Annotated in this window: 42 protein-coding genes; 19 read left to right on the plus strand and 23 right to left on the minus strand. The window is 58.6% G+C overall.

Features of this window, described 5'->3' with window-relative positions; genetic code table 11:
• The 5 genes from VIL80_RS16085 to VIL80_RS16105 all read left to right on the plus strand — a co-directional run.
• A partial coding sequence (locus VIL80_RS16085) for a transporter substrate-binding domain-containing protein (RefSeq protein ID WP_332037107.1) occupies positions 1-2128 on the plus strand: 2128 nt, incomplete at its 5' end.
• A 239-nt stretch (positions 2129-2367) separates the two neighbouring features.
• Positions 2368-3213 (plus strand): MipA/OmpV family protein, encoded by an 846-nt coding sequence (locus VIL80_RS16090; protein WP_332037108.1) that lies wholly within the window; start codon positions 2368-2370, stop codon positions 3211-3213.
• Positions 3210-3599, plus strand: coding sequence for a DUF3019 domain-containing protein (locus tag VIL80_RS16095; RefSeq protein WP_332037109.1), 390 nt, complete (start codon positions 3210-3212; stop codon positions 3597-3599). The genes VIL80_RS16090 and VIL80_RS16095 overlap by 4 nt, the downstream gene beginning before the upstream one ends.
• Positions 3596-4339, plus strand: coding sequence for a response regulator transcription factor (locus VIL80_RS16100; protein ID WP_332037110.1), 744 nt, complete (start codon positions 3596-3598; stop codon positions 4337-4339). The genes VIL80_RS16095 and VIL80_RS16100 overlap by 4 nt, the downstream gene beginning before the upstream one ends.
• Before the next feature lie 236 nt (positions 4340-4575).
• Positions 4576-5157, plus strand: coding sequence for an ATP-binding protein (locus tag VIL80_RS16105; protein WP_332037111.1), 582 nt, complete (start codon positions 4576-4578; stop codon positions 5155-5157).
• Between the two features lie 118 nt (positions 5158-5275).
• Here the strand turns inward: VIL80_RS16105 and VIL80_RS16110 are convergent, their stop codons facing one another.
• Positions 5276-5785, minus strand: a complete 510-nt coding sequence (locus VIL80_RS16110) for an energy transducer TonB (RefSeq protein WP_332037112.1) — start codon at positions 5783-5785, stop codon at positions 5276-5278.
• Between the two features lie 683 nt (positions 5786-6468).
• Here VIL80_RS16110 and VIL80_RS16115 point away from each other — a divergent pair.
• The 4 genes from VIL80_RS16115 to VIL80_RS16130 are packed head-to-tail and all read left to right on the plus strand — an operon-like array spanning position 6469 to position 9561.
• Positions 6469-7269 carry a MipA/OmpV family protein gene (locus VIL80_RS16115; RefSeq protein ID WP_332037113.1) on the plus strand — a complete coding sequence of 267 codons (801 nt, stop codon included), beginning with the start codon at positions 6469-6471 and terminating at the stop codon, positions 7267-7269.
• On the plus strand, positions 7266-7634 hold the full coding sequence (locus VIL80_RS16120) for a DUF3019 domain-containing protein (protein WP_332037114.1): 369 nt from the start codon (positions 7266-7268) through the stop codon (positions 7632-7634). Before VIL80_RS16115 ends, VIL80_RS16120 begins: the two co-directional genes overlap by 4 nt.
• Positions 7631-8380: a response regulator transcription factor gene (locus VIL80_RS16125; protein WP_332037115.1), complete on the plus strand. Its 750-nt coding sequence runs from the start codon at positions 7631-7633 to the stop codon at positions 8378-8380. Before VIL80_RS16120 ends, VIL80_RS16125 begins: the two co-directional genes overlap by 4 nt.
• The gene (locus VIL80_RS16130; protein ID WP_332037116.1) at positions 8380-9561 is read left to right on the plus strand and encodes a sensor histidine kinase; all 1182 of its coding nucleotides are present in this window, start codon (positions 8380-8382) and stop codon (positions 9559-9561) included. Before VIL80_RS16125 ends, VIL80_RS16130 begins: the two co-directional genes overlap by 1 nt.
• On the opposite strand, the gene VIL80_RS16135 is transcribed toward VIL80_RS16130, so the two are convergent.
• Positions 9558-9716 (minus strand): hypothetical protein, encoded by a 159-nt coding sequence (locus VIL80_RS16135; RefSeq protein ID WP_332037117.1) that lies wholly within the window; start codon positions 9714-9716, stop codon positions 9558-9560. The two genes, VIL80_RS16130 and VIL80_RS16135, sit on opposite strands and share 4 nt — an antisense overlap.
• A 212-nt stretch (positions 9717-9928) precedes the next feature.
• Between VIL80_RS16135 and VIL80_RS16140 the strand changes: the two genes are divergently transcribed.
• Both VIL80_RS16140 and typA read left to right on the plus strand, forming a co-directional pair.
• The gene (locus VIL80_RS16140; protein WP_332037118.1) at positions 9929-11194 is read left to right on the plus strand and encodes a TIGR03862 family flavoprotein; all 1266 of its coding nucleotides are present in this window, start codon (positions 9929-9931) and stop codon (positions 11192-11194) included.
• 205 nt (positions 11195-11399) lie between these two features.
• Entirely contained in the window at positions 11400-13208 is a 1809-nt protein-coding gene (gene typA, locus VIL80_RS16145; RefSeq protein WP_332037119.1) for a translational GTPase TypA, read from the plus strand.
• A 110-nt stretch (positions 13209-13318) separates the two neighbouring features.
• On the opposite strand, the gene VIL80_RS16150 is transcribed toward typA, so the two are convergent.
• The 3 genes from VIL80_RS16150 to VIL80_RS16160 all read right to left on the minus strand — a co-directional run bounded on the left by VIL80_RS16150 (position 13319) and on the right by VIL80_RS16160 (position 17733).
• The gene (locus tag VIL80_RS16150) at positions 13319-13960 is read right to left on the minus strand and encodes an outer membrane beta-barrel protein (RefSeq protein WP_332037120.1); all 642 of its coding nucleotides are present in this window, start codon (positions 13958-13960) and stop codon (positions 13319-13321) included.
• Between the two features lie 348 nt (positions 13961-14308).
• Complete coding sequence (locus VIL80_RS16155) at positions 14309-16840, minus strand: TonB-dependent receptor plug domain-containing protein (RefSeq protein ID WP_332037121.1); 2532 nt, start codon at positions 16838-16840, stop codon at positions 14309-14311.
• A gap of 329 nt (positions 16841-17169) precedes the next feature.
• A complete protein-coding gene (locus VIL80_RS16160) occupies positions 17170-17733 on the minus strand; it encodes a glutathione S-transferase family protein (RefSeq protein WP_332037122.1) in 564 nt (187 codons plus the stop codon).
• 130 nt (positions 17734-17863) lie between these two features.
• Here VIL80_RS16160 and VIL80_RS16165 point away from each other — a divergent pair, with 130 nt between their 5' ends.
• Genes VIL80_RS16165 through VIL80_RS16175 form a run of 3 tightly spaced genes read left to right on the plus strand, consistent with a single transcriptional unit; the run spans position 17864 to position 19918 of the window.
• Positions 17864-18253, plus strand: coding sequence for a c-type cytochrome (locus tag VIL80_RS16165; protein WP_332037123.1), 390 nt, complete (start codon positions 17864-17866; stop codon positions 18251-18253).
• Between the two features lie 17 nt (positions 18254-18270).
• Positions 18271-19128, plus strand: coding sequence for a CheR family methyltransferase (locus VIL80_RS16170; protein WP_332037124.1), 858 nt, complete (start codon positions 18271-18273; stop codon positions 19126-19128).
• A gap of 58 nt (positions 19129-19186) precedes the next feature.
• On the plus strand, positions 19187-19918 hold the full coding sequence (locus VIL80_RS16175; RefSeq protein WP_332037125.1) for a TSUP family transporter: 732 nt from the start codon (positions 19187-19189) through the stop codon (positions 19916-19918).
• Positions 19919-19970: 52 nt separating this feature from the next.
• Here the strand turns inward: VIL80_RS16175 and VIL80_RS16180 are convergent, their stop codons facing one another.
• Both VIL80_RS16180 and VIL80_RS16185 read right to left on the minus strand, forming a co-directional pair.
• Positions 19971-20726, minus strand: a complete 756-nt coding sequence (locus VIL80_RS16180) for a VIT1/CCC1 transporter family protein (protein WP_332037126.1) — start codon at positions 20724-20726, stop codon at positions 19971-19973.
• A 15-nt stretch (positions 20727-20741) separates the two neighbouring features.
• On the minus strand, positions 20742-21293 hold the full coding sequence (locus VIL80_RS16185; protein WP_332037127.1) for a macro domain-containing protein: 552 nt from the start codon (positions 21291-21293) through the stop codon (positions 20742-20744).
• A gap of 96 nt (positions 21294-21389) precedes the next feature.
• Between VIL80_RS16185 and VIL80_RS16190 the strand changes: the two genes are divergently transcribed.
• Both VIL80_RS16190 and VIL80_RS16195 read left to right on the plus strand, forming a co-directional pair.
• Positions 21390-22490, plus strand: a complete 1101-nt coding sequence (locus tag VIL80_RS16190) for a GGDEF domain-containing protein (RefSeq protein WP_332037128.1) — start codon at positions 21390-21392, stop codon at positions 22488-22490.
• A 130-nt stretch (positions 22491-22620) separates the two neighbouring features.
• Entirely contained in the window at positions 22621-23055 is a 435-nt protein-coding gene (locus VIL80_RS16195; RefSeq protein WP_332037129.1) for an Hsp20/alpha crystallin family protein, read from the plus strand.
• A gap of 40 nt (positions 23056-23095) precedes the next feature.
• On the opposite strand, the gene VIL80_RS16200 is transcribed toward VIL80_RS16195, so the two are convergent.
• Complete coding sequence (locus VIL80_RS16200; protein WP_332037130.1) at positions 23096-23485, minus strand: acyl-CoA thioesterase; 390 nt, start codon at positions 23483-23485, stop codon at positions 23096-23098.
• A gap of 236 nt (positions 23486-23721) precedes the next feature.
• Between VIL80_RS16200 and VIL80_RS16205 the strand changes: the two genes are divergently transcribed.
• Positions 23722-25401, plus strand: coding sequence for an NAD-dependent malic enzyme (locus VIL80_RS16205; protein ID WP_332037131.1), 1680 nt, complete (start codon positions 23722-23724; stop codon positions 25399-25401).
• A gap of 43 nt (positions 25402-25444) precedes the next feature.
• Here the strand turns inward: VIL80_RS16205 and VIL80_RS16210 are convergent, their stop codons facing one another.
• The 6 genes from VIL80_RS16210 to VIL80_RS16235 form a co-directional block, all read right to left on the minus strand.
• A complete protein-coding gene (locus tag VIL80_RS16210; RefSeq protein ID WP_332037132.1) occupies positions 25445-26350 on the minus strand; it encodes a polyphosphate kinase 2 family protein in 906 nt (301 codons plus the stop codon).
• Between the two features lie 31 nt (positions 26351-26381).
• Positions 26382-28070 (minus strand): SulP family inorganic anion transporter, encoded by a 1689-nt coding sequence (locus VIL80_RS16215; protein ID WP_332037133.1) that lies wholly within the window; start codon positions 28068-28070, stop codon positions 26382-26384.
• Positions 28071-28145: 75 nt separating this feature from the next.
• A complete protein-coding gene (locus VIL80_RS16220; RefSeq protein ID WP_332037134.1) occupies positions 28146-30041 on the minus strand; it encodes a DUF885 domain-containing protein in 1896 nt (631 codons plus the stop codon).
• Positions 30042-30140: 99 nt separating this feature from the next.
• Complete coding sequence (locus VIL80_RS16225) at positions 30141-31001, minus strand: mechanosensitive ion channel family protein (protein WP_332037135.1); 861 nt, start codon at positions 30999-31001, stop codon at positions 30141-30143.
• Positions 31002-31208: 207 nt separating this feature from the next.
• On the minus strand, positions 31209-32273 hold the full coding sequence (locus VIL80_RS16230) for an NAD-dependent epimerase/dehydratase family protein (protein WP_332037136.1): 1065 nt from the start codon (positions 32271-32273) through the stop codon (positions 31209-31211).
• Positions 32274-32326: 53 nt separating this feature from the next.
• A complete protein-coding gene (locus VIL80_RS16235; protein ID WP_332037137.1) occupies positions 32327-34462 on the minus strand; it encodes a prolyl oligopeptidase family serine peptidase in 2136 nt (711 codons plus the stop codon).
• 168 nt (positions 34463-34630) lie between these two features.
• On the opposite strand from VIL80_RS16235, the gene dtd reads away from it, so the two are divergent.
• On the plus strand, positions 34631-35077 hold the full coding sequence (dtd, locus tag VIL80_RS16240; protein ID WP_332037138.1) for a D-aminoacyl-tRNA deacylase: 447 nt from the start codon (positions 34631-34633) through the stop codon (positions 35075-35077).
• Here the strand turns inward: dtd and VIL80_RS16245 are convergent.
• Entirely contained in the window at positions 35008-36114 is a 1107-nt protein-coding gene (locus tag VIL80_RS16245) for an aminopeptidase (protein ID WP_332037139.1), read from the minus strand. The genes dtd and VIL80_RS16245 overlap by 70 nt on opposite strands.
• Before the next feature lie 73 nt (positions 36115-36187).
• Here VIL80_RS16245 and VIL80_RS16250 point away from each other — a divergent pair, with 73 nt between their 5' ends.
• On the plus strand, positions 36188-36424 hold the full coding sequence (locus tag VIL80_RS16250; protein WP_332037140.1) for a hypothetical protein: 237 nt from the start codon (positions 36188-36190) through the stop codon (positions 36422-36424).
• A gap of 40 nt (positions 36425-36464) precedes the next feature.
• On the opposite strand, the gene tatC is transcribed toward VIL80_RS16250, so the two are convergent.
• From tatC to ubiE, 8 genes are all read right to left on the minus strand, one after another.
• Positions 36465-37211, minus strand: coding sequence for a twin-arginine translocase subunit TatC (tatC, locus tag VIL80_RS16255; RefSeq protein WP_332037141.1), 747 nt, complete (start codon positions 37209-37211; stop codon positions 36465-36467).
• A gap of 45 nt (positions 37212-37256) precedes the next feature.
• On the minus strand, positions 37257-37919 hold the full coding sequence (tatB, locus tag VIL80_RS16260) for a Sec-independent protein translocase protein TatB (protein ID WP_332037142.1): 663 nt from the start codon (positions 37917-37919) through the stop codon (positions 37257-37259).
• A gap of 29 nt (positions 37920-37948) precedes the next feature.
• The gene (gene tatA, locus VIL80_RS16265) at positions 37949-38194 is read right to left on the minus strand and encodes a twin-arginine translocase TatA/TatE family subunit (RefSeq protein WP_332037143.1); all 246 of its coding nucleotides are present in this window, start codon (positions 38192-38194) and stop codon (positions 37949-37951) included.
• Between the two features lie 60 nt (positions 38195-38254).
• On the minus strand, positions 38255-38602 hold the full coding sequence (locus VIL80_RS16270; protein WP_332037144.1) for a phosphoribosyl-ATP diphosphatase: 348 nt from the start codon (positions 38600-38602) through the stop codon (positions 38255-38257).
• 8 nt (positions 38603-38610) lie between these two features.
• A complete protein-coding gene (hisI, locus tag VIL80_RS16275; protein WP_332037145.1) occupies positions 38611-39021 on the minus strand; it encodes a phosphoribosyl-AMP cyclohydrolase in 411 nt (136 codons plus the stop codon).
• Between the two features lie 117 nt (positions 39022-39138).
• A complete protein-coding gene (gene ubiB, locus VIL80_RS16280; RefSeq protein ID WP_332037146.1) occupies positions 39139-40776 on the minus strand; it encodes a ubiquinone biosynthesis regulatory protein kinase UbiB in 1638 nt (545 codons plus the stop codon).
• Positions 40777-40780: 4 nt separating this feature from the next.
• The gene (locus VIL80_RS16285; protein ID WP_332037147.1) at positions 40781-41437 is read right to left on the minus strand and encodes a ubiquinone biosynthesis accessory factor UbiJ; all 657 of its coding nucleotides are present in this window, start codon (positions 41435-41437) and stop codon (positions 40781-40783) included.
• A gap of 200 nt (positions 41438-41637) precedes the next feature.
• Positions 41638-42325, minus strand: a 688-nt coding sequence (gene ubiE, locus VIL80_RS16290) for a bifunctional demethylmenaquinone methyltransferase/2-methoxy-6-polyprenyl-1,4-benzoquinol methylase UbiE (protein WP_332037148.1), incomplete at its 5' end; no start/stop codon positions are given.

The following is a 42325-nucleotide window of genomic DNA, read 5'->3' on the forward strand; positions in this document are numbered from 1 at the left end:
CTATAACAACTACATCGAGAAGGGTGACCTGGACGCGATCAGAAGGCGCGGCAAACTGCGCATTCTGGTCGATATCGCCAATACAGACTCACTGCACCGCGCCGCCACGCAGCAGGACATTGAAATCGAGCTGGCAAAGCAAAAGGCGGAAATCGTCGGTCTCGAACCCGTAGTACTCTTTACGGAGAACTTCGATCAGCTGATCCCTCTTCTTCTGGAAGGCAAGGGGGATATCATCGCCAACAGCCTGGTACCCACCCAGGAGCGCGCCATGCTTATCGATTTTTCCGTTCCCATCGGCAAAACCCACGATACGCTGGTTTCTCGAAAAGACACGCCGGAAGTAAAAGCGGGTGAAACGCTCAAGGGGCGGACCATGACCGTCACCAAGGGCACGGTGTTCGAAACCCGAGGCCGAGAATTTGCCAAACAGCACCCGGGCCTGAACCTCAGGGTCGTTGAGAAAAATTATGTCGAGCTGGCCCTGGACGTATCACTGGGGCATATCGATTTCACCATTATCGATGAGCAAATTTTCGCTCTCGTCAGCCAATTTCGCGACAACCTAAAGAAAAATGTCGTCTTCGAGCGAGAGGACCCTCTGGCGATTGGGTTCCGCAAAAATTCCCCGCAACTAGAAAAGGCCGTGAACGACGCGATCCGCAAAATCAAGCTCACCAATCCATACACGCGTCACCTCGATGACCTGGACAAGATCAAGGAGCGAGGTGTCCTGCGCGCGGTAACCCGCAACCATCCCGGCACCTACTTCATGTGGAAAGGGCGCGTAATGGGTTTTGAATTCGAGCTTCTGAATAAATTTGCCAAGTCGCTCGACGTGCGCCTGGAGATTATTGTGGCGCCTACGCACAGAGAGATCTTCAGCATGGTGCGCGACGGCGATGCCGATGTAGCAGCCAGCCTCGTATCCGCCACAAAAGCCAGGGATCAAGCAGGGATGGACTTTGGCCCCGCCTATATGAAAGAAACCGTAGGTCTGGTCGGCCGCCCCGGCGACAAGATTGAAAAACTGGAAGACCTGCATGGAAGAACCATCCACCTGCTGCGCTCCAGCAGTCAGTATGAATTTGTCATGGAGCTACTCAAGGAGCATCCTGAGCTGAAGGAACTGGAGATAAAAATCGAACTGGTTCCCGAGGAGCTGACCATCCCGCAAATTCTCGATCGCGTTGCCGACGGGAAGTATGACCTGACCATCGCCGATGATGTCACGGTAAGGCTGGAACACCATTGGCGTGACGACATCATCAATCTATTTGATCTACATGTGGACGATAACCCCTATGCGTGGATGGTGCGGGAGAACAACCCGCAGCTGCTTCAGGCCGTAAACCAATTCTTCAACGATCCAAAGATCGTCGAGCTGCGCAACACCCTGTTTCACAAATATTTCGACGAGCCCAAACGAACCCGCCAAGAAATAAAGGCCCTGAGTCAGAAAGGTGAAATTTCGCCCTACGACAATCTCGTGAAGAAATATGCCAAGCAGTATGACTTTGATTGGCGACTGATCGTTGCGCAGATGTTTCAGGAGAGTACGTTTAACGCCAAAGCAAAGTCCTGGGTCGGCGCTCGCGGCCTGATGCAGGTTATGCCGGACACCGGCAAACAAATAGGGGAAAAAAACCTGTTCGACCCGGAAACCAGTGTACGCGCGGGGCTGAAATACCTGGAGTGGCTACACCGCAAATTTGAGGACAAGGACATCAGCCCGGAGAACATGATGTGGTTTACCCTCGCCTCCTACAACGCCGGATTGGGGCATGTCTACGATGCCAAGGACCTGGCGGAAGAGATGGGGTGGGACCGCAAGGTCTGGTTCGGCAATGTGGAAAACGCGATGCTGCTGCTTTCGGAAAAAAAATACTACTCGAAGGCACGGTATGGATACGCGCGCGGCCGCGAGCCTTTCGACTACGTGCGCAAGATTGTGCAGCGCTACCGCACCTATGCCGGGTTGCTGGACGCCTACCAACGGCAGCAAAACGTCAGCGCGCTTGACTGCGTGATGGAGTCAGTGTGGCCCGAGTGGTTAGGCCCCCAATTCGCGGGCTGTATGCCCCCTTCATTAACAAAATTTAGCTACCTTCCCGGCAGTAACTTCTGAAACTGCCCGACGCGACTGGAGCCTACGAGATTGACCCGACATCCACAAATGGCGGGAAACTGGATGTATGCCTGCAGCAAAAAACAAATTTCGACAAATTGGCTGCCCAGCGTCGCTTTGTAACAGTTTGTTACGCTTTTCAAATATGTCCGGAGGTCACTGGAGTGCCCGACAGGACTATGTTACAAATTGGTACAATTCGCTCAAAATACAAACAGCAATAATTATACGCGCGCCCGATGTTTCGAATTACGTTAATAATCCTGCTGGGACTGCCCGTATCCAGCTGGGCCCAATCCGCGCCGGCAACCGAAATCGGCAAGGTGAATGTTTCTGAATGGGAAGTCAGCCTCGCAAGCGGTTACGGTTTCCTGGAAAACCCCATTGTCGGCAAACCGGACGGCGAGACCTATTTCCTGCCCTCGTTCAGTTATTACGGCGAACGCTTCTTTGTCAGCAACCTGACACTGGGTTACAGCCTGCTGGAAGAGAAGAATTTCTACCTCGACCTGATCGCCCGCCCCAATGAAGATGGGCTCTACCACAACCTGGACAACGACACCGCGGCCACGGCCGCCGTGTCCAATTTCGCCGTCAAACTGGAAGAGCCGGGTGTCGCGGAAACCGAGCGCAAAATTTCTGTCCTCGGCGGCCCCAGTTTCACCCTGGTTACCAGGTTTGTTGATGTCTCGTTTTCCTGGCTGGAAGACATCTCCGATGTACACCACGGCAGCGAAACCCATCTGAGTTTCGACAAACAGTTTTCACTGGCCGGCGGCGCATTCGGTTTCGGAATCGGCGCGATCAAGAAAGATATGGAACTGGTGCGCTATTACTACCAGTTCACACCATCGGAGGCGGGCATCTATCAGCGGCGATATACCGCGCTGTTTCCCGCCGACGACGCCATTGACCAATACGCACGGATCCATTTTAGCTACCCGCTAAGCAAGCATTTGGATTTGCGCCTGACCGCGCGATACAACCAGTTTGATCTCGCTGGCCGCAATCCCCTGTTTATAGAAAATCGCGAAACACTGGATTGGTTCGCCGGTTTGCAATACCGCATTGGTAGCAATCGATGAAACCGAAAATCCTGTTATTTGTCCTGGGAGTGCTTCCCGGGGTTGCGGCGGCCGCGGATTTACACCTGACACCGACGGTGTGTGCGGTGGACGAAAGCGAGAGTCGCTGCAGCATTTCCGTCAATGTTGATTTCGAAGCGGACGACGAACGGCATTATTGCCTCTCCGTCGATAGCAAGGGGCTGGTTCGCTGCTTCCACGGTGGAATCCGCGATCTCGAGGTGTATATCAATAGCGACAGGGATATTCGTTTTCAGGTTTCCGCGAGTTCCAGTGCCAGCACCGGTGGCAGCGCCAAGGGCCAGGACGTTGCCGCGGCAACTCTAAAGATCGCCCACTATCAGCCGAAACGTCACCGGCGTCGTTACGGCTGGGGACTGTTATGAGTTCGTCGCTGCAACATCAGGCCAGCAGCCCCGAGATTAAGTATCGAATTCTGCTGCTGGAAGACGATGAGCAACTCGCGTCGCTGATTGTACAATTCCTGCTGGAGCGGCAATGCAGCGTTTTCCATGCGGCGAATGGCAATGATTTCATGAAAGCCATTCACCACCGCCACTACGATCTGATCATCTCCGATGTCGTGCTGCCCGATGCCAGCGGCTTCAAATTGCTGGATCAGTTCCGTCGGCAGATAAACTGTTCGCTGATTTTCCTGAGTGCACTCAGTTCCGTGGAGGATCAGGTGACCGGCCTGAAACTGGGAGCCAACGATTACCTGGTAAAGCCGGTAGACCCTCATCTGCTGTGGGCGAAAATCGAAGCGAGCCTGCGCGCCCACAGAACACTTCCGCCAGCGCATGCCAGTATTTGCTTTGGTCCGCTGACCATTGACCTGGTCACGCGCCAGGTGAAAGTCGGGCACAACGAACTTGCACTTACCACCACGGAATTCGATCTGCTGCATATATTTGCCGAGCAACCGACGCGCCTGCTGAGCCGCGAATACCTGTTTCGCAGAATGGTCGGGCGCGAGTTCGATGGCCAGGACCGGGTGATCGACGTGCGCATCAGCCGCCTGCGTAAAAAGCTCGATGCCGTTGGTGATGGTGTCGGTGATGGCGTTGTGATTCACTCCATTCGCGGCCGCGGTTACTCGCTGAACGCCACTAGCGGAAACTACTGATGCGCCTGCAGATGTTGCGCCTGGTCAGTGTGCTGGCGCTGGCACTAGTGGTGGTCTACTCCTCGGTAGCGGCACTTTACAACCTCTAATCGCCCGCACCGCACGAGTACACCATCAGTGCGGCACAGCTTGCCGCTGCCCTGGAGCGCGGCGATGCGCCCATCGCGCAAAGTTACGCCACCGATGCCATTCATTTTTCCGAGCCACTGCAGCAGCGACTTGCCGCCGGTGAAGTAGTGGGCCTCGACAGTGGCGACGGGCAGATCCTTTTTTATCACCGCAATGGCAGCAACTTGCTGGAAATCGGTCCCTTCCCCCACCAGCCGGAACAGAGCGTCACCCAGTGGCGCATGCTGTTTATTGGCGCAATGCTGGTGGTATTGCTGCTGTTGATCTGGCCGATGTTTCGCGACCTGAACCGCCTGCAGAAGCAGGCGATCCGCTTCAGTAAAAAGCCGTTCCAGATCCCCGAACGATTCAATCCCCGCTCCACCATTTACCCATTGGCGGAAACCTTTCGCCGCATGGCCAATATCGTCACCGGCCATTTCGAGATGCATCAGGATCTGGCGCGCACCATCGCCCACGAAATCCGTACGCCGCTGGCACGCATTAAGTTCCAGCAGGCACTGTCCGGGGGCGATGCGCTCGAGCTCACCGATGCGTTTACCCGCTCGGCCACAGACCAGCAGGGCTACGGTCTCGGATTGTACATCGTCAAAAAAGTAATGATGTGGCATGAGGGCGAGCTGCGGCTGGATCAGTCACCCAATCTCGGTGGCACCCGCGCCACGCTGCGCTGGCCAAACCGAAATTAGTGCCGCCCAGGTATTTCCCGCTCACCGGTACAAACAAAAAGGCCCGGACACAAGTCCGGGCCTTACGGGGGTTCGCGGCTATTCACCGCGGGCTTACTCGATCAAGAGAGTAACTGCTTCACTCCGCTGACGCGGCTTTTCCTGCTTCTGTACAAGCTTCGGCTTCACTGGTTTCCGCGTCACAGTCTTCCTGCTTGAAGAAGAACTGGTAACGCCACTCCTGGTTCGGCCAGTCATTTTCGGACGGCACGAACTGCCAGTTTTTCATCGCCGCCAGAATCGGCGCGGCGAACACCGCCACTTCATTACTGGTTTTACTTTTCAGCGCAACATCGGCGACGCTACCGTCGCGCTTTACGGTGAAAGAGAAGAACAACGCCCCTTCCACTTTGTCTTCCAGTGCCTGCTTGATTTTTTTGTTGTCGGAATAGTCCGGTCGTTCGTAGTACCAGAACGACAGGCCTTTTTCGCGAAACTCCTGTTGTTTTTGCATGCGGTAGTTGTTGCTCTCCGCATTGCGACATTCATTGAAATTGGCGTATTCAGTGCAATCCGGGCGCTGCCAGTCGAGGCACAACGCCGGGCTGGAGACCAGCAAGGCAACAGTGGTAAATACAGACCTAACCACGCTTCCCGCCTTCGTAGTATCTGTACGTGAGGCCATCGGCACCTTCCGAAATGCGATCATGCGCGGGCGAATCGGTCACGTCGTAATTGATGGTTGCAACGAAAGAACTTCTGCACAGCACGCTATCGCCAGCTGTCGCTGCAGCGTAGCCAGGAGCGCCTACGGTCATTGCCGTTACCGCTGCGGAAGTGAACAGAGCCTTGCGAACCGCCGATGTCAGCTGGCTCGGGGTCCCGGGAAAGCCATTTATTGTTACGGCCATGGATACTTCTTCCCAGAGATTGAATTATTCGTACTCGAGCAAATTTTGGTGAGAGTGTCCGAGGACTCGATAAAAACATGACCGTAGTCCAGAGGACCAACGTTTTCATGTAACAGTTTGTAGGCATTGCATAGGCATATGTGACCGCTGGGTGGCGAAAAAATATTCTTCTAAGCAAGAATTGCAGGAAAACAATTCTCTAAAGAAATTTACAAGACGAACGATCATTAAAAACAGCAGAATGTGCGGAACATAGTGGAAAATTCCGACGCTGATTCTTAAGAAGACGGCTTTGTAACAGTTTGTTCGGATTTGTATCAGTGCGATAGATACGCCCGATACCCTGTGTTACAAAGCGTCTAAATTTCGAACAGACGTCTAATATCAAAAAAACAAGATGTTCAGGTGTACGCTTTTCTGCTTGCTAGTAGCTGTCAGCCCGCTCCGCGCGCTGGCCACTGAGGTGCGGGCGCCCGAATGGAAGCTCAGCTTCGCGGCTGGCCGCGGCGTCTTAAAAAACCCTATCGCGGGTAAAGGCGATGGCGAAACATCGTTCCTCCCCTCTTTTTCCTACTACGGCGACCGCTTTTTTATCAGCAACCTGACGGTCGGCTATAGCCTGCTCGAACAGCGCAATGTTTATGTGGACCTGGTGGCGCAGCCAAACGAGGACGGGCTCTTTTACCACATCGACAGCTCCACCATGACCATGGGTTCCCTGAACGCGTTTCTCACCCATATCGGTGGTGCGGGGCAGGCAATCGAACGGGATATTTCCGTTGTCGCCGGTCCCAGCATCACGCTGGTGGGCAAATACACAGACCTCTCCCTGGCCTCGTTTCACGACATTACCGCGGTGCACTACGGCAGTGAGACGCACCTGAGCCTGGACAAGCAGTTCCCGCTGTTCGGCGGCACCTTGGGTTACAGCCTCGGCGCGGTGCAAAAAGATGAAGACCTGGTGCGCTACTACTATCACGTGACCGAGGAAGAGGCCGGACTGATGGCGCGCTCCTACGCCCGCTATTACCCGCCTGGGGACGTTGTCGATCGCTACGCGCGCCTGCATTTTTCCTACCCGCTCTCGGCCCATTTGGATGTAAGGCTCGGCGCGAAATACACCCAGTTCGATATGGAGGGTCGTCTCCCGCTAATCATGGATACATCGGAAACCCTGAGTTGGTTCGCCGGCATCCAGTACTCCATTGGTAGTGGGCAATGACGCAGCGCTTCCTGTTATTTCTTTGCGCCTTGCTGGCGATCCCGGCCAAGGCGGCGGACCTGCAGCTGACACCGAGCCTGTGCGCGGTCAGTGAAGACGAATCCAGCTGCAGCGTATCGGTAAAAGTGAGATTCACTGCGGACGACAGCGAACGCTATTGCCTGTCGATTATCGGCAAGGGCTTGATCCGCTGCTTCTCCGGCAAAACCGAAAAAAATCTGGAGGTCTATATCCACGCGGATCACGACACCCAATTCACAGTAACCGAGGGCGAAAGTGGCGAGCGCGTCGCCTCCGCCGTTCTCAAGGTTGCTCAATATCAGCCCAAACGACACCGACGCCGCTATGGCTGGGGATTGCTATGACTGCTGTAAGCAATGCCAAATGGCAAGAAGGTATACACAACGCGAATTTTTCCGCTGGTTATCGGATTCTGTTGTTGGAAGACGATGAACAGTTGGCGCCTTTGATCATACGCTTTCTGGAAGAACGCGGATGCAGCGTGGCGTATGCGGCCAATGGCAGCGAGTTTATGAAGGCCATTCGCCACCGGGATTACGATCTGATCATTGCCGATGTGGTGCTGCCGGACGCCAGCGGTTTTCAACTGCTCGAGCAATTCCGCAACCAGCTCAACTGCCCGCTGATTTTCCTGAGTGCGCTCAGTTCGGTGGAGGACCAGGTGACCGGACTGAAACTCGGGGCCAACGATTACCTGGTAAAACCGGTAGACCCCCATCTGCTGTGGGCAAAAATCGAAGCACAGCTGCGCGGCGTCGGCAATTCCACAACGCCTACTGCCAGTATTTCGTTTGGGCCGCTGACCATCGACCTGGTAAGCCGCCAGGCATATGTACACGATACCTCGCTGGCACTCACCACCAACGAATTCGATCTGCTGCAAATTTTCACCGAACAGCCGGCGCGCCTGCTTAGCCGCGAATACCTGTTCCGGCGCGTGATCGGGCGCGAGTTTGACGGACTCGACCGGGTGATCGACATGCGCGTGAGCCGGCTGCGCAAAAAGCTCGACGCCATTGCCGACGGCGTTGCCATTCAGTCCATCCGCGGACGTGGTTATTCGCTGAATGCGGCCCACGGTAGCCATTGATGCGCCTGCAGATGTTGCGTCTCGTCGGCCTGCTGGCGCTGGCGCTGGTGGTGGTCTATTCCTCGGTAGCCGCACTCTACAATTTCTATTCCGCAGCACCCAATGAATACACCATCAGCGCGGCCCAGCTGGCCGAGGCACTGGAACGCGGCGACGCACCCATCGCACAAAGCTACTCCTTGGATGCGATCCACTTTTCCGAGGACTTGATCGCGCGCCTCGATGCGGGTGAGGTGGTGGGGCTGGATACAGGCAACAACCAGATTCTGTTTTACCACCGCAACGGCAATTCGATTCTTCAAATCGGACCTTTCCCCCACCAGCCCGCGGAAAGTGTCACCCAGTGGCGGCTGCTGTTTATCGGCGCCATGCTGGTGATGCTGGCGCTGCTGACCTGGCCCATGTTCCGCGATCTCAATCAGCTGCAGAATCAGGCGATCCGTTTCAGCAAGAAGCCGTTCAATATTCCCGAGCCTTTCAGCCGCCGCTCCACCATTTTTCCGCTGGCGGAAACTTTTCGCCGCATGGCCAATATCGTCACCGGCCACTTCCAGATGAACCAGGATCTGGCCCGTACCATCGCGCACGAAATCCGCATGCCACTGGCACGGATCAAATTCCAGCAGGCGCTGGTGGCCAGTGATTGTGAAAGTGCGAGAGTCATCGATCGCGCGACCCGCGATATCGAACAGCTGGTGGAGAAGTACCTCAGTTTCGCCCGCGTGGAAGTACACGAGCAGTTCCTAACCCGCAAGCCATGTGCACTGGAAACCCTGTTCGCGGAGCTCGGTTCGCAACTGGAAACCCAGTGCCCGCAGCTGGAAATCGCCTATTACTTCCCGGACAGTGAAGCCTGGCTGGAGCCGGATTCCCTGACCATCGCATTGCAGAACCTGGTGGTGAATGCCAGTAAATATGCCCGCGATCGCGTGGATGTGCGCTTTGAGTTTGACGCTGACTACTGTGTGCTGTCGGTGGAAGACAACGGCCCCGGGCTCGGCGGCGATGCACTGGAACTGACCGATGCCTTCACCCGTTCCGCTACCGACGACCAGGGCTACGGCCTCGGCCTGTATATCGTGAAAAAGGTGATGATGTGGCACGAGGGCGAGCTGCGTCTGGACCAGTCGCCGAACCTCGGCGGCACCCGCGCCATACTGCGCTGGCCGAATCGCCGCTAGTTCAATTTCCTGTTCAGGTGCGGTAAAAAAAGCCCGGGAAAACCCGGGCCAAAGAAGTGTGGCGCGGACGCGCCAGCAACAGTTTCTCTCTCGACAAACGGAATCAATAATTCGTGTTTGGCGTGGTTCGACGTGCCGTCATCGAAGGTCAGCATGGTGAGGCTTCCTTGGTCTGCGGCTTCCTTTTCCACTGCTCGCGGCCCCAGACCTATTCTCGTCTGCCGACATAAATCGTTAATGTGGGACTGTAACGCGCCTGGAAGTGTGACCGGCGGGACCGAATGTAACAGTTTGTAGCTTCCGCGCCCGTGAATACCAAACCGAGCGGTCTCGATTAGAATGCGCCATTTCCGCCAGTGGTTTGCCAATGTCTGATTCCGCGCCCCAACCCACACCAGATTCCAGCTCATCTGCCGCGCCGCGCGTGGCCGTATTCGGCGGCGGTCCCGCTGGATTGATGGCAGCGGAGGTGCTGGCCGCCGGCGGCGCGCGGGTCGACCTGTACGACGCCATGCCGTCGGTGGGGCGGAAGTTCCTGCTGGCCGGGGTGGGCGGCATGAACATCACCCACTCCGAACCCAAAGATGCGTTCCTGTCGCGCTATGGCGAACGCCGCGCGGAGATTGCCCGCCTGCTGCAAGAGTTCGATGCGGATGCACTGCGCGACTGGATCCACAGTCTCGGTATCGAAACCTTCGTTGGCACCTCTGGAAGAGTGTTTCCCACAGATATGAAGGCTGCGCCGCTGCTGCGCGCCTGGCTGAGGCGCCTGCGTGAGCAGGGGGTAGTTATCCACACCCGCCACCGCTGGCTGGGCTGGAGTGAAGACGGCGCTCTGCGCGTGGCGAGTGCGGAAGGGGAACAGTTGGTCGAGGCGGGTGCGGTACTGCTGGCCCTCGGCGGCGGTAGCTGGCCGCGGCTGGGCTCGGACGGCCGCTGGAGCGCACTGCTGGAGGCCCGTGGCGTGGAGCTGGCGCCGCTCCGGCCGAGCAACTGCGGATTCGAGGTGGCGGCCTGGAGCGAGCATTTGAAGCAAAAATTCGCCGGTGCCCCGCTGAAAAACGTGGCTCTAAGTGTGGACGGGCAGCCGCCGCGCACCGGCGAGTTCGTGCTCACCGAGGGCGGCGTTGAGGGCAGCCTGGTCTACGCCCTGTCCGCCCCCATCCGCCAGTGCATCGAACAGCGGGGTGAGGCCAGGGTACTGCTGGACCTGCTGCCACAGATTCCCCTGGAGAAGCTCGCAACCGCGCTGGCCAAGGCGCGCGGCAAGCAGTCCCTCGCCAAACACCTGCACCGCCAGGCCGGGCTGACCGGCGTCAAGGCGGCGCTGCTGCGGGAACTGGCACCCCGCGAGGCCTTTGACCAGCCCGCGCAACTGGCGCCCTGGATCAAGGCCCTGCCGATTCCCCTGGTGCGCACACGCCCGCTGGAGGAAGCCATCAGCAGCGCCGGCGGCGTGCCGTTCGAGGCGCTGGACCAGGACCTGATGCTGAAAGCATTGCCCGGGGTGTTCTGTGCCGGCGAGATGCTCGACTGGGAAGCCCCCACTGGCGGCTACCTGCTCACTGCCTGTTTCGCCAGCGGTCGCAGCGCCGCGCACGGTGCACTGGCGTGGCTCGCGCGGCGGCAGTAAACCGAGCGCCGGGCACCGGCGGCGCAGCGCACGGCAAGACAAAACCAAAGAGGCAAAAACAGTCACAATTGGACCCGGCTAATTTTTACCCAACAAGCACTGCCAATTGACACATATCCCCTCTATAATGCGCCCCCAATTTCATCCGCCGGCGCCCAGATAGCCTGCCGCGCAAGGCATCCGACTACTTTCGAGAGTTCCCCCAGTGATAGATAACCTTCGCAATATCGCGATCATCGCCCACGTTGACCACGGCAAGACCACCCTGGTGGACAAACTGCTGTCCCAGTCCGGTACCCTGGACCGCCGCAGCGCCGACTCCGAGCGGGTGATGGACTCCAATGACCAGGAAAAAGAGCGCGGCATCACCATTCTGGCGAAGAACACCGCCATCCGCTGGAACGACTACCGCATCAACATCGTCGACACCCCCGGACACGCCGACTTCGGCGGTGAGGTAGAGCGCGTACTGTCCATGGTGGACTCCGTACTGCTGCTGGTGGACGCGGTAGACGGCCCCATGCCGCAGACCCGTTTCGTAACCCAGAAGGCGTTCGAACAGGGCCTGAACCCGATCGTGGTCATCAACAAGGTTGACCGTCCGGGCGCGCGCCCTGACTGGGTTATGGACCAGGTATTCGACCTGTTCGACAGCCTCGGTGCCACCGACGAGCAGCTGGACTTCCCGGTCATCTACGCATCTGCCCTGAACGGCATCGCCGGTCTCGACTACACCGACATGGCGGAAGATATGACGCCGCTGTTCCAGATGATTGTCGACAAGGTTTCCCCGCCACAGGTGGACCTGAACGGCCCGTTCCAGATGCAGATCTCCGCGCTGGACTACAACAGCTACGTGGGCGTTATCGGCGTCGGCCGCATCAAGCGCGGCACCCTGAAGCCGAACCAGCAGGTGGTGATCCTCGACCGCGAAGGCAAATCCCGCAAAGCCAAGGTACTGCAGGTCATGGGTTACCTGGGCCTTGAGCGCGTGGAAGTGGAACAGGCCAGCGCCGGCGACATCGTGTGTATCACCGGTGTGGGCGAGCTGAACATTTCCGACACCCTGTGCCACCCGGATAACCCGGAAGCACTGCCGGCGCTGACCGTGGACGAGCCCACCGTGAGCATGACCTTCCAGGTGAACGACTCCCCGTTTGCCGGCCAGGACGGCAAGTACGTCACCAGCCGCAACATCAAGGAGCGCCTGGACCAGGAACTTATCCACAACGTGGCACTGCGCGTGGAACAGGGCGAGACCCCGGACAAGTTCAAGGTCTCCGGCCGCGGTGAACTGCACCTGTCGGTACTGATCGAGAACATGCGCCGCGAAGGCTTCGAGCTGGGTGTATCCCGCCCGGAAGTGGTACAGAAGATCGTCGACGGCGAAATCCAGGAGCCCTATGAGCAGGTCGTAATCGACGTGGAAGAGCAGCACCAGGGTTCCATCATGGAAGAACTGGGCCTGCGCAAAGCGGACCTGACCAACATGGAGCCGGACGGCAAGGGCCGTGTGCGCCTGACCTTCATCGTGCCGTCTCGCGGCCTGATCGGTTTCCGCAACCAGTTCCTGACCCTGACCAGCGGTTCCGGCATCATGACCAGCATCTTCGACCACTACGGCCCGGTCAAAGCCGGCGAAGTGGGCAAGCGCATCAACGGCGTGCTGGTATCCATGGTGAAGGGCAAGACCCTGGCCTACGGCCTGTTCGCACTACAGGACCGCGGTCGTCTGTTCCTGGGCCACGGTGAGGAAATCTACGAAGGCCAGATCGTGGGTATCCACTCCCGCGGCAATGACCTGGTGGTGAACCCCACCAAGGCCAAGCAGCTGACCAACATCCGTGCCGCCGGCACCGACGAGGCCCTGACCCTGACCCCGCCGATCCGCCACACCCTGGAGCAGGCGCTGGAGTTCATCGAGGACGACGAGCTGGTGGAAGTGACCCCGAACCACATCCGTCTGCGCAAGAAGATCCTGCAGGAAAACATGCGCAAGCGTGCGAAGAAGTAATTCTTCGGAAAAATAAAAAGGGCCCTTGCGGGCCCTTTTTTATTTGCACTGTTCGCTATTCAATTATACGTGGCATCCCTCTGCTTCCGACCTTTGTGGTGAATCGGGAATCAAAAGCGCACTTCCAAACCGAGAGCGGTGCTACTTGCCGTGTAGAAACCATCGTCGTAGCCGTCGTCGATCGAGGGGGAATACGCATAACCGCTGTGTTGCAGATTGATATTCAGGTTTCGCGTAATGTCTACGCCAATGCCAACACCGAAATAAACTCCGCCGCCACTATCCTTACCAGACTCACTATAGCTGTAGTACGTGTCGTACCACGCATCATACTCCTCATAGTTGAAGTTCAGCCGCTCCTCGTACCCCATGTATCCAAGGCGCGTAATAGCAAACCAGCGGCTTTCCGCCCCAAACTGGAATCGCGCATTGGCACCCGCGTAGACGTAAGAGGTCTTGACGGTAGAACGCGCCGAATATTCATAATCAAAAGATGAGTACGCATATTCATCCTTTAACGTACCCAGCTTGCCGCTGCCCACTTCAAAGCCGACCTGCACAATCCGGCCAGCCTGCCAACGGTAGCCCAAGCCGAACGCCTGGATATCGGTGTTTTCGTCGGAAAAACCTGAATCAGACAAGTTGATCCGACCGCTCTGGCCACCGATAAAAAATCCCCCCTCAGCATGAGCAACTGGAGCAGCGATCAGAATCGATAAAGCCATAAAGACACCGCGTAAAGAATTGCGCATGTCGTTTTCCCCTTAAAATTATTGTTGTGTGTAGCATTTCCGTCGACGACCAATGGGACAACCAATCCGGTCGACACGTAAACCGCACAATGCCGCTGAGATAGCAAACTGCCAAACTCCGGCCGGAGATTAGTGAGTTTCCAAAAGTTTGTAAACTTAGTGGTGTTGTCGTGGCAAGGAGTAGAACACTCGCGGTGTTTACCGGAACCAGTGCCGGCATCGGTCGGCCAATGCTCGTGTATTTTCCGAAGCACCATGCGCCTATTAAATGCCACGGACAATTGCGGACTCCAGAAAATAAGCGCCCCTAAGGGCGCTTATTTTTAACCTGGAAGACAGGGAAATGTTTTAGAACTCATAACTCGCTTTCAGGTAATAGAAGCCTCCAGCGATGCCGTAGGGCGAGGTTTCGTAGTACTGGCCACCCAGCACATTGTCCGCTTCACCGACGATGGAACCATCGATCTTGCCACCCATGTTGTCAAACAGGTTGGACGCACCGGCGGTCAGGGCAATCGCTTCTGAGGCCTGGTAGGAAACCTCCATATCCACGGTGAACTCGGGATCCAGTTGCTCGCCAAACCAGTCGGCGTGAACCCCTACATACTCACCGTAGAAGTTGGTGCGCACGAAGGCGCTGAGCTTGTCCCAGTTTTGCGACACGGTGAATGAAGCACGATGTTCTGGCAGGCCGCGCTCCAGACGGACCGCTTTACAGATCTCGCCCTGATTATTCACAAAGGCACCACCACAGGTGGCGTCACCGCCATTTACTTCGGTCTTGGTCCAGTTGTAAGCCAGGCTGAAATCGGTGGCACCGCCCAGCAGCTCGGCACCGTAAGTCGCCACCACATCTAGCCCGGTGGTTTCGGTATCGAAATCATTGGCAAAATAGTTGATCTGCCCGATCAATTCCGGGTTGGGCACACCGGCAAGCGCCATCGCCGCGCGCTGGGCGTCGGTGGGTGCGGCGTTATCGGTCAGCGCAATGCGATCTTCCACTTCGATGTAATAGGCATCCACGGTCAGATCAACAGCACCGGCAGAAATGACCAGACCGGTGGCAAAGTTAACCGACTCTTCAGGCATCAATTCTGCTTCACCCAGCTTGGTCGCCGGCAGGGTTTGCGCCTGGGTCAACTGGCCGCCCACGATGGAGGTCTGGGTATTGACCACAGAGGCCTGGCCCATGGTGGGTGCACGGAAACCGGTGCTGTGGGAGCCGCGCCAGGCGATGTTCTCGCTCAACTGCCAGTTAAATACCAGTTTGTAGTTTGCGGTATCGCCGAAGGTATCGAAGTCTTCATAGCGCAACGCACCGCCCACCAGCAGGTCATCGGTCAACTGGTTCTCGACGTCCACATACAGCGCGTAGTTGCGGCGCTCTGCGGTACCGGCAGAATCAATCGAGAAACCGGCAAAACCGTGGGAGCCGATATTGAAGCCCTGCTCGGCCAGCGGTCCTACCTGCCAGGACATGCCTTCACCGGCGACAATCTGGAACGACTCTTCACGCCACTCGGCACCCATCGCCAGGCTCAGGGTATCGAACTGCTTTTGCAGATCGGCGTTCAGGGTTTTTTCCAACTGGATGTAAGCACCGGTATCAAAATCGCGCTTGCTGTCCGGGCCAAAGGACGGGTTGATGGTGTTGTTCAGGCCAAAGTCCGCCTCGTTGCGCCCCACGGAGGCGCTCAGATCAAAATTCCACCCCTTGAGGTAGCCGTCGGTCAGCTCACCGCGGCGACCCGCAGTAATGGAGGTATCGGTAATGTCACCGATAAAGCGGGGGGTATAACCGCCGGGGATCATTTTGTTGAAGACGAAGCAGTTATCGTCGGCCATCAATCCCGACGTCACCATATCGGAACCATCCGCCAGTGGCGTTGTGCGGTAGGCATCGCAACTCGCCGCATTGCCATCCAGTGCACCGACCAGTCGCACATCGCCAGTGGTGTAGACGCCGTCACGGCCATTCGGGTTGCGGTAATAGAATCCGCCGTCCACCATGCGGTTGGAATAGTTACCGAACGCATAAATTTCGGTGCCATCTTTCAGATCGATACCGAAATTTCCAAACAGGGTCAGGTCATCTTCAATCTTGGGCGAACCCCAGATTTGTGCCGGTACCGGCACTGAAGTATTGCCGGCATCGATCATTGCCTGTGCATCGGGGCGCTGAACCGAGCGAGAGGTGTCGTCGGCATTCTTCATCTGGAAGCTTAAATTGAGGAAGCCGGAATCGGTCATGGGCATACCGTAGTTGCCCGCCATGATGGTAGTCTGGCCGTCGCCCTCAAAAAACTCGCCGCTTTTGACTTGCAGAGAACCACCCTCGGCATCGTCCTTCAGTACAAAGTTCATCACCCCGGCAATGGCGTCCGAACCGTACTGGGCCGCCGCACCGTCGCGCAGCACTTCAACCTGCTTGAGCGCGATGCTGGGAATCACGGAGATATCCGGACCCTGGGCGCCATCATTCAGACCGCCGCCCTGGAACGCAATGACCGAGGCACGGTGACGACGCTTGCCATTCAGCAGTACCAGAGTGGAATCCGATGACAGGCCGCGCATGTTAACCGGACGGATCATCGAGGCCGCATCGCTAATCGGTTGGTCGTGGACGTTAAAGGAAGGAACAGAGCCCTTCAGCAAGTCGAGCATATCGCTGCTGCCCGATTTGGCCAGGTCATTTACGTTGAGCACATCCACAGGCACCGGGGATTCTGTCACGGAACGGGGTTTGGTTCTGGAACCCACGGTAACCACTTCTTCCATCACTCGATTGTCATCGCCGCTGGTCTGCGCAAATGCGGGCATTCCCAGGCTACCGGCCAGTGCGACGAGGGACAGCGAAGTAACTATTTGTTGGACTTTCATTTTCTCTCTCCAATTAGCGTTTATTGTTTTGTGGAGCAAAATCCATACATCTAGATTGGATTGGCGAAATCATCGCGTTGAACGCAAAAGGATGAAGCAGCTTTCCCCTGCGAACGAATTGATTGGAATACATTCAGATCGCAAAGTCTACCGGCAAGCTCCCCATGTATTTTCGCAACAAAAAGCACTAGAGCTAGAAAAATCAGTAAAGTCAGGGTCGTTGATCGACTACCTCGCGCGCAAAGAATTGATTCTTCGGCAAATAAAATAACGGAACGAACGTCCCGTTTTTTGCATTCAAAATTAATCGGCCCTGACCTGAGTAGCAACTACACCGTTGGTGGTGCGGTCGCCACAAAAATCGAATCTTCTCCGGCAATTTCCAACAGGCGTTGCAGGTTTGGGTGCGCGGCAATCGAGAAGCGCTTGCGGAACTGGCCCCAGGCGGCGGCAACGGCCACACGGTAATCGGCATCACTCAATTGTCCCGATGTCGGCAGTGGTGCCGAATCCAGCTCGCTGAGAACCAGTTCTATGCGTTGCTGCTGACGACGGGTGTACACATTCGACTCGATATCGAGGCCGCTGCGCTCAAGCAGGAAGAGATTGATTGCCGCATCCAGCAGGGTGTTGGCAAGACAGTAGCGGTCGAGGTCTCTTACATCCGGAATAAATACCTGACCAGCTTTCTCACGCACATATTTCACGATCGGCGTGGAATCCGTCAGCTTCAGGGATCCGTCCTCCAAAAAAGGGACTCGCAGGGTGGGCGTGCCCGGGTCCTTGCTGGTGTGGATATCCAACTCCACCATTTCCCAGTCGAGACCGGATTGCATCAGGGCAATACGGCAGTGACGTACGTAGGGTGAAGTAAAGCTGCCAAAAAGTTTCATGCTGCAACTATTCCTGGTTCTTGATAAAAGTTCTTGGGCGGGAAAGCCAATGGCCCTCGGAGCTATATCCCGCTCGAGGGCAATCAAGGTAGCATAAGTGCATCGCTTTTTCGGCAACAGGATCCAGTGTATGAGTTTCAGAATTTCTATCGGCGCGCTGTTGGCTGCAGTCTCCCTGGGTACGATGGCAACGGAACAGGAGACCCGCAACCTGGTCGCGCTGGGCGCGCTGGCCTTTGCCGACAATTGCATAAAGTGTCACCAGATCGATGGCTACGGCGAGGAAGCGCTCTACCCGTCTTTGCGCGATCCCGGGTTGCTGGCGAACAAACCTTTGCTGATCAGCACCATATTGCACGGACGCACAGGCCAACAAAACGATGGCAGTGAAGAACCCCTGATGCCCTCACTGGATTTCCTGACCGACCGCGAGATCGCGGCGATTATTGCCTTTATTTCAAATACCTGGGGGGGAAATGTGCTGCTGGTAACCGAAGACGACGTCAACGAGGCGCGCTGAGTGGATACCCGGAGATAATGGGGCAACCTGTCGATCCCGATCAGCAAACACCCCAGCATCCCACCCGTAAACAGCAGTGCGCGGAGTTTTTGCAATGGGCTCTACCCGAACTGCGTCTGCGCAGGCGGGGTTATGACGGCGTTCGCAATCAGGTCTGCAAGCGCCTTTTTCGACGCATCAATCAACTCGGTATCGAAGACCTGACTGCCTACCGCCGTTACCTCGATACGCATCCGCACGAATGGCAAACCCTGGATGCGTTAAGCCGGGTGAGTATTTCCCGCTTTTACCGCGACCGGGCTGTGTTTGACTACCTGGCGGCGACGGTGCTGCCGGAGCTGGCACAGCGCGCGCGCACCCGCGGTGCCGACTGCCTGAACATCTGGTGTGCGGGGGCCGGTGCCGGGGAAGAACCATACACTCTGGCGATCATATGGGAACTGCATCTGTGCGCTGCATTTCCCGATCTGCAGATAAATATCGTCGCCTCCGATGCCGATGCAAACCTGTGCCGTCGCGGCCAGGAAGCCTGTTATCCCTCGCGTATGTTCAGAGATATGCCCACCGAGTGGCAGGACACGGTTTTATCGGTTCAGGATGGATACTGTCGCCTCAACCAGAATATCCGACGCCACGTCGAATTCAGGGTTGAGGATCTTCGCACCAGCGTACCCAACGGACCGTTTGACCTGGTACTTTGCCGCAACCTGGCCTTTACCTATTTCAGTACGGCACTGCAACGCAGCACCCTTGAGCACCTGCAGGCGGCAATGAACCCCGGCGCCGCGCTCGTGTTGGGCATTCACGAGCACCTGCCGGAAGGGCGTTCGGCCTTTCACCCCTGGGCTGAAAATCTGCGGATCTACCGGCTTTGAAATTTTCTGACCAAGCGATACTGTCGCGATTATCCCGACCTATTCAAATTCCCTGCCGATGACTTATTTCCTGCTCGTTCTGGCCACCTTGATCACCAGCCTGATCTCCGGGGTGCTCAGCATGGCTGGCGGATCCATCCTGATGGGGATCTTCGGTTTTTTCCTGTCGGTACCGGCGGCGATGGTTTTGCACGGCGTTAGCCAGACCGCATCCAACGGTTCTCGGGTATGGCTGCACCGGCGACATGTGCAATGGGACGTGTTGTTACCCTATACCGCCGGTGCCCTGCTAATCCTGTTACTGTTTCTGATGCTGACGTTTGTGCCCAGCAAGGGAGTCATGTTTCTGCTGATCGGCAGTTTCCCGTTTTTGGCACTGGCAATTCCAAAAAAGTTTGCGCTGGATATCCGGCAAAAGCCGGTGGCGTTTCTGGCGGGAATTCTGGTAACTGGGGCACAGATGCTGGCGGGAGTTTCCGGGCCGATACTGGATCTGTTCTATGTAAAAAGTTCGCTGACGCGACACCAGATTCTGGGCACCAAGGCGATCACGCAAACCCTGGGGCATGTGATCAAGCTCGGCTACTACGCGATGTTTTTGAATCTGTCAGTTTCGCTGCCGCAGTGGCTGATTGTTGCGGTAATTCCCGCGGCAATTCTTGGCAACGCCCTGGGAAAAATTGTGGTGGAAAAACTGCACGACCACCACTTCAAACGCATTGGCAGCGCAGTGGTTCTCGTGGTTAGCAGCGTGTATGTTTTCAAGGGATTGCAGGAGCTGTTCGGCTGAATTTATTGCTGGACAAAAAGGCAGCATTTACCTGCTTGCAAACGCCGGGATATCAGGCAACCCCGAACATTCCCTGAAGTAGGTAACCCACCGCGAAGGCGATTCCGGCCGCGGTACTTCCCAACAAAAATGTGCCCAATCCCGCACGCCACAGTGAACTCTGGAATACCCAGCCTTTCAGCAGGCCGATGGAGAAAAATACCAGCCCGGCAAGCGCGGTGCTGATGGCAAATTTCTGTGTAAAGTTTTCCCCGTTAAAGAAAAATGGCAACAGCGGTATCAGGCCCACCAGCACGAAGGCCACAAAGGTCCACCATGCGGAGGCCAGCGGGTTGGGGTCGATGAGGCTGAGCCCGTATTCTTCACTCAGCATGGTATCTACCCACAGGGTGCGGTCTGCGGTCACCGTGTCGACGATATGCTCCAGGTTTTCGCCGCTGAATCCCTTGCCGGCGAAAATTTGCCGAATTTCCTCGCGCTCGCCCTCGGGGACCAGGCGGATATGCTGCTCCTCCGTGCGGCGCGCGTGTTCGGCAAAACGCTGCTGGGCATTGACCGCCTCGTAATTACTCACCGCCATACTGACACCGTCCGCCAGCAGGTTGGCCACCCCCATCACCAACACCACCAGCGGCGAAAATCCCGCGCCAAAGGCACCGGAGACGATTGCGAAGGTGGTAATGCAACCGTCGATGGCGCCGAGCACCAGATCCGACATGCGCTCCGGCCGCGGCGGCTGGTCGAGGCGCCGGGCGATATTTTCCGGGCGGTGTTCGTGCAGCAATTTTTGCCGGGGGGAAATTTTCATGGGGTTCACCCGAGGTTATGTCTCGTCGAAAAAACGTCGCTCCACTTTGCGCCATGTCCCCAGCGCCGCCTCGCTGCGCAGGCATACCGTAATCATCGGGAATCTGTCCTGCGCGCCATGCAAGACCTCTAGCCCCTGATGGGCGGCGATCTCGTGGGGGAAGCGGTTGGTCCCCGCACCCAGCGCCGGAAACAGCAACCGCCTGAGGCCGCGCTCCGCGGCCAGCGCGAGCACGCTTTCGTAGCACTGGCGCAGTTGCGCCACCGCGAGCGCTCCCCACTGGTCGCCGCTGCTCCACTGGGGGGTCACCGTGTGCAGCAGGTAATGCACCGGTAGATCGGGCGCGCTGGTGATACGCGCTTCACCCACCGCGCACTCCGGCAGCTGCGAGCACTCACTTACCAGGGCCGCACCGGCGCGATCGTAGACCTGTGCGGACAGTCCTCGCCCGCGAATCAGGTGCTTGTGCGCCGGGCATACGAGGGCATCCGCCTCGATAGTGAGAATGTCGTCACAAATCAATCGCAGCTGTCCCATGCCGGTCTCCGCGCCAGTGCTGTTCGCCATTACTATAGTCCTTCGGCTTCGGACGCTTGTCCAAAGCTCAGGGTATGACGGCCGAGGGATCTGGCCGCGATGACAATGCGAACAAGACCAGAGCAAATGGAAACCACTGCAAAGCCCCCTATCCGCAGCCAACAACACGGCACTGAATTCGGCGACCCCATCGCCCAGGTAATGGGCCTTGAGCTGCGCCGCCGCATCCAGGCATCCGGATATATGCTGATTTTTGCGCTGGCGATTACCGGCGCCATGGGCGTGATCGCGCTGATGGCGGCAGACCTGTTTCTCGCCGGCACACTGTTCGCGGTGACCGCGGTAATCCTGGGGGCGTATATCGGGGTCAATATCGCCGGCCCCAGCCGCAAGACACCGGTATTGGTGGGCGCGTTACTGCTGGTGCTCTACTTCTACCTGCTGCTCTCCGGTGGCGTGAACAATACCGGCCTGATGTGGGCGGTGATGCTGGTGCCGGGGTTCATCAACCTGTACGGCTACAAGTGGGGCACGGTGACCCTCGGATTTGTCGGCGGTGCCACCGCACTGATCCTGTTCTACCCGGATTTCCCCGGACTGCTGGCGCAGTATGACACCGGCCACCGCGCGCGCTTTATCGCCATCTTCGGTGCGCTCACCGCGCTCACCGCAATCCTCGACAGCAGTCGCCACCAGACCCAGCAGATGCTGCATAAACTGACCGCGGAACTGGAAAACCACGCCTGCACCGATGCCCTCACCGGCCTCGCCAACCGCCGCGAGGCCTACAAGGCCATCAGCGAGATGGAGAGACGCAACGCCGACCTGGCCGGGCGCTACACGGTGCTGATCGGCGATCTCGACAGCTTCAAGGCCATCAACGATACCTTCGGGCACAGTTTTGGTGATCGCGTGCTGCAGGATGTGGCGCGGATACTACGCGACAATACCCGTGCGGACGATGTGGTCGCGCGCTGGGGTGGCGAGGAATTTCTGATCCTGCTGCCAAATACCGATGTGGCCGGCGGCAGTATCCTCGCGGAAAAACTGCGCGAGAAAGTGGAGGCGCTGAGCGCCACCTATGCGGAGCCGGTGACCATTTCCATCAGTTTTGGCGTCGCCCAGGACAACCCCGCGACGACTACCCAGGGCCAGATGCTGGCGGAAGCAGACTCCCGTATGTACCGCGCCAAGAAAAGCGGTCGCAACCAGGTGGTGAGCGACTAAGCAGAGGCCCGCAGGCCCGCTCCCGGTCACCCTTCCGCTACCGATCCACAACCTCCTCCCTATAATTTTTGCCAGACACCGGCTGCGCTTGCGCCGGTGACCACTGCCGAATGGAGGGGAGGTGAGCATCATGAAACTGGTTCCCAGAGACACCATGCTCAATTTCGATGACTTCGTAGAGCAATTTTTTAACACCGGGCAGCTCAGCGGTGAATCCCGCAGCGGCTTTTTCGCCCCGCGGGTGGATATTCACGAGCGCAAGGACACTTACGAGATCAGCGCGGAAATGCCCGGGATTCGCAAGGAGGATCTGGAGGTCACGCTGGAAAATGGCGTGCTGACCATCGAGGCCGAAGTGCACCAGAAAATTTCCGAAGGCGAGGAAGAGGGCGGCAAGGTGCTGCGGCAGGAGCGCCGCTACGGCAAATTTACCCGCAGCTTCAATCTGGGTGGGGACATCAGGGAGGAAGATATCGACGCGACCTTCAAGGACGGCGTGCTGACGCTGACGGTTCCCAAGGTTGAACCAAAGGAGCCCGTCAGTCACCGTATCCAGATCCACTAACAATTTCGCAGCGAAAGCCGGCAACACTGCCGGCTTTTTATTAGGCCATGTGCTGCTGCAGCTTCTCCCTGACCGCCGCCGGGATAGGCGCCGAGGCCTGTTTCTCGTAATCGAAATGCACCATCACGCAGTCCCCCTGGGCGACCAGCTGCTCTTTTTGCCAGACTTCCTGATGCAGGGTAAACGAGGAGTTACCCACCGCCTTCAGGGTGGTGCGGATTTCCACCGGGGAATAGAGGTAGATCTGCGCCACGAAATCCACCTCCATCTTTTTCAGGATCAGGTTCCACTGGTTCAGCGACAGGTCCGGGTTGAACAGCTGGAAGATGGGTGTGCGCCCCTGCTCGAACCACACCGGTACCACGGTGTTGTTGATATGCCCGAGGGCGTCGGTTTCGCTGAAGCGGGGTTCTACCTGGTAAGTGAACATCGGTCTTTTTCTCACTGACTCGCGTTAAAAAATCCAAGCGCAGATTTAATCAGCGGACAGCGTCTTCATCCAGTGATCATCTGCCATAAATCGCGGAAAGCCCGGACAAATGTTGGCATTTGCAATCCACTGCGGCATATCTGGTCAAGTGCGCGTAAAATCTGCGGCCAAATCCGCTACGCTGATTTTTCGCGTCCGCACCTGAATCGCGGTAATTTACCGACCAGAAAAGATTTATGAGTCAGAAAGATAAACGTCCGCTGTACATTCCCCACGCCGGTCCTTCACTGCTGGAAATCCCGCTGCTCAACAAGGGCAGTGCCTTCAGCCTGCAAGAGCGCATTGAGTTCAACCTGATCGGTCTGTTGCCGAACAATGTGGAAAGCATCAAGGAACAGGTGCGCCGGGCCTACCACCAGTACCAGCAGTGCCGCACGGATCTGGAGCGCCATATTTACCTGCGTGCGATTCAGGACGACAACGAGACGCTGTTCTTCCACCTGATCGAGCAGCACATCGAAGAGATGCTGCCGATCATCTACACCCCCACCGTGGGGGCAGCCTGTGAAGAGTTCTCCAATATCTACCGCAACCACCGCGGGCTGTTCGTGTCCTACCCAGATCGCGAGCACATGGACGACATCCTGCGCAGCGCCACCAAGGAGAACGTAAAAGTCATCGTGGTCACCGACGGTGAGCGTATCCTCGGCCTCGGCGACCAGGGCATCGGCGGTATGGGTATCCCCATCGGCAAGCTCTCCCTGTACACCGCCTGCGGCGGCATCAGCCCGGCCTATACATTGCCGGTGATGCTGGATGTGGGCACCAACAACCGCACCCTGCTGAACGACCCCATGTACATGGGCTGGCGCAACGAGCGTATTTCCCAAGAGGAGTACGATGAATTCCTGGATCAGTTCATCGCCGCGGTCAAACGCCGCTGGCCCAAGGTACTGATCCAGTTCGAGGACTTCGCCCAGACCAACGCCATGCCGCTGCTGAACCGCTACCGCGACAAGGTGTGCTGCTTCAACGACGACATCCAGGGTACCGCCGCGGTGGCACTCGGCACCATGCTCGCGGCCTGCAAGGCCAAGGATGAGGCGCTGTCCAAGCAGAAGGTGCTGGTGGTGGGTGCCGGTTCCGCCGGCTGCGGCATCGCCGAGCAGGTGGTGGCGGGGATGGTGAACGACGGCCTGTCGGAAGAGAAAGCGCGCCAGCGCATTTTCATGTTCGACCGCTACGGCCTGGTCACCAGTGACATGAAAAACCTGCACGACTTCCAGCAGAAGCTGGCCCAGAGCCCGGAAAAATATCCCCAGGCGTCTGAATGGGACCTGCAGGCGTTGATCGAACAGGTGAAACCCACCATCCTCATCGGCGTGTCCGGCCAGGGCAGCCTGTTCACCCAGCCGGTGATCGAGGCCCTGCACAAGGGCTGCAAGCGCCCGTTGGTGATGCCGCTGTCCAACCCCACGTCCCGCGCGGAAGCCACGCCACAGGAAGTGCTGGAGTGGACCAACGGCGAGGCGATGGTCGCCACCGGCAGTCCGTTCAGCCCGGTGGAGCTGAACGGCGAACAGTACGCGATCGCCCAGTGCAACAACGTGTATATCTTCCCGGGCATCGGTCTCGGCGTCATCGCCGGCGGTGCCACGCGGGTGACGGAAAACATGCTGATGGCGGCGTCCAACGCGCTGGCGGAAAACGCGCCGGTGGTGAAAGACGGCAGCGGTGCGCTGTTGCCGCCGCTGTCGCAAATCCGCGAAGTGGGCAAGGCCATCGCCATGGCCGTAGCCAAACAGGCGCAGGCGGACGGCGTCGCCCCGGGCATCTGTGAAGACAAGCTGGTTAAACTGATCGAGAAAAATTTCTGGTCGCCGGACTACCGCCGTTACCGTCGCGTGGCTTTCTGATCAGAAGCCGCAGATTGGCGCGGGCCAGTAAAGCCCGCGCCGATTATTTTTTATTTTTCTTGTTTTGTTTCAACTCGCTATTTTTCCCTTCTTCCTGGGTAATCATTCCCTGCCGCACCTCGGCCCGATCGAGGGCATGATATTTTTTGCGGATGCTGTCGATATCTACCGTTGGCTCCGGGAATTCCATATTTAACGACTCCAGCGCGCGCACCACGATGTGGGAAATCGCCAGGTTGCGGAACCACTTGTGGTTCGCCGGTATCACGAACCAGGGCGCCTGGCTGGTACTGCACTTATCCAGCACATCTTCAAACGCCGCGGTGTATTCATTCCAGTAGGGGGCTTCCGCGTAATCGCTGTCACTGATTTTCCAGTGTCGGGTCGGATCCTCGATGCGTTTGCGGAAGCGCTCCAGCTGTTCTTCCGCATCGATGTGTAGATAGAACTTCAGTATCAGGGTGTTGTTGTCGGCCAGTAGCTGTTCAAAGTTGTTGATGTGCTGGTAGCGCCCGGACCAGACACTTTCCGGCACCATCTTGTGTACCCGCTGGATCAGTACATCTTCGTAGTGGGAGCGATTGAAAATCGCCACGTGACCGCGCGCGGGTGCCGCCCTGTGGCACCGCCACAGAAAATCGTGGTCGGCCTCTTCCGCGGACGGCTGCTTGAATCCGGTGACGGTGCAGCCCTGCGGGTTCATCGCCCCCAGCACATGGTTGATGGTGCCATCCTTGCCCGCGGCGTCGCGCCCCTGCAGGCAGATCAGCAGTGAACGCTTGTGCTCCGCGTACAGCAGGTATTGCAGTTCGCGCAGCCTGCGTGCGTATTCTTCGATAACCGGCAGCGCGGCTTCATGGCTTTTGTGCTCCCCATGATAGGAGGCATCGATGGCCGCCAGCTTTACCCGGCTGCCGGGCTTAATCTTGAATTCTTCGAAATAGTTCACGATGCGGCTCTCCTGCGATGGCCTGCAATGGTCAGATTTCTGTAGCGGCGGCCACCACCGCATTCAGGCCGGGATAAATGGCATCCTCCCCCACCAGCGCGCAGACCTGCGCCAGCGCGCGGGTGGATTCACCCAGCATGACGGTGGTGAACAGCAGGCGGATGCCCTGGGCGGAGAGCGTGCGATGGAGCTTGGCCAGCGCCTCGGCTGCGGTGAAATCCACATCGTCCACCGCAGAAAGTTCAATACAGAAGCAGCGCAGGTGGGGCTCCGCCGCAGCCACCAGTTGCGTGACCTCGTCGGTGAGCCGCTGCGCGTTGGCGTAATACATGCTGTGGTTGAAGCGGTAGATGATCAGCCCGGGTACCGCCTGCATGCCGCTGGCTATGGGCCGCGCGCGCCAGCCCTCCCCGGCAACCGGCACCAGCAGGACATTGGTGGGGTTGTAACCGTGGCGGGTATGCACCACCAGCGACAGTGCCAGCGCCAGCATGATGCCCTGTTCGACGCCAATCAAAACCACCGTCGCCATGGTCACTACCGCAACCCAGAACTCCAGTGGCCGCGTGCGGTAAATCTCCTGCAGGCCGCGCAGATCGATCAGCTCCAGGCCTATCAGGAACACCACCGCAGCGAGCACCGCGTCCGGCATATGCCCGAGGGGCCGGGTCAGAAACAGCAGCACCAGCAGCGCGATCACCCCGGCGGTGAGCATACTGAGCTGGGTGCGACCGCCAGCACTGTTGACGATCTGGCTCTTGGTGGGGCTGCCGTTGACCACAAAGGTACCGGTGAGTGCGGCGCCGAGATTGGCCGCGCTGAGCCCCACAAGATCCGCCTCCTCGTCAAAGCGTTCGCTGTAGCGCTCGGCGTAGGCGCGGGCGGTGGCGGCGCTCTGCGCGAGAATCACGAAACAGATGGCGAACGCGGTTGGCATAAGCTCCACCAGCAGCTGCCGCTCCCAGTGGATTTGCGGCAGGCCGAATTCCGGAAAGCCGGCGGGGATTTCGCCTAGCACCGGCAGGTGTCGCTGCAGGTCCAGCGCCCAGCTGGCGCAGGTCGCGGCAATCACCGCGATCAGCGCACCGGGAATGCGCGGCGAGCGCTTTTTGCAAAACAGGATCAGCATCAACGCAGCCGCGCTGATGCCAATGGCGTAAACATTGGTCGCGTCCAGGTTGCGCACGGCTGCGTGGAGTTTTTGCCATTCATCGCCACCCGCTACCTGCAGCCCGAGCATCGCCGGCAACTGCCCGAGGGCCACCTGGATGCCGACACCGGATAGAAAACCGATCAGTACCGTGCGCGAGAGAAAGTTGGCGAGGAAGCCGAGGCGCACCAGCCGTGCCACCAGTAACAGAAATGCCGCGAACAGGGCGGTCACTGCGGCCAGCGCCACATAGTGCGCGGATGAGGTTGCCGCGATACCGGCGAGGCCTGCGGCCAGGATCGCCGCGGTGGCTGAATCAGCCCCCACCACCAGGTGGCGCGACGCGCCCAGCAGGGCGTAAATGAACAGGGGGACAATCAGGGTGTAAATACCCGTGACCACGGGCATGCCGGCAATCTTCGCGTAGCCCATCACTTCGGGGATCGCGAGTGCCGCGAGGGTGATACCGGCGAGCATTTCCGCCGGTATCTGTCGCGCGCCAAGGGGCCTGATACCGAGTAGTACCGGCCAGGCCCCCGCAGCAGGTCTGCCTTCAATACGCTTGGGCATTGCGCCCGTCCTGTTTACTCCGGGACTGTTAAGCGTAGTTCAGCCCTAAAGCCTAATTCAGCTCTAAAGCCTGGCTCAGCCCTGTTTGACGCTGTCGATCCACGCGTTTACACGCTTCTCCAGCAGCGGCAACGGCAGTGCACCACCACCGAGTACGGTGTCGTGGAAAGCGCGGATATCAAACTGGTCGCCCAGTTCTTTCTCGGCCTTGGCGCGCAGTTCCTGGATCTTCAGCATGCCGATCTTGTAGGAAGTGGCCTGTCCCGGCAGGGTCAGGTAACGGCGCACTTCGGAGCGCACCGCGCCTTCCGGGATGGCGGAGTTGTCGAGGAAGTATTCCACCGCCTGTTCCTGGCTCCAGCCCTTGGCGTGCATACCGGTATCCACCACCAGGCGGATGGCGCGCCACATTTCCGCGGTCAGGCGACCAAAGTCCTTGTAGGGATCGCGGAACTGGCCCATCTCCTTGGCCAGCGCTTCGGAGTAGAGCGCCCAGCCTTCCACGTAAGGGGTGAAATGTGCCTGGGTGCGGAACTTCGGAATGCCTTCCAGCTCCTGGGCAATAGAGATCTGCATATGGTGGCCGGGGTTACCCTCGTGGTAAGTCACGGTTTCCATATCGGTGGTGGACAGCGCACTCATATCGGACATGTGCACGTAGTAGGTGCCCGGGCGGGAACCATCCGGAGTACCGGGCTGATAATGCTGGGCGCCGCCGGGTACCTCACGGAAGGCCTCCACGCGCTTCACCACCAGGCCCGCCTTCGGCAGGATACCGAAGAATTCCGGCAGTTTATTCTGTACGTCATCCAGGAAGCCCTGGGTTTCCGCCAGGTACTCTTTGCGACCTTCATCGGTGTTCGGGTAGTAGAACTGGTCGTCGGTGCGGATGAAGGTGAAGAACTCCTGCAGGTTGCCCTTGAAGCCCACCTGGTCCTTGATACCTTCCATCTCCTTGCGGATGCGCGCCACCTCGTCGAGACCGATCTGGTGCACTTGCTCGGCGGACAGCGGCAGGGTGGTGTAAACGGAAAGGCGGCTGTTGTAGAACGCCTCACCGTCCGGCAGGCTGGATGCGCCCTTGGCCTCTTCGCTGGCGTTGGTGCGGTCCTTCTGCAGCCATGCGATATAGGCGTCATAGGACTGCTTGAATTCGCCATTCAGAGCCTCGGCCACGGCACTTTGCAGGTTCGCCGCGGCCTGCTCGTCAATCTTGCCGTCTTTCTTCAGCGCGTCGATCTTGCTGCTGGCGTCCGCCATCAGCGGCGCGTCGTCGCCATCGCCAAAGGGTTTACCGGAAATGACTTTCTGCGCGCGTTCGATCGCCAGGTCATAGGCAAAGCGCGGCGGGCGAATACCTTTTTCCGCAGATGCCTGTGCGCGCTCCAGGATTTGACCCAGTGCGCGACCGGAAGCGCCGATACGGCTGATGTAATCGCGCATGTCCTGCTCGGTATCCACCTTGTGCTGGTTGATCAGGAAGGTGGGGAACTGGTCCTCCGGACCACCCAGCTCACCGGCAAAGTAGCTGTGCTCCCAGAAGGGCTTGCCGGCTTCTTCCTGTTCGTACTGGAAAATCCACAGGTCGTAGGATTCCTTGCCGGCGGCGGTCAGCTTGTCGTAGGCGAACTTCTGCTTCATTTCCTCTACGGTTTTTGCCTTCCAAGCCAGCTTGCGCTCATCGGCGGCGCGGCTCATATCGTCGATCTTGTCGTACTGTTCCTTGCGGCCCAGATAGCTGAGCTGGATCGGGCTGAACTGCAGCTCTTCCTCGAATTTCGCGTCGAACCATTCACCGAGGCGCTTGGTTTCCGCCTCCTGGTCCACTTCAGTAACAGAAGCCGCTTCACCCGCTTGTTGTGTCGCGGTAACGGCACCAGCTTCCAGCTGAGCATCTTTCTTAGGTTCTTCACCCTGCTGACAGCCCGCAATAACGGACGCGATCACCAGACTCAGGAGCGCTTTACGCATAACAGTCGCCTCTAATGATTTATGTGTGTGTTCAATTTCAGCCGATCCGCTGCTGCAGATACATGCAACAGCTGAGCAGACGGCATTGGATCTGTGTTGTTAGGGATTTTCCGCTGCGGTGCGCGCCTTATCCACGAGTTTCTGCTCGCCGCCATTGACGATATGCAGCTCGCGCTGCGGGAACGGAATAGTGAGCCCCTCCGCTTCCAGTGCCGGCTTGAGTTTTTTCATCAGCGACCAGTACACGTCCCAGTAATCGTCGGTGGTGGTCCAGGCGCGCAGATGCAGATTCACCGAACTGTCCGCCAGTGCGCGTACCGCGTACGCGGGTTCCGGCTCGGCGAGAATGCGCGGCTCTTCCGCCACCAGCTTACGCAGCACGTTCATACCGGTTTCGATATCGTCGCCGTAGGCAATACTGGCGATGATCTCGATGCGGCGGCTGGCATTGCGGGTAAAGTTGGTCAGGGTCTCGCCCCACACCTTGTCGTTGGGGGCGGAAATTCGCAGGCCGTCCGGCGTGTCCAGCTCGGTGGTAAACAGGCCGATCTTGCGCACGGTGCCGATGGTACTGCCGAACTGGATGGTCTCACCCACCCGGAAAGGGCGCAGCCCCAGCAGCACAAAACCGGCGGCAATGCACTGCAGGGTGTCTTTCAGGGCGAGGCCAACGGCGATGCCCGCGGCACCCAGCAGCGCGACCAGGGAGGTGGTATTGGCTCCGAAAATGTCCAGCACCACCAAGCCGCCGATTACATAGGTGCCCCACACCGCGAGGGTCTCCAGCACCGGGATCAGGGTCTCGTCGATGCCCTTTTCCCCCAGGCGATTGATCCCGCGGGCCACGATTTTTGCCGCGATCCAGGTGACCAGCAGTGCCAGCAGTGCCCAGAGCACGTTGAGCCCCACGCCCATCATCACAGGCCAGAGTTCTTCCAATTGCGCTTTCAGTCCATCCACAAGTACATCTCCCTTGTCAGCGGTTGCCAGAACGAATCGCACAAGAATACGGCAAGTGAACCGACGCCGACTAGGCTCAGGTCACAGGCTAACGCTTATTTCTGCGGGGATTTCCGGTTTATTGCCCGCTGCCGGAGAAGAAATAGTGCTGGATCAGCTGCAGGATCAGCAGCGTCAACACCAGCACAAATACGAGATTGCGGCGGTTCACGATGCTTTTCTTTCGACCTCTCTTTCTACCCCGGTACTTGCTGCGGTCGACGCAGTCCCATCCGGTGCGCGCAACAGCCCCTCGCTCACCAGCCAATCGCGGGACTCCCGCAACATTTCTTCCAGGCTCAAATCGGTGCCGTAGCCCAGTTCGCGCTGTGCGAGACTGCTGTCGGCCGCCGTGCGCCGGGTGAGCATCGCGGCCTTCTGCGGTGTTACCGCCGGTTCGCGCCCGGTGAAACGGGACACAATGCCGGACAGCGCAGCGATCGCGCGGATGGCAAATGCCGGCGTGGTGCGCGTCGGTGCGGGCACACCCACCAAGCGGGCAATGATGCCGAAAAATTCGAGAAAACTTGCATCGGTGCCGCCGAGGATATAGTTCTGGCCGCAGCGTCCACGCTCAAACGCACTGATATGCGCCCGCGCCACCGCCCCCGCATAGCAGAAGGAACCACCGCCTGGGGGCACCCCCGGCAGAGTGTTTTCCGCGAGCATGAAGAAGGTCTGGGCCCAGCTGGATACATCGTATTTACCGACGATGCCGCAGGGATTCAGGAAAACCGCGTCCAACCCTTTGGCAATTTCTTCCCGCACCGCGTTTTCCGCGTGCATTTTCGAGTAGTGGTAGTGATATTTGGGATCGTTCGCGCACTGCGGACTTTCCTCGCTGAGGACGCCCTGCTGGTAACCGTACGCGGAGATCGAACTGGTGACGATCATGCGGCCCGGCTTGGTTTGCGCGGCAAAATGCTCGCGCGCCGCCCGTGCCAGATTAGCCGACCCCACCACATTGTCCTGCCACTGCTGGGCGTCACCGCCGCGCCACATACTGGTGTTGCCGGCTAGGTGGAACACCGCGTCCAAATCCTTCGGCAGCGCCGCGCGCAGGGAGTCGATATCATCCAGCGATGCCGCCACCGGCGTAGCGCCCAGCTGATGCAGGCGCGCGACGTTCGAGCCGGGGCGATGCATGGCGATCACTTCCCAGCCATCAGCAACTAACTGTTCGATCAGATTGGCACCGAGAAAGCCGGTGCCGCCGGTTACAAATGCGCGCATGTTATCTCTCTTTTACTGCGAGGGCGGTGGATACCGCCCATTAAATAGCGAGCTTACTTAATTTCCAGGCCCAGTTCATGGGCGAGAAACGCGTACTGGTTGGTAAAATCTTCCACCTGCATCCACACTGGCTTGCCCGCACCGTGGCCCGCGCGGGTTTCCACTGCGAGATAGATCGGGTTGTCACAGCCCTGGTCCCGCTGCAGTGCAGCGGCGAATTTGTAACTGTGCCATGGAACTACGCGATCATCGCGATCCGCGGTGGTGATCAATGTGGCCGGGTAGCAGGTGCCTTTGCTGGTGTTGTGCACCGGCGAATAGGCGTAGAGCGCAGCAAACTCGTCCTTGTTTTCCGACAGGCCGTAGTCGCTGGACCACTGGCGCGCGTTGGCGGAAGCGGTGTGGTAGCGCAGCATATCGAGCACGCCCACAATCGGCAGTGCCACCTTGAACAGGTCCGGGCGCTGCACTTCGGTCGCTCCCACCAGCAGGCCGCCGTTGGAGCGTCCCATGATGCCGAGCTTTTGCGGTGACGTGATTTTTTCAGCAATCAGCCACTGGGCTGCGCCGATAAAATCATCGAACACGTTCTGCTTCTGCAACTTGGTGCCGGCCCTGTGCCAGTCGCCACCGTACTCACTGCCGCCGCGCAGGTTCACCATCGCCAGGGTTCCCCCCATATCCAGCCAGCCGGCAAAACGGGTGTAAAACTGGGGCAGCTGCGCCGCATTAAAACCGCCGTACCCGTACAGCAGAGTGGGGTTGTTACCGTCTTTTTTCTGGCCTTTTTTGTGCACCAGGAACAGCGGCACACGGGTGCCATCCTTACTGGTGAAAAAGTGCTGACTCACGGTGTAATCAGAAAAGTCCGCAGGGTACTTCGGCTGTTTAACCTTTTCACTTTTCCCGCTATCCACGTCCAGCTTATAGATGCTCGGTGGCGTCAGGAAATTGCTGAACGCGTAGTAGGTTTCGCTGTCATCCGGCTCACCGTAGAAACCCTCCACCGTGCCCATCCCCGGCAGTTGCAGTTCGTACTGCTGCTTGCCGTTGAGATCGGTAACCACCACCTTGGATTTTGCATCTTCCAGGTAATGCAACACGAAACGCCCGCCGATCAGGCTGGCACTCTGCAGCGCATTTTTCTGTTCCGGCACCAGGGTTTTCCAGTTGGCTTTTTCCGGCTGGTCCAGATCGATGGCAACAATTTTGCCGTTGGTTGCGTCCGCATTGGTTTCAAAATAAAACGTTTTGCCGTTGTTACCGAGATAGCTGTAGAGCGCGTCCCAGTCATTCAGCAGTTTGACCACCGGCGCTTTCTCATCGCGCAAGTCCTTGTAGTAAACGCCATTGCTATCGTAACCGTCGAAAATTCCGAAAATCAGGTAGTTGCCGTCGTCACTGACCTGCGCTTCCGGATTGCGGGTGGCGTGGTCGGTAATTTCATACACCAGGCGATCGCGACTCTGGGGCTCGCCAATCTTGTGGAAATACACCGCCACCTGTTTGCTGTCGTCTGCAATGCCGTCTTCATTGAAGGGATAGCGGCTGTAGTAAAAACCGGATTCATCCTTGGCCCAGCTGGCACCGCTGAATTTGATCCCGGTGAGGTGATCGGGAATCATGCGGCGGGTTTTCAGGTCGCGCACATGGTAGTCGGTCCAGTCGGTGCCGCCGTCGGAGGTGCCGTAGGCGAGATAGCGGCCATTCGGGCTCACGGAGTAATTCTTCGCGGCGATGGTGCCGTCCTTGCTCAGGGTGCGCGGGTCGAGCACGACACCGCCGTCCTGATGGATATCCCGGGTGCTGTAAAACACACTCTGGTCCCAGCTGCCGTCGTTGTATTCGTAGAAAACCTGTCCGGCCTTTTTGTACGGCACCCCGTACTGCTCGTATTGCCACAGTTCGGTGAGGCGATCGTTGATTTTCTGCCAGCCCGGCAGCGCCTTGAGCGCGGGGAGCGAGAATTCGTTCTGGGCCGTCACCCAGTCCTTCACCGGCTGTGAATCCTGATCCTCCAGCCAGCGGTAGGGATCGCTCACGCTGATGCCAAAATAATCGTCTGTCTGTGGGACGCTCTTGGTTTGCGGATACGCAACTTCAACCTTGCCGGTGGCGGCGGTATAGGTGGTGGCAATGCCACCTGTGACCGCAACGGCGGCAAGCAGGGCGATGACTGTCTTTTTCATGCAAGGCTTCCGGTCTTTATCCAGGGGTGCGGGGGTTTTCGGCGTTTTGCTATTTACTCTCGGAGTGGTCGATGCCGGTTTAAGGAACCTTTACACTCGGCTGCACAGACCCTAAGCGATTCGCCGTCGGGGTTCCAGAGTGCCAGTGCAGTTTAGGGGAGGATTACGATGAAAGGCCTGATACAGCGGGTAAAACACGCAAAAGTAGAAGTTAACAGTGAATCCGTCGGGGCCATCGACCACGGTATTCTACTGCTGCTCGGAGTAGAGGCGAGCGATAGCGAGGAGACCGCGGACAAACTGCTGCACAAGGTCATGCACTACCGCATTTTCAGCGATGAACAGGGCAAAATGAACCTGAATGTACAGCAGGCCGGCGGTGGTTTGCTGGTGGTGAGCCAGTTCACCCTGGTGGCCGATACCGCGAAGGGATTGCGCCCGAGCTTCAGCCGCGGTGCGAGCCCGCAGCAAGCGGAAGCGCTGTACGAGTATTTTCTGCGGCGCGCACGCACCATCATGCCAGTAGAGCTACCAGTGGCCGGCGGTCAGTTCGCCGCCGACATGCAGGTATCACTCTGTAACGACGGCCCGGTAACCTTCTTGTTGGAGGTTTGAGTAATGCCAGCATTCTCCGCTCGCTTACCCAGTTCCTTGAGCCTCGCTTTGCGCGAGTCCTTGGGTTCGCCGCCCAGCCGTTCTACCGCGGTGTAAAACGCCTCCCAGTCGCTGCCACTGTCTCTGTACAACTGCATAAACGCAGGCACCTGTGACTGGTACTCGCTCACCAGCGCCAGGGTGGCGTTGTTGGTTTTCTCCACCAGGCGCGTGAACTGCTCATCCTGCTCCCAGCCCTTGGATGCCTCGCGGTAGCAGTGGCGCAGCTGACGGAGTGTGCGTGCCTTTTGCTCGCGCTTTTCATCGTCGCCGAGGTCCGAGGCGTAAATACCCTGCAGCTGCTTGCGCGCACTCACCATCAACCCGTTGACGCGCTGCGCCTGCGCCACGCTCTCCAGCTTCGGCGCGGGAATTCCCTGGCGGCGGCGCCACTCGGGCAGCGCGATGCGCGACACCGCGGTGGCAAAACTCTCGTTGAACTGGGTATCCCCGGAGATATACACCCGGCGGTGCGCCAGTTCGTGAAACAGCAGGCCCGCCAGGCGGTCCGGCTGCCAGTCAACGAAGCTCGATAGTACCGGGTCGTCAAACCAGCCCAGCGTGCTGTAAGCGGGCACCGGGCCGAGATACACATCGTAGCCCTTGGCGCGCAGGTCCGCGGCCCGTACCTCCGCATCGCCCTTGTCGAAATACCCGCGGTAACTGGCGCAGCCCGCAATCGGGTAGCACCAGCGTTTCGGGGACAACGAAAACTCCGGCGCCGCCACCAGGTTCCACAACGCGTACTCCCCCTCAAGCTGGGTGAACTCGCTGTAGGCACTGCCCACCGGCAGGTACAGTTCGGCGCCGGCATAGGAGCGGATAGCCCGTACCCACTGCAATTGCCGGCGGAGTTTCGCGTCGGTCTGTTCGTCCGTCAGCAGGCGGTCAATGGGCTTGCGCCCGGCGAGAATCTTGAGCTGGCCGGTGGCGGCCTGGGAGTAGAAGTGGATGGTTTCACAACCGCCGAGCAGGGTACTGGCCAGGAGCAAAGCCACGCGCCAGTTACGGCCAAATCGGGGGAAAAGAGCTAATTTTGTCAGCAGTGGGAATTTTTTCAGGGAGTCGTCCATGCCACCTGTCGCCGCTTTATCGCTGGTAGTTACGCTGGTGCTGGGTGCCGTGCTGTGGATTTACCTGCTGCGGGTCTGCTTTGCGGATTCCACCCTGCTCGGCATCATCGCCCTGTTTCTGCCACCGCTGGCCCTGCTGTCGCTATTGCCGCAGTGGAAATCGCACCGTCAGCTGTTTGCTCTGGCGCTCGGTGTGCTGGGCTGTATCAGCATAGCGGCTATATTGGCGAACTGAACACGGCCGTTGAAATGGTGCGGAGAATTCCGCACCACGATCATGACTCTTCTTCGGGAAGCTCTTCGCGCTTGCCGCGCTTGATCCAGCGCCCGAAAAACACGCCGATCTCGAACAGCAGCCACATGGGCACCGCCAGCAGGGTCTGGGAGATCACGTCCGGCGGGGTCAGCAGCATGCCGACGGCGAAACAGGCGACGATAACGTAGGGGCGTTTTTTCGCCAGGTCCTGTGCCGATACCACACCACTCCAGATCAGCACGATGGTGGCAATGGGAATTTCAAACGCGAAACCGAAGGCAAAAAACAGCTTGAGTGCGAGATCCAGGTAACTGCGGATATCCGGCATCACCTTGATATCCGCATCCGCCGAGCTGATAAAAAATTCAAAGATCAGCGGAAATACCACGTAGTAGGCAAATGCCATACCCGCGTAAAACAACATCACGCTGGAAAACATCAGCGGAGCGATCAAGCGTTTTTCGTGCTTGTACAGGCCCGGCGCGATAAATGCCCAGAACTGGAACAGCACAAACGGAATGGCGATGAAAAACGCCAGTACGAACGTGGTTTTGAACGGGGTGAGGAACGGCGAGGTGACCTCGGTGGCAATCATGCCCGCGCCCTCGGTCAACCGCGCCTGCAGCGGGTCGGCGACGAAATCGTAGATGTCGTTGGCAAACGGCGCCATGCAGGCAAAAATCGCGATCACAACCAACAGGGTTTTCAGCAGACGATCCCGCAGCTCGATCAGGTGCTCGATAAACGGTTGTTCCCTATCAGTCATGGATAGCCACTCGGGAGAAATTATTGGTCACTCGGGAAAATTCGCTCATTGAGGCTTGTCTTCCGCCGGTGTCGACTTATTGTTAGGCGAAGCTTCGGGGGGCTCAATGCCAGACGCGGTTTCCGGATCGACCTTGTCCACTTCCGCCCACGCATCGTCGTCCTCGTACTTGAAGTGGTCGGGGTGGTGGGGGTTGAATTCCGGGTCGCCGTGATCGTGAAGGTGCTCCGGATATTCCGGGTCTTCGAGATCCTCGTCGATCTCATCATCTTCCGGCAGGTATTCATCGGCGCGCTTCGCGCCGGCTTCCTGTTCGGGGAGATAATCCTGCGCAACACGCAGCTGGTCCGCTTCCGGGTCCGGTTCGGATACCGGAGCCGGTTCCACCCCCTGCTTGAGGGCTTCCGCCTGGCGCTCTACGTCCTTCAGATCCTGCTCGAACTTGCGCTCCGCATCCTTGAACGTGCGCTCCATTTCTTCCTTGCTCTCGCGCAGCTCGCGAAGAACCCGCTCGTTGTGTAATTCGCGGCGAATCTCATCTGCGCCGACCTCGCGCTCCAGTTCTTCGCGGGCGCTGCCGAGGGTCTGCTTGATCTGGGTCCACCAGCGCACCGTGGTGCGCACGGCGTCAGGGAGGCGCTCGGGGCCAATGACCACGAGGCCGACGATGCCTACCAATAGCAGTTCAAAAAATCCGATATCAAACACGCGTCAATCGCTCAGTGGCCTGCGGAGGATTATTTGTCCTGGGACTGCTTTTCTTCACTAGAGGTTTTCTGCTGCGGCTTCACGCTGTCGTCTTTGCCCAGTAGCTCCGGATCTTTCTCCTCGTCTTCACCTTTCTTTTCTTCTTCCTTCATGGCCTTCTTGAAGCCCTTGATAGCACCACCGAGGTCGCCGCCGAGATTGCGCAGGCGCTTGGTGCCGAAGATCAGCAGTACGATGACCAGCAGGATCAGTAATTGTTGCCAGCTAATACCCATGTGAAATGCTCCTGAAAATGTTCTTGGTTTTGTGTCGATCCCGCCATTGCGGGTTTTTGATCAATCCTGCTGGCGCGCAGCCTTTTCTTCCAGCCCGGATAGGCCGAAACGACGGCCCAGCTCGTCGAGTACCTCGCGGGAGTCGCTGCCGAGATGTGCGAGCATCACCAGCGAGTGAAACCAGAGGTCGGCGGTTTCACCGATCAGCGCCTTGTGCTCGTCGCTGTCTTTGCCCTTGCCCTCGGCATCCTTGGCGGCAATAACCAGCTCGGTGGCTTCCTCGCCCACCTTTTCCAGAATCTTGTTCAGGCCCTTGTGGTGCAGGCTCGCCACATAGGATGCCTCCGCATCCCCCTGCTGCATGCGCAGCCGCAGCACCCGGTCCAGTTGTATCAGCATATTGCTCATGACGGCTTCTATTTCTCTGCCTGTTTTTTGTCGGCGTAGATCGTTTCCGGGTCGGTAATCACCGGCTGGCGGATCTGCCACTGGCCGTTTTCCAGCACCTGGTAAAAGCAGCTGGTGCGCCCGGTATGACAGGCTATGCCACCCAGCTGTTCCACCAGCAGCACGATGGTGTCACCGTCGCAGTCGAGGCGGATTTCCCGCACCTGCTGCACATGCCCGGAGGACTCGCCCTTGCGCCACAGCTTGCCGCGAGAGCGCGACCAGTAGACGGCGCGCCCTTCTTCTACCGTCAGTCGCAGGGACTCGGCATTCATCCACGCCATCATCAGCACCCGCCCGGTTTTCACATCCTGGGCTATGGCTGGCACCAGGCCGTCGCTGTTCCAGCTGACCGCTTGGGTGAAATCGGTTTCACTCACGATTCGCGTCCTTACTGCATTCGTTATTGTAGGCTGACCCGGCGCCATCCCCTGTGGCCTTTGCCGTCGCGCCTTTGGTTAACAGTTTGTCGTCACAAACTGCTCAGGCAACAAGCTTCACGGCCACAGCAACAGGGCCAGTGCCGCAGCACCCAATGCCCAGCTCATGGCCGGCACCTGTGCCAGCAGGCCGGGGGAGGCCAGTAACGCGGCGCCCGCCGCCAGCAGGCCACCGACAATCATGCGCGCGTAGCGCGCCCGCCCACGGCGCCGGCTGCTCACCAGCTGTTCACTCAGGTGCTGCAGCTGCGGCCCCAGCTCCCGCCCCTGCTCCAGTGCGGAAAACGCCAGTTGCGGCAATTGCGGGAATTTTTCCAGCCACTCCGGGCCATATCGCCGGATTTCACCGACGATTGTCTTGGGGTGAATACGCTCACGCATCCACCGTTCCAGAAATGGATGGGCAGTCTTCCACAGATCAAGCTGCGGATAAAGCTGGCGCCCCAATCCTTCGATATTCAACAGGGTCTTCTGCAGCAACACCAGCTGCGGCTGAACCTCCATATCGAAGCGCCGCGCGGTCTGGAACAGGCTGATCAGCACCCGCGCGAAGGAGATTTCCCCGAGGGGTTTCTCGAAGATCGGCTCGCACACCGAGCGAATCGCCGCCTCGAAGGCGTTGACCGGTGTATCCCGGCGCACCCAGCCGCTCTGCACGTGCAGCTCCGCCACCATACGATAATCGCGGCGGAACATGGCCAGCAAATTACGCGCCAGATAATACTGATCCTCGCGGGTCAGGCTGCCGACGATGGCGGTGTCGATGGCGATATATTTGGGCCGCTCGGGGTGCTCGCGGGATACAAAGATATTCCCCGGGTGCATGTCTGCGTGAAAGAAATTGTGCTCGAACACCTGCTTGAAGAAGATCTCCACCCCGCGCTCGGCCAGCAGCTCCATATTGGTATTCTGCGCCCTGAGCTGCGCCAGATCCGTCACCGGAATACCGTGGATACGCTCCAGCACCAGCACATTCTCGCGGGTGTAATCCCAATGGACCTCGGGAATATACAGCAGGGGGGAGTTGGCAAAATTGCGTTTCAGCTCGGAGCCGTTGGACGCCTCGCGCACCAGGTCCAGCTCGCCCTCGATGGTGTGACGGTAGTCTTCAACCACCTCCACCGGGCGCATACGGCGGCCGTCCGGCAAATAGCGCTCTATCCAGCGCGCGATGTGGTGCAGCAGTTCCAGATCCTGCTGGATCACTTTGTCGATGCCCGGTCGCAGTACCTTCACCACCACCGCCTGGCCCGGTTCGCCGTTCTTGCCTTTCAGCCTCGCCGCGTGCACCTGGGCAACGGAGGCGGACGCCAGCGGCGCGCGCTCGAATTCCGCGAACAGCTCGTCCACGGTTGCATCCAGTGCCGCCTCGATGCGCGCGATGCACTGGTCGGCGGGGAAGGGTGGCACATTGTCCTGCAGCTGGTTCAGCTCCTGCACCATATCCGGCGGCAACAGGTCCGGGCGGGTGGACAGCAGCTGGCCGAACTTCACATAGATCGGCCCCAGGTCCTCCAGCGCACGACGCAACCGCTCACCGCGGCCGATATTCTTCGCTTTAGTGCTCTGCGGCAGCAGCCTCGCCGGCGCCCACAGTGCACGCAGCCACAGGGGCTGGTGCTCTGCCGGAATCAACTCATTCAGGCGGTAGCGCAGAAACACCCGCGCAATGGTCAGACTTCTCGCAATCGGCACGTCTCTACTTCTCCCCGCCGTCGCTCTGGTTCCGGCCTTCAATCTTGCGGCGCAGAATTTCAATGCGCGCCTCCAGCCGGTCCACCCCTTGGGTAAAACCGGCCACATCTTCCGCAAACGCCTCAAACTGCGCCTTCGGCGGCGTCATCCGCCACTCCTCACTCACCGCCTCAGCACCCGCTTTTGGTGCCGAGCCCAGCGCGCCCTTCAGCCAGTTCGCCGCCATGCGCATTCCAGTTCCCAGCTGATGCGCCGGCGCATCGCCAATCAGCTTCGCCAGCGGCTCCTCCCAGTCGATATCCAGATCCCGCAGGATGGATTGCAGTTCCGCCAGCAGCGCACTGGAACCGCGTACTGTCACCCCCAGCTTGGCCGGCGTGGCATCGCGGTTTTTCAGCAGCTGCAGGAAGGCCAGCGCGGAACCGGACAGCTCCGTGGTCACCTCACCGCTCCAGCGGCTGTGCACCTCGATATAGCCGCCTTCATCCTCGTCATCGATGACAAGAAACAGGTTCATGGAAGGCGCACTGAGATTCACCCCCAGCACCTTGCCCGCCAGTCTACCCAGGCGCGCGCGGCTGCCCGGGTCGTAGCGCAGGGCGGTGTTGATGGCGGATTCCAGGGTGGCGTCGAAGCCGGCGCGGAAGGTGGGATCGGTCATTATTAAAAGGCTTGTCCGTGTGAGATGGGCGGAAGTGAAGGTGCGGGTGGCGGTACCCCCTCGTGAGACCTTCCGCGAGAGGGACCTCGCGGAAGAGCCCCCAGGGATGGGTTCACGGCGTGTCTCACGAGGGGGTACCGCCATCCGAACCGCCACAGAATGCATTAAAGAATGCGGACCGCCACGGATAACAATAAGAACTAGGGCTTGATGCCCTTGTGCAAAGCCACAATACCACCGGTCATATTGTGGAACTCGCAGTCCACAAAGCCGGCGTCGCTCATCATGTCTTTCAGGGTTTCCTGATCCGGGTGCATGCGAATGCTCTCAGCGAGATAGCGGTAGCTGTCCGCATCGTCCGCCACCAGCTTGCCCATAAACGGCAGCAGGCGGAAAGAATACTGGTCGTAGACCTTTTCCAGCAGCTTCGACTGCGGCTTGGAAAACTCCAGCACCAGCAGGCGGCCGCCGGGCTTCAGCACCCGCAGCATAGAGCGCAGTGCCAGATCTTTATCCGTCACATTGCGCAGACCAAAGGCAATGGTGATGCAGTCAAAGGTATTGTCGGGAAACGGCAGGTACTGGGCATCCGCCTGTACCGTCTCCACATTGCCGGCAATACCGCGGTCCAGCAGGCGATCGCGCCCCACCTTCAACATTGAAGCATTGATATCCGCCAGCACCACCTTGCCGGTAGGGCCCACAATGCGGGAAAACCGCGCCGTCAGGTCGCCGGTGCCCCCGGCGATATCCAGGATCGTCTGGCCCGGGCGCGCCGCCGACAGCTCAATGGTGAAACGCTTCCACAGGCGGTGAATACCGCCGGACATCAGATCGTTCATCACATCGTAGCGCGCCGCCACCGAGTGAAAAACATCTGCCACCCGC

Origin of the sequence: Microbulbifer sp. (assembly GCF_036563125.1) — a bacterium.
Classification (GTDB): Bacteria; Pseudomonadota; Gammaproteobacteria; order Pseudomonadales; family Cellvibrionaceae; genus Microbulbifer.

Excerpts from the sequence above, each read along its gene's own strand:
- VIL80_RS16090 (WP_332037108.1), top strand. The coding sequence starts at position 2,368 with ATGTTTCGAATTACGTTAATAATCCTGCTGGGACTGCCCGTATCCAGC.
- VIL80_RS16095 (WP_332037109.1), top strand. The coding sequence starts at position 3,210 with ATGAAACCGAAAATCCTGTTATTTGTCCTGGGAGTGCTTCCCGGGGTT.
- VIL80_RS16100 (WP_332037110.1), top strand. The coding sequence starts at position 3,596 with ATGAGTTCGTCGCTGCAACATCAGGCCAGCAGCCCCGAGATTAAGTAT.
- VIL80_RS16120 (WP_332037114.1), top strand. The coding sequence starts at position 7,266 with ATGACGCAGCGCTTCCTGTTATTTCTTTGCGCCTTGCTGGCGATCCCG.
- VIL80_RS16125 (WP_332037115.1), top strand. The coding sequence starts at position 7,631 with ATGACTGCTGTAAGCAATGCCAAATGGCAAGAAGGTATACACAACGCG.
- VIL80_RS16130 (WP_332037116.1), top strand. The coding sequence starts at position 8,380 with ATGCGCCTGCAGATGTTGCGTCTCGTCGGCCTGCTGGCGCTGGCGCTG.
- VIL80_RS16135 (WP_332037117.1), bottom strand. The coding sequence starts at position 9,716 with ATGCTGACCTTCGATGACGGCACGTCGAACCACGCCAAACACGAATTA.
- VIL80_RS16140 (WP_332037118.1), top strand. The coding sequence starts at position 9,929 with ATGTCTGATTCCGCGCCCCAACCCACACCAGATTCCAGCTCATCTGCC.
- VIL80_RS16150 (WP_332037120.1), bottom strand. The coding sequence starts at position 13,960 with ATGCGCAATTCTTTACGCGGTGTCTTTATGGCTTTATCGATTCTGATC.
- VIL80_RS16155 (WP_332037121.1), bottom strand. The coding sequence starts at position 16,840 with ATGAAAGTCCAACAAATAGTTACTTCGCTGTCCCTCGTCGCACTGGCC.
- VIL80_RS16160 (WP_332037122.1), bottom strand. The coding sequence starts at position 17,733 with ATGAAACTTTTTGGCAGCTTTACTTCACCCTACGTACGTCACTGCCGT.
- VIL80_RS16165 (WP_332037123.1), top strand. The coding sequence starts at position 17,864 with ATGAGTTTCAGAATTTCTATCGGCGCGCTGTTGGCTGCAGTCTCCCTG.
- VIL80_RS16170 (WP_332037124.1), top strand. The coding sequence starts at position 18,271 with ATGGGGCAACCTGTCGATCCCGATCAGCAAACACCCCAGCATCCCACC.
- VIL80_RS16175 (WP_332037125.1), top strand. The coding sequence starts at position 19,187 with ATGACTTATTTCCTGCTCGTTCTGGCCACCTTGATCACCAGCCTGATC.
- VIL80_RS16180 (WP_332037126.1), bottom strand. The coding sequence starts at position 20,726 with ATGAAAATTTCCCCCCGGCAAAAATTGCTGCACGAACACCGCCCGGAA.
- VIL80_RS16185 (WP_332037127.1), bottom strand. The coding sequence starts at position 21,293 with ATGGCGAACAGCACTGGCGCGGAGACCGGCATGGGACAGCTGCGATTG.
- VIL80_RS16190 (WP_332037128.1), top strand. The coding sequence starts at position 21,390 with ATGGAAACCACTGCAAAGCCCCCTATCCGCAGCCAACAACACGGCACT.
- VIL80_RS16195 (WP_332037129.1), top strand. The coding sequence starts at position 22,621 with ATGAAACTGGTTCCCAGAGACACCATGCTCAATTTCGATGACTTCGTA.
- VIL80_RS16200 (WP_332037130.1), bottom strand. The coding sequence starts at position 23,485 with ATGTTCACTTACCAGGTAGAACCCCGCTTCAGCGAAACCGACGCCCTC.
- VIL80_RS16205 (WP_332037131.1), top strand. The coding sequence starts at position 23,722 with ATGAGTCAGAAAGATAAACGTCCGCTGTACATTCCCCACGCCGGTCCT.
- VIL80_RS16215 (WP_332037133.1), bottom strand. The coding sequence starts at position 28,070 with ATGCCCAAGCGTATTGAAGGCAGACCTGCTGCGGGGGCCTGGCCGGTA.
- VIL80_RS16220 (WP_332037134.1), bottom strand. The coding sequence starts at position 30,041 with ATGCGTAAAGCGCTCCTGAGTCTGGTGATCGCGTCCGTTATTGCGGGC.
- VIL80_RS16230 (WP_332037136.1), bottom strand. The coding sequence starts at position 32,273 with ATGCGCGCATTTGTAACCGGCGGCACCGGCTTTCTCGGTGCCAATCTG.
- VIL80_RS16235 (WP_332037137.1), bottom strand. The coding sequence starts at position 34,462 with ATGAAAAAGACAGTCATCGCCCTGCTTGCCGCCGTTGCGGTCACAGGT.
- dtd (WP_332037138.1), top strand. The coding sequence starts at position 34,631 with ATGAAAGGCCTGATACAGCGGGTAAAACACGCAAAAGTAGAAGTTAAC.
- VIL80_RS16250 (WP_332037140.1), top strand. The coding sequence starts at position 36,188 with ATGCCACCTGTCGCCGCTTTATCGCTGGTAGTTACGCTGGTGCTGGGT.
- tatC (WP_332037141.1), bottom strand. The coding sequence starts at position 37,211 with ATGACTGATAGGGAACAACCGTTTATCGAGCACCTGATCGAGCTGCGG.
- tatA (WP_332037143.1), bottom strand. The coding sequence starts at position 38,194 with ATGGGTATTAGCTGGCAACAATTACTGATCCTGCTGGTCATCGTACTG.
- VIL80_RS16270 (WP_332037144.1), bottom strand. The coding sequence starts at position 38,602 with ATGAGCAATATGCTGATACAACTGGACCGGGTGCTGCGGCTGCGCATG.
- VIL80_RS16285 (WP_332037147.1), bottom strand. The coding sequence starts at position 41,437 with ATGACCGATCCCACCTTCCGCGCCGGCTTCGACGCCACCCTGGAATCC.